Here is a 55524-nt window from a genome sequence, read left to right as displayed (position 1 = left end):
TGTTCGGCAGGCCTGCTCCGCCCAGTGCCGGGAGGCGGCGCCGCGGGGCTCCATGACCCAGGGGAGCGCCGCAGTGTCCTCGAGCGAGCGGATGGAGGGGCCGCCGTCGGACGCCGGCGGAACGGCGAGCCGGATGGCGTCGGTGGTCAGTTTGACGCGGTCCAGCTCCGGATACCTTGGCGCGGCGTGGCCGGGGTACTGTTCGGCGATCACCAAGTCGAAGTCGCGCGCCCAGGTCTCGTGCAGGGCGGTTTCCGGCTCCCGCTGGGTCATTTCGATCCGCACCTCCGGGTACTCAGCCGTCATCCGCGTCAGGGTGCCCGGCATCAGGGCCAGCGCCGCGGACTGGAAGACGGCGATCCGCACAGTTCCGGTGACGGTGGTCAGCGAGGCCGCCAGGTCTGCCTCGGCCTGCTCCAGGGTTTCAAGCAACTGGGCCGTATGCGCCACCAGGACTTCCGCCTGCGGTGTCAGCTGGACCCGGCGTCCGGTTTTCCGGAGCAGTTCCACGCCCACTTCCTTTTCGAGCAGGGCCAGTTGCTGCGAGACCGACGACGGGCTGTACTGCAGCGCCTCCGCGACCTCGGCCAGGGTCCCCCGGATTTTCAGTTCGCGGAGCAGCCTGAGGCGGCGGACATCGAGCATGGCCATATTCCTTGACGGATCTAATGGATATTGGTTAGAAAGAATCACTTTATCTAACGCAATTACTGCTTGCATACTGGTGTCCTGAGTTACCCCCGTCACAGCCCTACCCGGGTGCAGCGATGGGGCCGCACCCCACGCAGGAGTAACTGATGAGTACCAAAGACATGGCCCAATCCATCATGCGGCGTAAGCCCCTTGACGACATTGAAGAAGAAAACAAGCACAGCGGGCTTTTCAAATCCCTTGGGCTCTGGCAGCTCACGGCCATCGGCGTCGGCGGCATCATCGGCGTCGGCATCTTTTCCCTTGCAGGGCTGGTGGCGGCAGGGAGCGGGGACAACCCGGGGGTGGGACCCGCGGTGCTGATTTCCTTCCTGATCGCCGGTCTTGCCTCCGCGGCCGCAGCCCTGTCCTATGCCGAGTTTGCCGGCATGATTCCCCGGGCCGGCTCGGCCTACACATACGGCTATGTGGCGCTTGGCGAAGTGATCGGCTGGTTCATCGGCTGGGACCTGCTGCTCGAGTACATCGCCATCGTGGCCGTGGTGGCCATTGGCATCTCCGGGTACCTGGAGGCGTTCCTTTCCGGCGTCGGCCTCCATCTGCCCGCATGGATGACGTCCACGCCGGATGAGGGCAAAGGCGGCCTCATCAACATTCCCGCCATCCTGGTCTGCCTTTTGGTGACGTGGATCCTGTCCCGCGGAACCAAGGCCTTCGGCCGGTTCGAACTGGTCGCCGTGGCCATCAAGGTCCTCCTGATTCTCTTTATCATCGGCCTGGGCGTCTTCTATATCGATACGAACAACTACAACCCGTTTATGCCCAGTGGCTTCGGGCCGGTGGTGGCAGGTTCGGCCACAGTGTTCTTTGCTGTTTTCGGGTACGACGCCATGAGCACCGCGGCCGAGGAAGCAACGGACGGCAAGAAGCACATGCCCAAGGCGATCGTGCTCTCGCTTATCGTCGCCATGCTGCTGTATGTGGCGGCTACCCTCGTCCTGACCGGGATGCAGAACTACAAGGACATCGACCCCAAGGCCGGCTTCGCCTCGGCCTTCAACTCGGTTGGCCTGCCGGTCATCGCAACCATCATTTCCGTGTTCGCCGTACTGTCCATCCTTACGGTGATGCTGACCTTCCTGCTGGGCGTTACCCGCGTCTGGTTCTCCATGAGCCGGGACGGACTCCTGCCGGGCTGGTTCGCCAAGACCGACCGCCACGGCACGCCCCAACGGGTTACCTGGATTGCCGGCGTCACGTCGGCGTTCCTGGCCGGCGTGTTCCCTATCAAGGAAGTGGCTGATCTGACAAATATCGGAATCCTGGCTGCGTTCGTTGTTGTTTGTTTGTCCGTCATCATCTTTCGCTACAAGAAGCCGGAAGCGCCGCGAACATTCAGGCTTCCGCTGATGCCGCTGGTGCCGGCCTTCGGGATCCTGGCTTCCGGGTTCCTGATGACCCAACTGCCGTGGCAAACCTGGGTGCGCTTTATTGTGTGGCTCATCATCGGCCTGGCCATCTACTTCGGATACGGCCGCAGGCACTCCCTGATGAACCCCAACAGCCCGCGCCACGCCGAGGCCGTGGAGATGCACCGCCCCCTGGCCTGACCCGCCCCACCCCCCGGTTGCTCTATCACTTTTGGTCCCTAAACCCCTGGTTTAGGGACCAAAAGTGATAGAGCAACGGGTGGCTAGTGGGCCCAGAAAGCGTTGGATTTTCTAACCTGTATTGCTTAGAAAAGGTCGCTTTCTCTTAAGTGACTCCAAGCTCATACTGATGGATAAGACCCCCTTCGCATCGATGAAAGAACGAGCAATCATGACCCACACTGCAACGGAAATCTCCGGCCGGGCTGACGTCCCTCAGGCCCGCGCCCTCGCCGCGGACACCATCGCGCTGGTCCGCCGTTGGCTCACCGAAGCGTCAAAGGTTCCTGTTGACGCTTCGGCCGAGCAGCTCGCTGGCGTGTTGAAGGACCCAAACGGCCTTGACTTCACGGTCGGCTTCGTCGACGGCGTGGTCCGCCCAGAGGACCTGCACGTCGCCGCCCGCAACCTCGCCGCCCTCGCCCCCAAGGTTCCGGCGTTCCTGCCCTGGTACATGCGCCGCGCGGTGCAGCTCGGCGGCACCATGGCCCCGGTCCTGCCCCAGGTTGTCATCCCGATCGCCCGCAAAGTCCTCCGCGAAATGGTGGGCCACCTGATCGTGGACGCCACCGATGCCAAGCTGGGCCCCGCCATCGCCAAGATCCGCAAGGACGGCATCAAGCTCAACGTGAACCTCCTCGGCGAGGCAGTCCTGGGCGAGCATGAGGCTTCCCGCCGTCTCGAGGGCACGCACACCCTGCTGGCCCGTCCGGACGTGGACTACGTCTCCATCAAGGTCTCCTCCACCGTGGCCCCGCACTCCGCCTGGGCCTTCGACGAGGCCGTGGAGCACGTCGTCGAAAAGCTCACGCCTCTCTTCACCCGTGCCGCATCCTTCGCCGGGTCCGGGGCCGGCAACAACACCGGCCAGAAGGCCAAGTTCATCAACCTGGACATGGAGGAATACAAGGACCTGGACATGACCATCGCGGTCTTCACCAGGATCCTGGACAAGCCCGAGTTTAAGAACCTCGAGGCCGGCATTGTGCTGCAGGCCTACCTCCCGGACGCCCTCGCCGCCATAATCCGGCTCCAGGACTGGGCCGCCGCGCGCCGTGCCAGCGGCGGTGCCGCCATCAAGGTCCGCGTGGTCAAGGGCGCCAACCTGCCCATGGAACAGGTGGAAGCATCCCTCCATGACTGGCCGCTCGCCACTTGGCACACCAAGCAGGACTCGGACACCAACTACAAGCGCGTCATCAACTACGCCCTGCACCCGGACCGGATCAAGAACGTCCGGATCGGGGTGGCCGGCCACAACCTCTTCGACATTGCTTTCGCCTGGCTGCTCGCCAAGCAGCGCGGCGTTCAGGCTGGCATTGAATTCGAGATGCTGCTGGGTATGGCGCAGGGCCAGGCCGAAGCCGTCAAGAAGGACGTCGGCTCCCTCCTGCTCTACACCCCCGTGGTGCACCCGGCCGAGTTCGACGTAGCCATCGCCTACCTGATCCGCCGCCTCGAAGAGGGCGCCAGCCAGGACAACTTCATGTCAGCAGTCTTCGAGCTGAGCGACAACGAACAGTTGTTCGAACGCGAGAAACAGCGCTTCCTCGCCTCGCTGGACAAGCTCGACGACGAGGTCCCGCCGGCCAACCGGCAGCAGAACCGCAGCCTGCCGCCGCAGCCCCTGCCGCACGATTCGTTCGACAACACCCCGGACACGGACCCGTCCCTGCCCGCCAACCGCGACTGGGGCCTCGCCATCCTGGACCGCGTCCCTTCCTCCACTCTGGGGAACGCCTCGGTCGAAGCCGCCACCATCAACGACGAGGCAACCCTCAACACCGTGATTGCGACCGCTGTTGAGAAGGGCAAGGCCTGGGGCGCCCTGTCCGCTGACGAGCGCGCCGAAATCCTGCACCGCGCCGGCGACGTCCTCGAGGCCCGCCGCGCCGACCTGCTCGAAGTCATGGCCAGCGAAACCGGCAAGACCATCGACCAAGGCGACCCCGAGGTCAGCGAAGCCATCGACTTCGCCCACTTCTACGCCGAGTCGGCGCGCAAGCTGGAAAAGGTCGACGGCGCCACGTTCGTCCCAGCGAAACTCACCGTGGTGACCCCGCCATGGAACTTCCCGGTGGCCATCCCGGCAGGGTCCACCCTTGCGGCACTCGCCGCGGGCTCCGCCGTCGTGATCAAACCCGCGAAACAGGCCCGCCGCAGCGGCGCCGTGATGATCGAGGCGCTCTGGGAAGCAGGCGTCCCGAAGGACGTGCTGACCATGGTGCAGCTGGGTGAGCGTGAGCTCGGCCAGCAGCTGATCTCCCACCCCGCGGTGGGCCGCGTGATCCTCACCGGCGGCTACGAGACCGCGGAACTGTTCCGTTCCTTCCGTAAGGACCTGCCGCTTTTGGCGGAGACCAGCGGCAAGAACGCCATCATCGTCACCCCCAGCGCTGACCTCGATCTCGCCGCCAAGGACGTCGCCTACTCCGCGTTCGGCCACGCCGGCCAGAAGTGCTCCGCCGCCTCACTGGTGATCCTGGTGGGCTCGGTTGCCACGTCCAAGAGGTTCCACAACCAGCTGATCGACGCCGTCACCTCCCTCAAGGTGGGCTACCCGCAGGACCCCACCAGCCAGATGGGTCCGATCATCGAGCCCGCCAACGGCAAACTCCTCAACGCCCTCACCACCCTCGGCGAAGGCGAGACCTGGGCTGTGGAGCCGAAGCAGCTGGACGAGACGGGCCGGCTCTGGAGCCCCGGCGTGCGCCACGGCGTCCGCCGCGGATCCTACTTCCACCTCACCGAGTTCTTCGGACCGGTCCTCGGCGTCATGACAGCCGAGACCCTCGAGGAGGCTATCGCCATCCAGAACCAGATCGAGTACGGCCTCACGGCAGGCCTGCACTCCCTGAACCCGGACGAGCTCGGAATCTGGCTGGACTCCATCCAGGCCGGAAACCTCTACGTCAACCGCGGCATCACCGGCGCCATCGTGCAGCGCCAGCCGTTCGGCGGCTGGAAGAAGTCCGCCGTCGGCGCAGGCACCAAAGCCGGCGGACCGAACTACCTGGCGGGCCTCGGCGACTGGACCAGCCACGCCAGCACAGCGAGTGCCGCCACCACGAACGACGGCGTCCGCCGGATCGCCGCCGCGTCCGCTAGCGCCCTGCAGCCGGGTGAACTCGGGTCGCTGCAGCGATCCCTCGCGTCCGACGCCCAGGCCTGGGCCGACGAGTTCGGCACGGCCAAGGACGTGTCCGGCCTGAGCGCGGAGCGCAACATCTTCCGCTACCGCCCGCTGCCGGTCACCGTCCGCCTTTCCGAAGGCGCCCCGCTGGCGCACCTGGTGCGGACTGTCGCCGCCGGTGTCCAGGCGGGGTCGGCACTGACGGTATCCACCGCCGTCGAACTTCCCGCCCAGCTGCGTGCAGTCCTCACCGGACTGGATGTTTCAGTCACGGTGGAGTCCGACGCCGGCTGGCTGGCTTCGGCGGCCCGCCTCGCCAAGGCGGGCAAGCTGTCCGGTGTGCGGATCCGCCTGATCGGCGGCGACGCCACCGCACTCGCCGAAGCCATCGACGGGCGCCCGGACGTGGCGGTCTACCCGCACCCGGTGACCGAGGCCGGCAGGGTGGAGTTGCTGCCGTTCCTGCACGAACAGGCCATCAGCATCACCGCCCACCGGTTCGGCACCCCGAACCACCTGTCGGATGCCCTGATCTAGGCGGTTCCAGGGCGCCGAGCGCAGGCGACGAAAAATGAAAGTCCCGACGGCCACCAAGCGCGGCCGTCGGGACTTTCTGTTTGTTATGAGGGGCCGCGCCCGAGGCGCCGGCCGGAGACCATTAAGAGTTAACCCAGATACCAGCCTGGGGGAGTCCACGACGCGGGAACGCTGTGGGCGGAGAAATCTTCGCAACGGGTGCAGGTGTAGGCGACTTCGCCCAGGGTCCTGACCGCCCCGTCACGCCGGTAAACCGGAGGGACATATGACTCAAGGTAGATAAATTCGTCCGTGCCGCACTTATCGCACGTGGGCTTGCCTACGTACTCGGTGACATGGGTGATGCCGGAGCTGTGGCTGACATGATGCGTGGCCAGCGGGCGTACGGTGTTATGTCGGGACGCAAATGCTGTATGTAAATGGGTGTTCTCGGCTGTCGTCATTGGCTGCCTTCCCGAGTACGGCCGCCCCATGGGCCGCGGGGCGCACTCGTAGTGTTGAACCGGCCACTGCTTGACCCCATGGAAAAACCAGCATAGAGGAGGCCGGGTTTTTTCTCAATGGTTTTTATGAAATATGGGTGTGGTCAGGCGGACTTCTTGAGCGTCCGGCCTACAATGGCCTGCGTCAGGGCATCGATCACTTCAGCGTTGGCCAGCGGATTGCGGATCAGGGTGAAATCGACGTCGCCCACCGGTGGTAAATCGAAGGTGCGGGTGATGATCTTCAGGTCTTCGGGGACCAGAGACGTCGGCATCACGGCGACACCGATGCCGGCCCGGAGCGCCGCCAGGACCCCGCTGATCTGCCGGGTGGTGCACGTGATTCGCCAGGTCCGCCCATGGGCTTCGAGCGCGTCGATGGCCAGCTTCCGGCTGAGGCTGGGGGAGGGATAGGCGATGAGCGGCACAGGGTCCGCAGGTTTGAGGGACGTCTGCTCCAGCCCCACCCAGGAGAACGTATCGTGCTGGACCACGGTTCCATCCTTAGCGCCGGCCACCCATTTCACAAACACCAGGTCCAGTTGACCGGCGTTGAGTTTTTTGTACAACTGGTCGCTCTGGCCAACGGTGAGCTCAAGGTTGATCTGGGGGTAGACCTGCCGGAATTCACGCAGGATCCGGGGGAGCCCGGTGATGGCCAGGTCATCGGCCGTGCCGAAGCGAAGCCGGCCGCGCATGGCGGAGCCGGAGAAGTAGCGGGCGGCGGCATCGTGGGCCGACAGGATGTTGCGTGCGAACCCGGCCATGGCGTCGCCGTTGTCCGTCAGCCGGACGTCGCGGGTGTCGCGGCTGATGAGGACGCGTTTGGCGGCGGTCTCCAGCTTGCGGACGTGCTGGCTGACTGTTGGCTGTGCCAGGCCCAGCCTTTCGGCGGCCTTGGTGAAGCTCAGCGTTTCTGCCACGGCAAGGAAAGAGCGAAGCTGCGCGGGCTCAAACACGTCGGACTCCTTTGGCGCTGGGACCGTTGGCCCGGGGCTCCATTGCGTTTCGTGATGGTAGTTATAGACACGATACGTCTACATAATCGATTGCAACCAGCCTAGCGTGGGAGCATCCCAACCCGCCCGCTTCCCTGAGGACATACTCGTGGCTCCCCCACCGCCAACATCGGCAACCGTCAGCCAGCCCGTCATCGATTCAGCGTCCGCCGCGGACTCCGCCGCAGCTTCCCCGGCCGCCGCCCAAACCCAGCCCATCGGCGTCGTCAGTGAACACCTGCCGTGGCGCCACACCTTCATCTCCCTGAAAGTCCCGAACTTCCGCATCTTCGCGATCGGGCACTTTGTGGCTGTTGTGGCCCTCTGGATGCAACGGATCGCGCAGGACTGGCTGGTGCTGGAACTCTCCGGCTCCGTCACCGCCGTGGGCATCACCGTGGCGCTGCAGTTCATGCCGTCCCTCCTGCTGGGACCGTGGGGCGGCATGGTGGCGGACCGCTTCGCCAAGCGAAAGATCCTGATGCTGTGCCAGAGCATGGCGGCCATCCTCGCCGCAACCCTGGCCGTGCTTTCCCTGACCGGCGCCATCGAGGTATGGCATGTCTACGGCATCGCCTTCGTGCTGGGGCTGGTCACGGTGCTGGACCAGCCCGCGCGCCAGGTCTTCGTCAATGAGCTGGTTGGCCCCAAGTACCTTCGCAATGCGATCAGCGTCAACTCCACCACGTTCCAGCTGGGCGGGCTGATCGGCCCGGCGCTCGCCGGCCTGCTGCTCACTGCCGTCGGTGCCGGCTGGGCATTTGCCGCCAATGCCGTGGCGTGCTGCTCCACGGTGACCATGCTGCTGCTCCTGCGGAAGGACCAGCTGTTTGTCAGCGCGCCGGCCCCGAAGAAGAAGGGCATGCTGCGGGAGGGGCTGCGGTATGCGCTCAGCAAGCCCACCATTTACTGGCCGTGGCTGATGGCCGGGTTCGTCGCCGTGTTCGCCATGAGCCTGCCTGTCCTGCTCGCCGCCTTCGCGGACCACGTGTTCGACGTCGGTGCCGGCGGCTATGGCCTGCTCAACGCGCTGGTGGCCCTCGGCGCGCTCGCCGGCGCCGTCGCCTCAACCCGGCGCCGGCAGCTGCGGCTCCGGTCCGTGGTGTTCTGCGCGGGAATGTACGGCCTGATGCTCTGCCTCGCGGCGTTGGCGCCGTCCATGCTCTGGTTCGGTGTGGTGATGGTCCTGTCCGGATTCTGGTGCCTGATGTTCCTGACCGGCTCGAACCAGCTGGTCCAGATCAGTTCGAACATGGCTATCCGCGGACGCGTCATGAGTTTATACATCATGGTGCTGATCGGCGGCCAGGCCATCGGCGGCCCGATGCTCGGGTGGATTGCCGAGCACGTTGACCCGCACATCGCCTTGCTGGTGTCCGGCGGGGTGCCGGCGCTCGCCGCGGTGACAGTCGGCGTCGTCCTGGCCCGCAAAGCTGCCTTGGGGCTCCGCGTGGACCTCAGGGACCGCCGCCACCCGGTGCGGATTGTCAGCCGGGTGGCTGCGGGCTAGGCCCGCGGGCAGGGGCCGGCGGGCAGGAACAGGGCTCTACACCGGCAGGTGCGGGTACTCTGCCTGGCGCTGCTGGAACTCAAGTACGTCCTTGTTGAGGATCACGCCCGCGCGGATTTCGGTGGCCCGCGAAATAGTCTCGTTCGCGTCCCAGGCCTCGGGGCCGCCGATGACTGTTTCCAGGAATGGCAGCAGCGCCTGGCTGATCTCCCAGCTGGCGGAGTTCCAGAGGTACGACGGGCTGTGGTCCACCGCGTAATAGTTGATGTGGTCCCCGATGGTGAACATCGGTTCGGTGAAGGTGGTGGAACGCGCCCAGCTGAAGCCCATGCCCTCGTCGCACGAAACGTCGACAATCAGGCTGCCTGGATTGAACGCTGCCAGGTCCTCGGTCCGCAGGTAGGTCAGCGGATTGTTCGGGTCCTGCAGCGTGCAGTTGACCACGATGTCGCTTTCGGCCAGGAACGGTGCCAGCGGAACCCGGCCACGCTCGGTGATGACCTGGCTGAGGTAGGGGGCTTCGGCGTCGTGATCAAACTGCACGATGTTAACCGAGTGGATCGGCGCGCCCACGGCGGCGACACCGCGGTTGGTCAGCACCTGGACGTCGTGGATGCCGTGCGCGTTCAGGGCCGTCACGGCGCCGCGGGCGGTCGCACCGAAGCCGATCACGACGGCGCTCAGCCGGCGGCCGTAGTCGCCCGTCGAGCCGGTCAGAGAGAGGGCGTGCAGCACCGAACAGTACCCGGCCAGTTCGTTGTTTTTGTGGAATACGTGCAGGCCGAAGCCGCCGTCGCTCGCCCAGTGGTTCATGGCCTCAAAAGCGATGAGCGTGAGCTTTTTGTCGATGGCCAGCTGGGTGATCGCGCGGTCCTGCACGCAGTGCGGCCATCCCCAAAGGACCTGGCCGTCCCGCAGTTCGGCCAGGTCTTCCGGCTGGGGTTTGGGCAGGAGCACGACGTCGGCCTCCGCCAGCAGCGCTTCCCGCGTGACAATGCTTCCCACGAGGGTGGAGAGATGCTTGTCCGAGACGCCGAAGCGCTTGCCGTAGCCCTCCTCCAGGAGGATGTGCCGGCGCAGCTCAGGGGCGATGCGTTCGAAATGCAGGGGATGAATGGGGAGGCGGCGCTCGTCCGGTTTCCGCGTTGAGGCCATCACTCCCAGGGTCAGCTTGTCAGCCATGATCACTCCTGTAGCGGAACCGAAGAGGTTCCTGGCTTCCGACGATACAGGGCGGCACCTAACGGGCGTTTGGGTCGCCAGGCGCGGCGGTGATTGTTCCCGCAGCTTCCCGGTGTGAAAATGACGCTCTGGGCACTGCGCCGGGCAGGCCCTGCGGAACTTACGGGAATAGCAGCATGGGATCCATCATGATTGAAAGTACCGTCCTCATCCCTTGCGCGCGTGCAGAGGTTTACGCGTTCTGCGTGGACGGGGAGGCCCGCGCCGCGGTGCCCGGCCAGGATGGCGTGACGGTGCACTTCCGGGACCAGGTGCTGGACCGTTCCTGGACCGAAGCACATGAGACCCGCACTGAAACCATCACCTGCAGTTGCGTCGTCTATCCGGTGGCAGACAGCACCCGGCTGACCGTGACCGCGCAGTATGCTCCGAAGGGACTCGGCCGGATGTTTTCCGCAGCCAAGGAGGGCGTTTACCGGAAGCAGGAGGCGGTGCGGCTGGCGGCGCTGAAGAAAGCCGTGGAGCGTGGTGTGAGGAAGGCCAAGAGTGCCCCGTAACGGGCGGGTTGTTCGCAGTGGAGCGGCTGACGGGAATCGGACCCGCGTATCAAGCTTGGGAAGCTAGCGCTCTACCATTGAGCTACAGCCGCGTGGCCCCAGGTGCGCGGGGCAGAACTTAGCTTAGCGCAGATGCGTCCGTGCGCCGGCAACGGCGACCACCGTGCGGTCCGTGTCGGGCTTAAATCCTGCCGTGCGGCGTCATCCCGTAACTCTTCAATAACGTCCCCGCCTGTGGCTAGGTGCGGGACAAAAGCACTGGCTACTGTGAACCCGTTAGCTGCAGTGTCATGGGGGTGGGGCGGGCTATCACCGCTGGACAGCCGCTAACCGAAGGATTCTCCCCATGGCATTTGCAGAACACGAGGTACTCATCCCGCGTGACGCCATGGATGTTTACACCTTCCTCATCGACGGACTGAACCTGCCGCAATGGCGCACGGGCATCCGCAGCATCAGCCTGGCTTCCGGCGCCGCCCGGACCAAGGGTGCGGTGTACCGGCAGACGGTGCTGGGCCGCTCCGGCTGGCCGGTTCCAGCCGACTTCCGGATCACCGAAGCCCGGCCCGGGGCCGAAGTCCAGTACCAGGTCATTGCCGGCCAGACCCGTCCGTCCGGCGGGTACTACCTCAGTACCGAACCGGCCGGAACCCGTGTCCGGTTCGCCCTCGAATACCAGCCCAAGGGGCTCCTGGGACTGATGAACACCGGTATCCAGAGGGCCATGAAGGCTGAAGTGACCCAGCTGGAGCGCCTCAAGGACGTGCTGGCGGTCCCCTCGGCCGCGTAGGAACGCCGGCACAGGCGTACCGGCTGGTGCCCCGTCTACTGGGCCAGCCGCTGGCCTGCCCAGCTGCCGGTGATGTTCGACGGCGATGCGAGGGTTCCGCCGGTCAGGTCCCAGTACTGCACCACGTCGTTGGCCCTGCGCAGTGCCACCCCGGTCGAGTTTAGGCCCGTGACGTCGCGCAGCGGCCGGATGCCCGTTACGTCCGTCCAGCCGGTGGCCACAGTGGCCCGGGCTTCGGCGCGCGGCGCCGGAGAGCCGTTTCCGCGGTAGAGCTGCACGGTGCCGTCGGACTTTCGAGCCAGGAGGTCCTGGAAGCCGTCGGCGTCATAGTCCACCATGCTCAGGCGGGTGGCAGAAACTCCGCCGGCCATCAGGGTGCGCGAGGACATGTCTGCCAGGCCCGCGTTCGGGTAGAGCCACAGGTTGCCCGAGGAATCCAGGGCCACGATTTGCGGGAACCGGTTGTTGGCGCACCAGCCGCCTACGGCCAGCGTCATGCCGGCCCAGCCGGACTGGCCGAGAGTGACCGCAGCGCCGAAACCGCCACCCGCGAATCCTGGATGAAGCGTCAGCCGGCCGTCGTTCCACTGGGCGAGGATGTCATAGGTGCCGTTACGGTCCCAGTCGGTGACGAATACTTCTTTGACGTTGCTGAAGAAGGAGTTGATGACCTTGGCCGGTCCGTAGGTCCTGTTCCCCGTGGAGGGACGGTTGATGAGCTCGCCGCCGGCATTCACGGAGACGAGGTCGGCGGCGCTGGTAATGGCCGCACCGCTCAGGTCAAGGGTGGGCGGCATGTGCTTGACGGAGGAATCGCACACGGTGGGCGTAGGTGGCGGGAAAGCTGAACCGCCGGTGGAGCTGCCGCCGGGAGAATTGACGGTGCCGGCCGGAAGGGTGGCGTATCCGAAGAAGTTCACCACCCCCCAGATCTTGTATGTGCTGTTCGTGTAGGAGATTCCGGCGCCCATGACGTTGAAGCGCGGGTCGAGCAGCATGGCATTGTGGCCGGGAGAGCCCTTCCACCATTCCACCAACTGTGCGGCGTCGCGGTCCGTCCGGATGGCGATGACTTCACCGGCGCTGCCCGGGCTCATGGCACGCGGATCGAGCCAGAAGTTGGCCCGGTGCTCGATCACTTCGCGGGAGGCTATATTGTCCGACCAGTCCTGGGACATGCCGGCCACCGTGGGGTTGTACTTGACCGGGGTCAGGCCTTTGGACACGCGGTACTCGTTGATTTTGGTGAAAACAATCAGGATGGCAGCCGCATTGTTGTCCGGGACCAGCGCCTCGGTGGCAAGAGTCGCGGGGGCGAGGGATTCCGTTGCGAAGGTCTGCGGGGCAGGAACCGTGGACTTGTTCTGCGCCAGTTCCTCCTCCGGAGCCCACAGGGGCGGCACGGAGGGAACCTCAGATGCGGGGGCTGCGGTCGCCGGGGCTCCGGCCGTGGTGGCAGCCGCTGCAGCCCCGGTGGCCGGTACTGGTTCCGCTGCCGCGGGCACCGGGTTCTGTGCGCCCGCGGGCGACTCCGTTGTGATCGCGGGATCCACGGCGGGGGCGAGGAGCGGCCCGCTGCCGGTATCCGCACCGGGTGCGCCGCCGGCGTCGTCCGCCGTGCCCGCGGGACCCAAGGCGACCGCGCGTGGTCCGAAGGCACCAACCGCTTCGGCCGACGGCTGGCGGGCGGGCGGGACGGAATGCAGGCCGGCGGCGGGAGAGACCAGGGCAACGGCACACAACATAGCCACAACGGCAGGCGCCGCAAAGTTTTTCAAACCAACCCCAGATCAGTTCAGTTCAGTTGTACCAGCCGGGAGACCTCCGGTGGCTGACATCCTGAGGCAACATTAGCCCCACTAGGCGACAGCAACAACGAAAAATGTGCGCTGTGGACAACGCATAGTAATTTGGGAGGCGTGCTGATCTCTGACCGCGACATTCGCGCTGAACTGGACTCCCAACGGATCGTCCTCGAACCCTACGATCCCGCAATGGTCCAGCCATCCTCGGTGGACGTGCGGATCGACCGGTTCTTCCGTCTTTTCGACAACCACAAGTACGCCCATATCGACCCCGCGGAGGAGCAACCCGAGCTGACCCGCCTGGTCGAGGTGGACCGCGGCGAGCCCTTCATCCTGCACCCCGGCGAGTTCGTGCTTGGCTCCACCTACGAGACCGTCACGCTGCCGGACGACATCGCAGCCCGACTGGAAGGCAAGTCCTCCCTCGGCCGGCTGGGCCTGCTGACGCACTCAACGGCCGGGTTCATCGATCCGGGATTCTCCGGGCACGTCACGCTGGAGCTGTCCAACATGGCCACCCTTCCCATCAAGCTCTGGCCCGGAATGAAGATCGGCCAGCTGTGCTTCTTCCGGCTGTCCTCGGCCGCCGAACACCCCTACGGCTCTGGCGAGTACGGCAACCGCTACCAGGGCCAGCGCGGGCCGACCGCCAGCCGCAGCCACCTGAACTTCCACCGCACCGAGATTTAGGCAGGTTTTCTGCCGAAAGGCGACGTCTCGGCGTTAAGGGCCCGTCTTAGCGGCGAGAGTTCGCCGCTCGATCGCGAAGCGGCGTGCAGAACGACCTGATAGTCCACTTGGCTGCGGCCGGTGGTGGCACGCGGCCGGCGCGCAAGGGGGTGGCCGGTCACCGTCTGTCCCTGCGTCCGTGGGATGTGGCAATGCTCGACGGCGTTCGGGTCATCTCGCCTGCCCGCACATGGCTGGACTTGGCCTCGGTCCTTGGCCTGGAAGACCTGTTGGCGGCAGGGGACTACTTCATCTGCAGCCAGACCAGGAGCTTCGGGCCCAGACGGGAAGCGTTCTGTTCGCTTGATGACCTCCAGGAGCAGGTGCAGTCCACTCCGGGCGTCCGGGGTAGCCGCAAAGCCAGGCAGGCGCTGGAGCTTTGCCGGGTTGGTGCTGACTCAGCGCCGGAGAGCCGGCTGCGGTTGGAGGCCCGCCAACGCGAATCGGACATCCGCCGGGACGAATCCATTGCCGCCGTTGGCTGGCAGTCCGTGACCGTGACCGCCGGCCACGTGCGGACCTGGGGATTCGACGGGTGTGCGCACCGGGTGCTGGATGCCGTGGTCCGGGCTGGCTGGCGGATCGAGCGGGGAGATCTCGGCGCTAAGCGTCGGTCATAGCGCCGGGACGTCGCCTCTCGATGGCCTCCTCGGCGGCAGCCAACCTAGGTGCGGGCAGGCTCCTGGGCCCGCGGGCGGAGTGCCTTAACCGCGGGCTCAACATAACGGGCGGCCAGTGGTCCGATGATGGCCATCAGCAGGACGTAGGCCGTGGCAAGTGCTGCAAGGTCGCGTGGGACTACACCGGAGGCCACGGCGAGCCCGGCGATGACGATGGAGAACTCGCCGCGGGCTATCAGGGCAGCCCCTGCCCGGAAACGGCCGGGCCGGCCGACGCCTGCGCGCTTGGCCGCCCAGATCCCCGTGAGCATCTTGGTGGCCGCGGTGACTGCAGCCAGGGCCAGCGCCCAGCCGAGGACCGGGGGGATGGACGAAGGATCCGTGTTGAGCCCGAACGCCACAAAGAAAATGGCGGCAAACAGGTCGCGCAGGGGCTCGAGGATCCGGGTGGCGCTGTGGGCCGTCGCACCGGAGATAGCGATGCCGAGCATAAACGCGCCCACCGCCGCGGAGACCTGCATCGCCGAAGCCACTCCTGCAACCAGCAGGGCGGCACCGAGCAGGTTGAGCAGGAAGACCTCGGAGTTTTCGCTGTGCACCGCCTTGGACACGTGGTGGCCGTGCCGCAGCGCCACCATCAGAACAAGGGTGACGACGGCCAGGGAAATGCCCACGGTGGTCAGCCCGCCCAGGAAGCTCACGCCGGCGAGGGTGGCTGTGAGGATGGGAAGGTAGATGGCCATGGCCAGGTCCTCGAACACCAGGATGGAAAGCACCACGGGCGTTTCGCGGTTGCCGAGCCGGCCGAGGTCGGTGATCACTTTCGCGGCGATACCTGACGAGGATATATACGTGACGCCGCCCATCACCATGGCGCCGACCGGACCCCAGCCGAGCAGGAATGCAATCCCGGCGCCCGGCAGGAAGTTCAGTACCAGGTCAAGAACACCGGCCTGCCATGACCTCCGCAGACCGGTGAAAAGCTCGGCAGCCGTATATTCCAATCCGAGCATAAGCAGCAGCAGGATCACACCGATTTCGCCGGACAAATGTGCGAATTCGTGCATACCATCAAGCTTGACCACCCCGCCCGCGCCGAAGGCGAGTCCGCCCACGAGGTAGAGGGGGATGGGTGACATTCCGATCCGTCCGGCCAGCCTGGCCAGCAGGCCAAGGCAGAACACAACGGCCCCCAGTTCAATGAGGGTCAGGGCCAGCGGGTCCATGGCGGTCAGCCGTTGCGGAGGATATCGGCCGCCGAGTCGAGGCCTTCTTGGGTTCCAACTGCCACCAGCAAATCACCGGAATGAAGTACGACGTCGGGTCCCGGGGAAGGGAGCACCTCGCCTTCACGCATGATCGCCACAATCGAGACGCCGCAGCGGGTGCGGATGCACGCTTTGCCCATGGGCTGGTTCTGGAACGGGGAATCAGGGGCGATGGAGAACTGCCGGGTCACAATCCCGGGCACGTCCCGGTGTTCCTCGGCCAGCTTCATGGCCAGGTGCTGGCCGCCGAGGAGGTTGCCCAGGGTGGCTGCCTCATCCCCGGTCAGGGGAATGGAGGCCTGGCAGGTGTCGGGATCGTCCCAGGTGGAAACGATGAGTTCCGTCTGGCCTTCCCGCAGCTCCACGACGCCAATGCGACGCCCGGAAGCCGTCATGAAATCCTTCCGCCGGCCCAGGCCGGGGAGGTCCGTTTCGTCCACGTTCATACTTCCAGCCTAGCCTCCGCAGGCCGTTTTCGGGTGTCAGGGCGCCGCTGAAGACAGCAGGTCAACACACCGGCGCGATGCTGCGGCCAGTGGTCACGCTATGAGGCGGGGACCAGGGCTATTGATGCCTTGCCCGGCGGCTTCACCGGAAGCAGGACCAGCAGGCCGGCGAGCAGTACCACCATGATGCCCAGGATTCCCCAACGCTGGGCCTCGCCCGGCGCCACCAGAGGAGTGGCCAGGGTGATGCACAGGGTGAACAGTGCGGGGGCCAGGAAGCTGACGGCGCGGCCGGTGGTTGCGTAGAGGCCGAACAGTTCGCCGGTCTCGCCGCCGGGTGCAAGCCGCGCCAGGTACGCCCTGGAGGATGACTGTGCCGGGCCCACGAACAGGCAGAGGAACAGCCCAAAAACCCAGAACGTTGTGGTGCCGGCCCATGCGGTACCGAAGAACACGTAGCTGCCGTTGCCCAGGACCAGGATCATGGTGCCGGCGATCAGCAGGCCCACGAGGGAGCCCATGATCACGGCCTTCGGCCCCACCCGGTCATCCAGGAAGCCGCCGATGACGGCACCCACGGCCGCCACGACGTTGCCGAAGATGGCGAAGAAGATGACCTGGGACAGCTCGAAACCGAAGGTGCCGGCCGCAATGATCCCGCCAAAGGTGAAGACTGCCGCGAGCCCGTCGCGGAAGACCGCGCTGGCGAGGAGGAAGTAGATCGTGTGGGGGCTCGTGGCGTAGATCGCCTTGATCCGGCGGAGCAGCAGGCCGTAGGAGGCGAAGAAGCCCAGCTGTTTTGCCCGCGCCGGCCGCGGCAGCTCCGGGACGGTGAACAGGACCGGGAGGGCGAAGATGAAGAACCACAGAGCTGAGAACACGGCCACGAGCCGGATATTGAGGCTGCCTTCCGTGGAGGCGCCAAACCATTCGAAGCTCGGCTGCACAAAGAGTTGCAGCACTACCAGCAGGGCCACGATGCCGCCGAGGTAGCCCATTCCCCAGCCGAACCCGCTGACCTTGCCGATGTTTGTCGGGGTGGATACCTGGGTGAGCATGGCGTTGTAGTTGACGCCGGCAAATTCAAAGAACACATTCCCCAGCGCAATCAGGGAGACGCCCAGCAGCAAAAACTCCGGCCGGGGGAAAACAAAGAAACACAGCCCCGTGAGGATGGCGACGGCGGCCGTGTTGACTCCCAGCCACAGCTTGCGCCGGCCTCCGTTGTCCGAGCGTTGCCCCGTCACCGGAGCGAGCAGGGCGATGGCGAGGCCTGCGATGGCCAGCGCACCGCCAAGGATGGCTGAGGCCTGGTCCTTGTCCCCGAAGGCGTTGGAGGTGAGATAGACGGTGAAGACGAACGTAGTCATCACCGCGTTGAACGCCGCAGAGCCCCAGTCCCAGGCGGCCCAGGCGAGCACGTGGCCCTTGCGGGTGGTCCGGGTTCCGGACGCGAGTTCCGATGGCGGTTGGGTGGCCTCAGCAGCGCTGGCGGTGTTCATAGGCTGAATCGTATCCGCCCGTGGCGAACAGGGCGGGCATAATACGCCTGACACCCGGCAAAATCGAGCGCTCGTGGGCCTTTGCGGGAAAAGTGGCTGGAACGGCTTGATAAACTGTCGCCACCGAACCTAACGATTGACCGCCTGCCCTAACTTTTTGTAAAACGAATCCCTGACGTTGCGGAGATACCAGTGATCACAGTCCTTGCCGTGCAGTTTACGGTGGCTGCTGTGGCGCCTCTCCTGTTCAGGATGTGGGGCCGTAACGCCTTCTATGCCCTGGCGGCCGTACCCGCTGCGTCCTTTATCTGGCTGCTTTTCCAGCACGGCGCCGTGTATTCGGGCGCCGGGGCGGTCACGGAGGTCATCCCCTGGATCCCCGGGTTGAAACTGGAATTCGCCTTTCGGCTGGATCCGCTGGCTTGGGTGATGTCCCTGTTGGTCCTGGGCGTGGGCGCCTTGGTGCTGGTCTACTGTGCCCGGTACTTCAGCAGGAAAGACCAGGACCTCGGCGGCTTCGGAGCCCAGCTGCTCGCCTTCGCCGGTGCCATGTTCGGCCTGGTGGTGGCGGACGATCTTCTCCTGCTGTTCGTCTTCTGGGAACTCACCACCATCCTGTCCTACCTGCTGATCGGCTTCGCCCGCACCAGGCTGGCCGCCCGGCGCTCCGCCCTGCAGGCCTTGATGGTCACCACGGCCGGCGGCCTGGCCATGCTGGTGGGCCTGATCATGCTCGGCTACAGCGCCGGAACGTACCGGATCTCGGCGATCCTGGAGCAGGCTCCCACGCTGGTAACTGGACCGGCCAGCGGAATCGTCGCCGCCGCCGTCGTACTGATCCTCGTGGGCGCCATCAGCAAATCCGCACTGGTTCCCTTCCACTTCTGGCTGCCGGGAGCCATGGCAGCCCCCACCCCCGTCAGCGCCTACCTGCACGCCGCGGCGATGGTCAAGGCCGGCATCTACCTCGTAGCCAGGCTCGCGCCCGGATTTTCCGAGACCGCATACTGGCAGTCCATTGTGCTGGGGTTGGGCCTGGCCACCATGCTGGTGGGCGGCTACCGGGCACTCCGCCAGACGGACATCAAGCTCATTCTCGCGTATGGCACCGTCAGCCAGCTGGGCTTCCTCACCATGGTGGTGGGACTCGGGACGTCGGACGCGGCGCTCGCAGGCCTCGCGATGCTTTTGGCGCATGGCCTCTTCAAGGCCACCCTGTTCCTGGTGGTGGGCATCATCGACCACCAGTCCGGAACCCGTGATGTCCGCCAGCTCTCCGGCGTCTTCCGCTCGTCCCGCGCGCTCGGCATCGTTGCCGGCATCGGCGCCGCGTCGATGGCCGGCGTTCCGCTGCTGGCAGGTTTTGTGGCGAAGGAATCGGTACTGGAAGCCTTCGTCCATCACGCTTCCACGGGGGAGCCCTGGAGCATGGTGGTGCTCGTGGGCATCGTTCTGGGCTCGGTCCTCACGTTCGCCTACAGCGCCCGTTTTATGTGGGGGGCGTTTGCCGTCAAGCCCGGCGTTGAACCCACACCGTTCAAGGCCGTCAGGCCCTCTTTCCTGGCGGCTCCGGCCCTCCTCAGCCTCCTCACCATCGTCTACGGCCTGTGGCCCGCCCCGGTGGACGCATGGGTCCAGCCTTATGCGGCTCTCTTTGCCGCCACCGCGGCCGACGCCGGCACACCGGCCGGGCAGGCAGGCCACCTTGCGCTGTGGCACGGCCTCACCCCGGCCCTCGGGCTGACTGCGCTCACGTTCGCGCTGGGCCTGGCCATGCACTTCGGCCGAACTTTGGTGGCCCGGGCACAGTCCCGGGTGCCGGGCTGGATCGACGGCGACCGCTTCTACCAGCTCAGCATCGGTGCGCTGGATGACACGGCGGTGTGGATCACGGGCCGCACGCAGCGTGGTTCGCTGTACTTCTACCTCTCCGTGATCCTTTCCATGGCGTTCGCGCTGCCGCTGACTGCCATGCTCCTGGCAGGGAAGCCCCTCCCGACGGACCTGTACTTTATCGACCCCTTCTCACCGCTTCAGCCGGTGGTGGGTGCGGCGATCGTGATCGGGGCGCTGGCGGCGGTCAAGGCCAACAGGCGGTTCCTTGCCGTGCTGATGGTGTCTGTGACCGGATATGGGATTGCCCTGATGTTCGCGCTCCAGGGCGCGCCGGACCTGGCCCTGACGCAGATGCTGGTGGAAACCATCATCCTGGTGGCCTTCGTCCTGGCCATGCGCAGCCTCCCGGCCGAGCTCCGCGACCGGACCGGCGGCAGGTACCGCGTGGTCCGCGTGATTATCGGGGCAGCCTTCGGCGTCACCATGGTCTTTGCCGCCATATACGCCATGGGCTCCCGGGTGGCCGTACCGGTCTCACTGGAATTCCCCCGGCTTGCCTACGAGGGCGGCGGCGGACTGAACATCGTCAACGTGACCCTCGTGGACATCAGGGCGTGGGATACCTTCGGGGAAATTTCTGTCCTCGCCCTCGCCGCAACCGGCGTCGCCAGCCTGATCTTCGTCCGTGGACGCGGCGACCGGCTCAGGGTTTCGTCCACCATTGCCGAGGGCAGCGTTGGACGGCAGTCCGCAGCGGATCCCGGTTCGCGCGAAGCCGCGTCGCTGGCCATCAGCCGGAAGTTTGCCGCCTCGGCACGGGACGCCTGGATCGTGGCAGGACGGACCCTGGCCCCCGAACGGCGTTCCATCATCTTTGAGGTGGTCACGCGGCTGATCTTCCACTCCCTGATCATCTTCTCCCTGTATCTCCTCCTCGCCGGGCACAATCTGCCGGGCGGTGGTTTCGCCGGCGGCCTGACGGCCGGGCTTGCCCTGGCCATCCGCTACCTGGCCGGCGGCCGTTTCGAACTGCGGGAGGCCACCCCAGTGGGCGCCGGTACCCTGCTCGGGATCGGGCTCGCGACGGCGGCCGCCTCCGGTGTGGTGCCGCTCCTGCTGGGCGGGCAAGTGTTCCAGTCCGCCATTATTGAACTGTGGCTGCCGGTGTTCGGCGACATCAAGTTCGTCACGTCCACTATCTTCGATATAGGCGTGTACATCGTGGTGGTGGGCCTCGTCCTGGACGTGCTGCGCAGCCTGGGTTCCGAGATCGACGAACATTTTGACGAGCACGAGGCCGAGCCGGCGCCGGACTCCCTTGTTGAGGACGTGATGGCCGGAGCCGTTTCCGCCGGGGGGCACGAGCCCGCGGGCCTGTCCACCGAACCTACCGTGAAGGGCCAAGGATGAGCGTCAACCTGACCCTGCTGATCGTGATGGGTGCGCTGTACGCGTGCGGCATCTACCTGATCCTCGAACGCAGCCTCACCCGGGTGCTGCTGGGGCTGATGCTCCTGACCAACGCCACCAACCTGCTGATCCTGACCACGGGCGGCTATGCCGGCCTGGCGCCGTTCTTCAACAAGGACACCGGCGCGGACGCGTACGCCGACCCCCTCCCGCAGGCCCTCATCCTCACCTCGATCGTGATCTCGTTCGCCGTCACCGCGTTTATGCTCGGCATCATCTACCGCACCTGGGTCCTTGCCCGCCAGGATGAGATCCAGGACGACATCGAGGACCTCCGCGTCGCCGAAACACCCCGGTTTGACGCTGAGGACGACGCCCCGATCCCGGCCGAGACGTCCGAGTTTCCCCTGACCATGCTCGGCAGCGACGGCAGCGGTATTTCTGATCATGCAGATCATCCAGAGTCCGGGGAGCACATCACGGCCGGCGCCAGGACGATTCCCGCCGTGGACGCCGCCGCCGAAGAGCAACCCGGCTCGCGGAACGTCAACCCTGGCCCGAAGGAGGTGTGAAGTGAACATCGCAAGCTTTGCCCCGCTCGCCGTCCTCTTGCCCATCTTTGGCGCCGCACTGGCCTTCCTGCTGTTCCGGCACGCCCGGGCGCAGCGCGCCGTGAGCATCGCGGTACTGTCCCTGACCCTTCTGCTGGAGTGCTTGCTGCTCGCCTCAGTGTGGGAGGGCGGGACAGCCGCAGTGAACATCGGCGGCTGGCTGCCGCCCTGGGGCATCACGATGGTGGTGGACCAGTTCTCCTCCCTCATGCTGGTGGTGTCCTCCGCCGTTAGCCTCGCCGTGCTGATCTACGCCACCGGGCAGGGCATGGCCGACGGCGACCAGGACGCCCCGGTGTCGATTTTCCACCCCACGTTCCTGATCCTCGTGGCCGGTGTGTCCAACGCGTTCCTGTCGGGCGATCTCTTCAACCTCTACGTCGGCTTTGAAATCCTCCTCACCGCAAGCTACGTCCTGATGACCCTGGGCGGTACGGGGCCCCGCATCCGCGCGGGCGTCACCTATGTGGTGGTCTCCGTGGTGTCCTCCGTGCTGTTCCTGATCTCCATCGCGATGGTCTACGGTGCAACCGGAACTGTGAACATGGCGGACCTTGCCATCAAGCTCGCGGACCTGGACGAGGGAACAAAGACGCTCCTGCATGTGATGCTCCTGGTGGCTTTCGGCATCAAGGCGGCCGTGTTCCCGCTGTCGTTCTGGCTGCCTGACTCCTACCCCACCGCGCCCGCCCCGGTCACAGCCGTCTTCGCCGGCCTGCTCACCAAAGTGGGCGTCTACGCCATGGTCCGCACCGAGACCCTGCTGTTCCCCGGCGACAGCCTGAACACTCCGTTGATGGTGGTGGCGCTACTGACCATGGTGGTCGGAATCCTCGGCGCCCTGGCCCAGAGCGACATCAAGCGACTGCTGTCCTTCACGCTGGTGAGCCACATCGGCTACATGGTGTTCGGCCTGGCAATGTCCTCCGTGGCCGGGCTGGCAGCTGCCGTGTTCTACGTGGCACACCACATCATCGTCCAGACCAGCCTCTTCCTGGTCACGGGCCTGATCGAACGCCGTGGCGGCAGTTCCTCAGTGGACCGGCTGGCGGGCCTGGCCAAACTTTCGCCCCTCCTGGCGCTCCTGTTTTTTGTACCCGCGATGAACCTGGCCGGAATCCCGCCGTTCTCCGGGTTCCTGGGCAAGGTGGGCCTGATCCAGGCCGGAATCGAGCTGGGCACACCGCTCGCCTATGCCCTGGTGATCGGGGGCGTGGTCACCAGCCTGTTGACACTCCTGGCCGTGGCGAGGGTGTGGAACCGTGCGTTCTGGCGCAAGCCTTCAGACGCTGAGCATCCCGACCCCGTCCTGCTGGCGGTGCCGGAGGAGGCGGGCACCGGTCGCCGGGCCGGCCGCGACAGCGTGACCCTGCTGCCCCGGACGATGGTGGGTTCAACCCTTGGCCTGGTGGTGCTGGGGGTGTCCCTCACCGTCTTCGCCGGCCCGCTGTTCAAGGTCTCGGACCAGGCGGCCCAGGAGATGCTGGACAGGTCCTCCTACATTCAGGCCGTGCTCGGTGAGGACACCGTAGTTCCACCCATGGCGCTGAAAGCGGGTGGGGGCGAATGAGCCGCCGACGGATTTCCCTGCGCCAGGAGGTTCCCCTGCTGGTGTGGCTGGTGATTGTCTGGGGTGCGCTCTGGCAGGACTTCAGCCCCGGCAACCTGCTTTTCGGCGCCCTGCTGGCCGTGCTGGTGGCCCGGATGTTTTACCTGCCGCCGGTGGAACTCAGCGGCCGGTTCAACATCCTCCACGCGGTGCCTTTCGCCTTGCGGTTCCTGGGCCGGGTGGCGGCAGCGAGCATCGAAGTCATGTACTTGGCGGCCGTCCGCGGACCGAAAGTGATCAACGCAGTGGTCGCTGTCCCGCTGCGGAGCCACCAGGACCTTATTGTCACCGCCGTCGGCCACGTGATCTCGCTGATTCCGGGTTCGCTGGTGGTGGAAGTGGACCGTTCAACGTCCACCCTGTACCTCCACGCGCTCAATATCAGCAGCGTCGAAGACGTGGAGAGCCTGCGCAGGGAAGTCCGCTCCATCGAAGCCGGCTTGATCCGCATCATGGGCAGCAGGGAAGAACTCGAAGCAGTGCGGCAGGAGAACCCGGCATGATGCAGACCGTCCTGGCTGTCACGGCAGTCATCCTTTCGCTGGCCGCGGCCGGTGCCATTATCCGGATTGCCCGGGGCCCCTCGCTGCTGGACCGGGTGCTGGCCTCCGACGTCCTGCTGGCCATCCTCGGCGCGGCACTGTGCATCGACATGGCCGTGAACCGGCACTTGAACAACCTGATGCTGCTCGTGGCACTGTCGGTAGTCGGCTTCATCGGCTCCGTGACCGTGGCGCGCTTCGTGGCCGACCGGCGGGAGCAGACCCATGAGTCCTGAGGCGAGCCTGGTGGATAACGTGATTGATATCGTGACGGCGGTGTTCCTGGTGGTGGGCGCCCTCATGTCCCTGGCAGCCGCCGTCGGCCTGCTCCGCTTCCCTGACCTGCTGAGCCGGATGCACGCCGCCACCAAGCCGCAGGTGCTGGGCCTGTTCCTGCTCCTGGCAGCCATCGGCCTGCAGATGCGGACGTGGTGGGTGTGGCCGGTGCTGCTGGTCGCTTGGATTTTCCAGTTGCTGACTGTACCGGTGTCCGCCCACATGGTGGGCCGCTCCGGCTACCGCACCAAGCACATGCACCGCGAGCTGCTCAGCTCCGATGATCTGGAGGCCGTGGTCCAGAAGGCGGCCAAATCCGCCCGTGATGAGGCGTCCGACGGCTGAGGGTTTTCGTACGGATAACGCTGCTCGGAGACTATTCAGCGGGCAGCATCTGGACGAAAACTCGCTAGACGACGTCCTGGGTCTTGGCGAAACGGGTGATGGCCCGCTGCGTGCCGCGGTTGGCGAGCACCTGGATGACGGTGCTGACCGAGGCTGAGATCAGCGCGAAGGTCAGCGCCGAGCGAAGGCTCGTGGCGGTGTCTTCGTCCTTGCCTGTGGGTGCCTTGCGGCCGGTGGACTTTTCCCACACGGCGTTGACCACCTTGGTGCCGACAAACCCGGCGCCGATGCTGATTCCTGTGCCGAGCAGCTTGATGAGCAGGTTCATTGGTTGAACTCCTTGTGGGCGGGTCGGGGACTGCCTTTAGCCTAACGCGATCAGGCCGCCAGCCGGCACAAGGCCGGCACCTAGGCCGGCACCTAGGCCGGGCGCATGGACGCCAGGATCTCCCGGAGTGCCTCGACGACGAGGTCGTGGTCCTGCTGTTGGGGCAGACCCGAGACAGTCACAGTGGCCACGGCGCCCACTCCGGTGACGTAAACCGGGAAGCACCCGCCGTGCGCGGCGTAGACGGACTCGTCATACCAGCCCTGGTCCTCGATCCGGCCGCCCCGCAGCCGTGCGCGCAGGCCCACCAACAGCGAAGGGATCTCGTACCGTGCGGCCGTCCGCTGCTTGGCCCGGACCCAGTGCTCGTTGTTGGGTGTGGCCCCGTCCAGGGCAACGTGGAACAGGACCTGGTCGCCCTTGGTGATATCGATGGCGATGGGCAGCTTCCGGGTCTTGCCGAGCTCCACCAGCAGCAGCCCGAGGTTGAGGGAATCGTCCTTCGTGAACCGTGGGAACTGCAGCTCACTGACCTCCGCGTCGATCCTGGCAATCAGGGCCTCGAGCGCGCCCTCAGGCTGGCTCCCGCTGGAATCGGGATCGAACGCGGTCACATGGGGGGAATTGGCAGTCATGCCCACAACTTACCGCGCGTGCGGTGTAAACTGGGTGACGCCCATCAGGGCAGATTTATTTACGACAGGGGAGCGCCGCCGTCGGGCACTGCAGCAATGCAGCCGGGGGATGGGCGCTGAGAGTGCGGACAGCCGCAGACCCTCGAACCTGATCCGGTTAGTACCGGCGCAAGGGAGTCGAGCTTCTCAGAGTGTCCGGATCCGGGCGGCGCAGGCCGAGCCGAAACCGCGAACACCCTCCCCTCCTGTACCTCAGGAGGTTGACATGACAACAGTAGGCATCAAAAAGGCCAGCTATACCTGGCGCGTTGTGGACATCGTGGTGGCGGCTCTGATCGCCATCGCCGGCGGTGTTATCTTCTGGGCCTGGGACCAGGGTGCGGCGCTGGTCTCCGCACCGATGAACGCCACCTACCCGCCCCTGACCGGCCTGATCGCCGGCGGCTGGATGATTCCGGCCGTGCTGGGCATGCTCATCATCCGCAAACCGGGCGCCGCGCTGTTCTGCGAAGCCGTTGCCGCCACCGGTGAGCTCATGATGGGTTCGCAGTACGGCACCACCGTGCTGATCTCCGGCATCCTGCAGGGCCTCGGCGCGGAACTGGTGTTCGCCGCCTTCGCCTACAAGAAGTTCAATCTCCCGACCGCACTGCTGGCCGGTGCGGGGGCAGGGCTCTTCTGCGGCCTGAACGACTCCTTCCTCCCGTGGGGCTGGAACATCGCCTACGAGGCCGGCGATAAAGCCGCCTACATTCTGTTCTGCGCCGTCTCAGGTGCCGTGATCGCGGGCGCCGTCTCCTGGGTTGCCACCCGCGGCCTGGCGAAGACGGGTGTACTGAGCGCTTTCGCGTCCCGGAAGGCCTTCTCGGAGCCCGTCTTCAACTGATGGCCGCTTCCGACGCTGGCGCCTCCGCTGTGCGCCCCGCCGCGGTGTCCGCCCGTGGCTGGGGCTGGCGGCACGCCGGCCGCGCCGTTCCCGCCGTCCACGGGCTCGACCTGGACATCGCGCCCGGTGAGCGGGTGCTGCTGCTGGGCCCCTCGGGTGCCGGCAAATCAACGCTGCTGCACGCGCTCGCCGGTGTGCTGGGAGACGAAGGGGACGACGCCGACGAGACGGGTTCGCTGCTGATCGACGGCGTTGCGCCGCGTGGCCAGCGCGGCCGCGCGGGACTCATGCAGCAGGATCCTGAAACACAGGTGGTCCTCTCCCGGCTGGGCGACGACGTCGCTTTTGGTGCCGAGAACCTGGCAGTGCCGCGGGACGAGATCTGGCGGCGGGTGGAGGAAGCGCTCGACGACGTCGGGCTGCGGGGTGCCGTCCGCCCTGACAATGCGCCCGGGGTGCCGGGTGCGGGTGGGCCGGGTGCCGGGGGATCAGGTGCCCGGGGGCTCCCGCTGGACCACCCGACGTCGGCCCTGTCCGGCGGTCAAAAGCAGCGGCTGGCGCTGGCCGGCATCCTCGCGATGCGGCCCGGGCTGATCCTGCTGGACGAACCGACCGCAAACCTCGATCCCGCCGGCGTCCTGGAAGTCCGGGACGCCGTGGGCCGTTCCCTTGACAAGACCGGCGCCACCCTGGTGGTGGTGGAACACCGCGTGTCCGTCTGGAAAGACCTGGTGGACCGGATCGTGGTGCTGCAGCCTGGTTCGGCTACCGGGACCGGTAGCGTTTCAGGCGTCGGGGGTAGCACCTCCGGGGTGCTCCTGGACGGGCCGCCGGACCAGGTGCTCGCCGAGGCTCGCAGCATCCTGATCCGCGCCGGCGTGTGGGTGCCGGGCTACGTTCCCGCGACCCGGCCCCGCGCCGGCAGTTCCTCGGGCAGTTCCGGTGGTGCCGGTCAGCTGCTGCTGGCTGCCGAGCAGGTTGCCGTATCCCGTGAGCGGCCACGCCGCCGCGGGTTCCGCACCATCCCGCCGGTGCCCGTGCAAACGGGCATCACGGCCCAGGTCCGCGCCGGCCAGGCACTGACCGTCACCGGCCCCAATGGCGCCGGCAAATCGACGTTGGCGCTGACGCTCGCCGGACTCCTGGCTCCGGTGGCAGGGAAGGTGTCGGCCGCCGTCGAGCTTTCCCAGGGTGCCGGGATAGATCCGTTCCGTTGGAAGGCCAAACAGCTGATTTCGCGGATCGGCACGGTGTTCCAGGAGCCCGAGCACCAGTTCGTCACGGGCCGGGTGCTGGACGAGCTGATGTTTGGGCCACGCCATCTGGGGCATGGGGAGGAACGTGTGGAGGAGCTGCTGGAGCGGCTGCGCCTCACGCATCTGGTGGACGCGAATCCTTACACCCTGTCCGGCGGCGAAAAGCGGCGGCTGTCGGTGGCCACTGTCCTCGCGGCCCACCCGCGCGTCCTGGTGCTCGACGAACCCACGTTCGGCCAGGACGCCAACACGTGGGCCGAGCTCGCGTCGTTCCTCTCCGAACTGCTCGACGCCGGAACGTCCGTGGTCTCGGTGACCCACGACGAAGAGTTCACCGCCGTCCTGGGCGGCACCGAACTGCGACTGGGCCCGGCCTCGCGTGGCGGTGCCCGCCAGGAGGCTGATGCCGCATGAGGGATGCCCTGACGCTCAGCGGAAACCACGCCTTGCTGACGCGCGCCAACCCGTTGGCCAAATTCGGCGCCGTCTTCCTTATCACGCTGGTACTGGCGCTCTCCATCGACTGGGTTTCCGCCTCGGTGGCGCTCGCCGCCGAACTGGCACTCTTCCCGCTGGCCGGACTATCGCTGCGCCTGCTCTGGCAACGCGGCTGGCCCCTCATCATCGCGGCAGCGGTGGGTGGCTGGAGTACGGCGATTGTCGCTGCGGACAGCGGTACTGTACTGCTCGACGTCGGGATCTGGTCCATCAGCGAAGGTTCCCTTCGGCTGGGGCTCGGGTTCATGCTGCGCGGACTCGCGATAGCCCTGCCGGCCATCCTGCTGATGACCTGCACGGACCCGACCGACCTCGCGGACGCGTTGGCGCAGAAAGCCCGCCTTCCGCACCGGTTCGTGCTCGGCACGCTGGCCGCGATGCGGCTGGTGGGACTCCTGGCCGAGGAATGGCAGACCATCGGCATGGCCCGGCGTGCCCGGGGCGTGGGATCACACGGCAGCCCGCTGCAGCGGCTGCGGGCCACGCTCGGGCAGGGTTTTGGGCTGCTGGTTCAGGCGATCCGGCGCGCCTCCCGCCTGGCTGTGACCATGGAAGCCAGGGGTTTCGGCACCGGTCAGCGCACCTGGGCACGGGAGTCCACCTACTCGCAGCTGGACGTCTGGGTGGTGCTGGGCGGCGTACTGATCGCTGCGGCTGCAGTGGTTGCCGCAGCGGGGATGGGGACTTGGAACTTTGTTTGGCGGTAGTTGGCGGGGCGAAGGGGTAGGTGGACCTTGAGTTCCGACTCGCGAATATCGCATGAATCGGGTATGAATCTGCCCACGTTGTGTGTCTCGGCATAAAATGGCTCCTTCATAGCTCATCTGTGATATTTTCTTCCCATGACTCAGGAAACTGCCGAGCACATTGCCGCTACGCTCAAGGACGCCCGGATAGACAAGGGCTGGACCCAGGGCCAGTTAGCCGAGGCGCTGGGGACCAGCCAAAGTGCCATCGCCCGGATGGAGCAGGGCAAGCAGAACCTCAGCCTCAAGATGATCCAGCGGCTCGAAACGATTCTCGAGCGAAGCATCGTCAAGGTGGGCAAACCGCAGATGACCCACCTGCGGATCGAAGGCGGCCGGACCCTGTCCGGGTCGGTGGATGTCAACAGCAGCAAGAACGCCGGCGTTGCCCTGCTCTGCGCCAGCCTGATCAACCGCGGCACCACCGTGCTGCGCAGGCTCGCCCGGATCGAAGAGGTCAACCGGATCGTGGAGGTGCTGACCAGCATCGGCATGGAATGCACCTGGCTTAACGACACGGACCTCCAGCTGCGCCGGCCCGAAGTCCTGGACCTGGCGGCCATGGACGTGGACGCTGCGCGCCGCACCCGCAGCGTCATCATGCTCCTGGGCCCGCTGCTCGACGAGAGCTCGGAGTATCGCCTCCCCTATGCAGGCGGCTGCGACCTGGGCACGCGCACCGTGGAACCCCACATGCAGGCGCTGCGCCAGTTCGGGTTGTCCGTGGAAGCGAGGGCCGGCTTCTACGCAGTCCAGGCTCCGCAGCCGGACACCCGGAACCGGTCGTTCGTGCTGTCTGAGCGCGGGGATACCGTGACCGAAAACGCGATCATGGCTGCGGCGCACCGCAGGGGAACCACAGTCATCCGCAATGCGAGCCCCAACTACATGGTCCAGGACCTGTGCTTCTACCTGCAGATGCTTGGCGTGCAGATCGACGGCGTGGGCACCACCACCCTGAAGATCACTGGGCAACCCCGTGTGAACGTCGATATTGAATACTTTCCGTCCGAGGATCCGATTGAAGCGATGAGCCTCATCACCGCCGGCATCGTCACCAACTCGGAGGTGACAATCCGGCGTGTACCCATCGAGTTCATGGAGATCGAGCTGGCCACGCTGGAGCAGATGGGCCAGCAGCTGGAGATCTCAGGGGAGTACACGGCGCGCAACGGACGGACCCGGCTCGTGGATGTGACCACCAAGCCGTCCGAGCTGCGCGCACCGGAGGACAAGATCCACCCCATGCCGTTCCCGGGGCTGAACATCGACAACCTGCCGTTCTTCGCCGTCATCGCGGCCAACGCGCACGGCCAGACCATGATCCACGACTGGGTCTACGAGAACCGGGCCATCTACCTTACGGAACTCAACCGGCTCGGCGCCCAAGTGCAGCTGCTGGACCCGCACCGGATCTACGTCAACGGCCCCACCAAGTGGCGCGCCGCCGAGGTGGGCTGCCCGCCGGCTCTCCGCCCGGCCGCCTGCCTGCTGCTAGCCATGCTCGCGGCACGGGGAGTCTCCGAGCTGCGTAACATTTACGTGATCGAGCGCGGTTACGAGGACCTCGCCGAGCGGCTCAACACCATTGGCGCCAAGGTGGAGTACTTCCAGGACTGACGCCGGGGGGTTTTTGCCAAGCCCGGCCGGTTCTGCACCATCATTCGGCCTTATCGTGGTTCGGACGGCGCCGTTCCGGGTCCGCGGGTCAGGCCCGGGCCGGATGATTGAGCAGAATCCGTCACCCTCTCGGCCGGCCACGTTTCAGGACCGCGTGGATCTCCTTCAAGACCATGTCCGGGCCGTTCCAGATCTGTTCCGGGGCGTAGCTAAGGACCGCGTAAGCCTGCGTCTGTGCGATGTTGGACCGGCTCATGTCCTTCCGCCAGGCGGCGCGCGAGCTGTGGAACTGGAAGCCGTTGACTTCCACAATGAGCCAGCCGTCGATCAGGAAGTCCACGCGTCCGACGCCGGCAATCTGCACTTGCCTGTCGAACCGGAGCCCCGCTGACTCGAACAGCAGCCGGGCACTGATCTCCGGGACGGACTCGGACAAGCCGTCCGCCTTAGCCAGCCTCCTACGCGCTGGGCCGTAGTACTTCGCTGTGAGCTCTGCTTCCAGGACTGCCCGGGGTAGGCCATGCTGCGTCATCGCCGACTGCGCCATGGCTATGGCGTCCACTTCGGCCAGGCACGTTAGGCCGTGAATGACGGTGTCCTCAAGACTTGCGATGGGTAGCCGTTGGTCCCCTGTGAACCGGAGGCGACCGTGTTTTGGGGCATGCCTGCCGCGGCGGTGTTTGCTGGCCAGATGGAGCCGGCCGGGCATGTCCTTGAGCCACAGTCCATAGTGGGACGCGCCGGAGGCACAGGTTACGAGCGAATCGCTGACTATCGCCCGCAGGAACCCGGGGTCTGCATCAGGCAATGCCCAGACGCCCTTCCTGGGCTGGCTGGCTCCGGCTGTTGCCAAGTTCCGCACCGCACGGTCCGAGTAGCCTTCCCGCCGCAGGGTGCCAACCCGCGCCACGCCGCCGAGGGATGTCAAGAACTCCAGGGGATCCATAGACCGAGTTAGCCACGGTTTTGGCTTGGTGCGGACGGGCGAATGGCTGTATGTGGACACCCCGGGCTGTGGGGGAACGGTGCCCCGACGGGTTCTGCACCATCATTCCGCTGGCTCGGAGTGCCGGCGGCGCCGTTCCGGGCCATCCCGCTCTGTCCGAGGGAATGATGGCGCAGAATCCGGCAGGTCAGAATCTGCCTCCGGACCGGGCTGCCGCGAGCCCGGCCGGGTGACGCACAATATAACCATGCGAACTTTCGGCGTCGAGGAAGAGCTCCTGATCGTTGATCCGGACTCGGGGCAGCCGCTTGCGCTGGCGGACGCCCTGCTTTCGGGGCACCGGCTGGCGGCCGACGACGCCCCGCCAGACCCGTATGCGGGGAGGGCCCGGGACGAAACCGAGTACGACGACGAAATGGGCTTGAGTGCCGAGCTGAAGCTTGAACAGATCGAGACGCAGACGCGTCCGTGCCTTGAGTATTCGGAGCTGCTCCCGCAGATTCGGGCCGGCCGCCTGCTCGCGGACCAGGCGGCACGCAAATTCGGCGCGAGGGTGGCTGCACTGGCCACTTCTCCGTTCGGGTTGGCGAGCCACACCACCCCGGACCCGCGTTATGCCCGGATGCTGGAGCGTTTTGGCCTGACCGCCCAGGAACAGCTGACGTGCGGCTTCCACGTCCATACGTCCATCGAGTCCGAGGACGAGGGCGTGGCCGTGCTGGACAGGATCAGGGACAAGCTGGCCGTCCTCACCGCCCTGAGTGCCAACTCCCCGTTCTGGATGGGGATGCACACTGGGTTCGCAAGTTACCGCACCCAGGCCTGGAACCGCTGGCCAACATCGGGCCCGTCCGCCATCTTCGGCACGTATTCCCAGTACCGGCGGGTGGTGACGCGCCTGCTGGACAGCGGGGTGATGCTGGACGAAGGCATGATCTACTTCGACGCCCGCCTTTCCCGGAACCACCCCACCGTTGAGGTCCGGGTGGCCGACGTCTGCCTCCGGGCTGAGGACGCCGCCCTGATCGCAGTGCTGGTGCGGGCCCTGGTGGAGACGGCCAGCCGGGAATGGCGGGAGGGGGTTGAACCCGCTCCGGTGCCCACCGTGCTGCTCCGGATGGCGGCTTGGCAGGCGAGCAGCAGTGGCCTGGGCGGTGAACTGCTGGACTTCGGCACCTTCAGGCCTGCCCCGGCAGTCGACGTCGTCCGTTCCCTCGTGGATTACTTGGCGCCCGTGCTTGCGGAACAGGGTGAACTGGCACTGGCCAGGCAAGGCGTGGAGGACATTATTTCCCGTGGCACCGGCTCCGCCGAGCAGCGACGCGTCCGGGACGCGGCGACTCAAACAGCGCCCGACGACGGCGGGCTGGGTGCCGTTGTTGCCCACGCAGTGGGCGTCACGATGCGCGGTACGTCCGGGCAGCCACAGGTTGATGAAGCGCCCGATTTGCTGCGGGTGCGCCAGGTCTGACCTCACCGGTGATTCCGGCGCTGCCCGACGGGCACCTCCGGCCAACAGCCCGCAAGTCCGGCAGGCCCCGTGCCCTCAGCCGCCCAGGGCCAGCCGTATCCCCAACGTCAGCATCACGGCTGCGACGAGGCCGTCGAGAAGGCGCCAGGAGGAGGGCCGCGCAAAGAAGGGGCGAAGGACTCGGGCCCCGAATCCCAGCGCACTGAACCACACCACGCTGGCCGCGATTGCACCGGCACCGAACCACCACCGCAAGTCGTGCGTTTGCTGGTTAGCCACGGACCCCAGCAGCAGGACGGTGTCCAGGTAGACGTGCGGGTTGAGCCAGGTCAGTGCGAGCACCGTGGACAGTGCGGCGCCGAGGCCGACGGCGGGCTGCCGGCCGGACGCGGTCAGTGCCCCGGGACGCAAAGCGCGGCGTGCCGCCATGACGCCGTACGCCACCAGGAACGCCGCGCCGGCAAACCGGACCACGGCCACAATCACCGGGTTCGCCTGCAGCAGGGCCCCCACCCCGGCAATGCCGGCGGCGATGAGGATCGCATCCGAGACGCTGCAGACGAGCACGACGGCGGCCACGTGCTCACCCCGGATGCCTTGCCGCAGGACAAAGGCGTTCTGGCTGCCGATGGCCACGATGAGCGCGAGTCCGGTGCCGAAGCCCAATGCTGCGGGGCCCAGCAATCCTGTGAAGTCCATATGTTTCAACGTACGGCCCCGCCTACAATTACTCCAGCTAAACATTCTTACTTATCTTAAGGAAAGCTAATGAAGGCATTCCAGCTGGAGCAGCTCCGAACCTTCGCCACAGTGGTGGAAGAGGGCACCCTGGAAGCGGCCGCCCGCAGCCTGTACGTCACGCCGTCGGCCATTTCGCAGCGGGTAAAGGCGATGGAGGATGCGGCCGGTCAGATCCTGTTGCAGCGCACCAGCCCGGTCCGGCCGACCACCGCCGGCGAGGCAGTCCTGCGGTTCGCCCTGCAGGTCAGGCAGCTGGAGTGGGACGCGCGCCAGGAGCTGGGCGGTGGCCATAGCGCACCGAGCGCACCCATCCCGCTGGTGGTGAACGCCGACTCACTCTCCACCTGGTTCCTGCCGGCGCTGGCAGGCCTGCCGGCGGACCTCGGCGCCTGTTTTGAACTGCGGCGGGAGGATGAGCAGCATTCCACCCGGCAGTTGCGCACCGGCGCTGTGATGGCTGCCGTGACAGCCACGCCGGAGCCGGTTCCGGGCTGCAGTGTGGAGCCGCTGGGTTCACTGCGGTACCGGGCGGTGGCCAGCCCGGGTTATGTGCGGCACTGGTGGCCGGACGGCCCGGAACTGCTGGCGGGCAGCCAGTCACCGGTGGTGGACTTCGACCGCAAGGACGATTTGCAGGCAGGATTCTTCCGCACGCTGACGGGCACAGAGCTGGCGGCACCACGGCACTATGTGCCGTCGTCGGCCGAATTTGCACAGGCCATCCGGCTGGGACTGGGCTGGGGGCTCCTGCCTGAGCAGCAGTGCCTGGCCGACCTCAGAAGCGGGGACCTCGTGGAACTGGCACCAGGAAACCCGGTTGATGTGTCCCTGTACTGGCAGCGCTGGAAGATCGAATCCCCGGCGCTCAACCAGCTGACCGCGGCGGTGCGGCAGGCGGCGGCCAGCCAGCTCCGCCCCGCCGTCAGACCTGCTTCAGTGCCTGTTCGAGGTCGCCGATGAGGTCGTCCACGTCTTCGAGCCCAACAGACAGGCGCACCACGCCGTCGCTGAGCCCGATCGCCGCGCGTCCTTCCGGCCCCATGGCCCGATGGGTGGTGGTGGCCGGATGGGTGATGAGGGACTTCGCATCGCCCAGGTTGTTGGAGATGTCGATGATCCGCAGCGCATCCAGGAGCGCAAAGGCGGCCTCCTTGGCGGAGCGGCCGCCGCTCGCTGCAAGTTCCAGCGTGAGGACCGTGCCGCCGGCCTTCATCTGCTTGGCGGCGAGTTCGTACTGCGGATGTGACGGAAGCAGCGGGTACTTGACCCAGCTGACGGCCGGTTGCTGCTCGAGCCATTCAGCGAGCCGCAGCGCCGATGCGGACGAGTGGTTCACGCGCAGGGCCATGGTCTCGAGGCCCTTCGTGAGGACCCAGGCGTTGAAGGAGGACAGCGCCGGTCCGGTGTGGCGCATGAGCTGCTTGACCGGGCCGTCGATGAATTCCTTGGTGCCCAGGATGGCTCCGCCCATCACCCTGCCCTGGCCGTCGATGTGCTTGGTGCCCGAGTACACAATCACGTCCGCGCCGAACTGCCCGCAGCGCTGCAGCAGGGGAGTGGCAAAAACATTGTCCACGACCACCGTGGCGCCCGCTGAGTGCGCCAGTTCGCTGACCGCGGCGATGTCCACAATTTCCTGCATCGGGTTGGACGGCGATTCGAAAAACACGGCGGTGGTGGGCTCTGACAGGGCTCCGCGCCACTGGTCCAGGTCCGGGCCGTCCACAAATACCGTCTCTACGCCCCAGCGGGGAAGGATTTCGTTCAGGATCACAAAGCAGGAGCCGAACAGTGAACGTGCGGCAACCACCCGGTCACCGGCACCCAGCAGGGCACCCACGGCGGTGAAAACCGCTGACATGCCCGACGCCGTCGCGAAGCACGCCTCGGTGCCTTCGAGCAGTCGAAGGCGTTCCTGGAAGGTGGCCACCGTCGGGTTGCCGTAGCGGGAGTAAACAAACCGTACGTCCTCGCCGGTGAATGCGCGCTCCGCGGCGGCAGCCGACTCGTAGACGAAGCCCGAGTTCAGGAAGATGGGCTCCGTGGTTTCCTGGAACTGCGTGCGGTCGAGGCCGCCGCGGACGGCCTGGGTGTCGGGGCTCCAGCCGGCAGCTTCTTCGTTGAATGTCACTTATTTGCTTCCAAGGTTGGTGGGCAGGCCGCGGTTCTTCCAACCGTTGACCGTCCGCTCGCCGTACCGGTCCGGCTCCCCTTCGAAGCCTTCCAGGACGTTGTAGGAAGTAAAGCCGGCCTGGGTCGCTGCAGTGGCGGCGGCGATGGAGCGCTGGCCTGAGCGGCAGATGAAAACCAGTTCGGTGTCGCTGTCCTCCGGGGCCTGCACTGTGAGGTGGGTGATGAAATCCGGGTTCGGAATGCCGCCCGGGAACGTCCAGGGAATGAACAGGGGATCGTTGTCCGTAGCCTTAGTGTCCGGGATGCCGATGTGCGCCCATTCGCCTTCGGTGCGGACATCCACCAGGATGGCGCCCTGCTCCAGCTTGGTCCAGGCTTCCTGCGGCGTGAGGTCTCCGGCGTAGCTCATGCGTGGCCCTCGCCGTCGAACTCGAGGTCGCCCGTGGATTCGAGATCTTCCACGGCGGTGGCGACGGCGGCATCCGCGCTGGCGATGGCCGCCGGCAGGATGAGCGCCTGGGCAACGATCACGGCGGTGCCGTTGAACGTGGCGGCCGGGCTGCCGTGCAGGACATAGCCCTCGGCCAGTGCGGCGGAAATCCGCTCACAGAAAGTGCGGTCGTCCGGCCCGGTGATAAGCCGGTACGCCAGTTTTTCTTCAGGGACAGGTGCGTCAGACACGACGGATCTCCTTCTTTCACGCTTGCAGCTCGAATGGGTCGATATGCCGAGTATTCACCTGAGGCACCCCGCCGCGATAGGAGGGTTGCCGACCGGCCAGTCAGGGCTTGGCGCCGGTTCTCATTACTCCCCAAAAACGTAACACCCGCCCCGCCCCGCCGCACGGCCGCCGTCGTCATGTTCCGTAACCAACCCGTGCTTCCGCGGGCAGCAACCGGACAGGACAATCGGACCATGGTGGTAGACCGGGGGACGCGGCTGACCGGGACGTGGCGGCGCCTCGTCACCGTGGTGCTGTGTGCTGCGTTCATGATGGTGGCCCTCACGAGTTGCCGGAACCTCGCCGCACCGCCGCCGTGCATGCCGCCCGCGTTCACGGTGACGCCGTCGGAAGCAAAACCCGGCGCCGAAGTCACTGTCAGCGCCTCCGACACCGTCTGCACTGCCCGCTACGGTCAGAATGCGCAGGTATATGTGGAACTGCTGGATGCGTACGGCACCTCCGTGCTGGAAGAACTTGCCCCCATGAACGACGACGGCGGTTTCACTTTGGTGTTCACCGTCCCGGCGGGCATGTCCCCGGGGAAAGCCGCCGTCACCGCGTACCCGTACAACGTGGACTGGTGCGATGACACCGGAGTCAACAACCGGGCGGATGCGGGACCGCGGACCCTGACGCAGGTTTCCTGCGCCCAGCGCCTGGTGCCGCTGGTGATCCTGGCCGGCTGACCCGGACGGCCGCGCAGGTGGGTGGCCGGGATGGGGCTGCCAGGACCGATAGAGTTTTCGCGGGGGCACGGCCGCCATCACTGAGAAGCCGTCCTGGGGGAGGGTCCACACCAGCATGCCAGTAGCCACCGGAGTACGTCGCGTCCTGCCAGGGGTCAGAGGCGGGCTCCTCAGCCCGCTTCCGGCAGCCCTCCTTGCGGCCCTGCTTCTCCTGTTTGCGGTCCTGCCTGCGGGTGCCGGCCATGCGGCCGAGCCTGAGCCCCAGCAGGGCAAGCCCCTGCTGGGGGCGGTCCTGGAGTGGGACGAGGACTCGGCCCAGGGTTTTGCCGAACGGCTCGGGGCTGCACCGGCGCTGTTGGGCCACGAAATCTCGCTGCCCGTCCGGCCCGGTGAGGAACGGGACATCCGCGAGTACCTGGGCCAGGCCGCCGGCCAAGGTTCCCACACCATGCTCACCGTGCGGCCCACCGTGGCACTGGACCAGGTGGACTCGGCGGCGGCCAAAGCCTTCGCGGCCAAGGTGGGGGAACTGGCTGCTTCCTTCAAAGGCACCATCCTGATCCGCTTCGCCCCGGACATGAACTCCAGCTGGGTGGACTGGGGACAGCAGCCGGACGCCTACAAGGCAGCGTTCCGGAACGTTGCCGCAGAGTTTAAAACCACGGACGACGCCGGCACCGTGATGGTGTGGCAGCCCTACCTTGGGCGGGACTACCCGTTCGGGCGGCAGCGGAACTCTCCGGCCGCAGGGACGGCGGGCTTCGCACTGCTGGACACCAACGGCGATGGGCGCTGGGACAGGTCAGATGCCGCCTACGCGCCGTACTATCCAGGCGATGATGTTGTGGAATGGGTGGGGCTGACGGCCTATCACGACGACACCGGCGGCAACTCCGCCGTCAATACCGTCCCGGCTGATGGCGAGTTGCCCGCGATGCTGACCCAGTCAGGCAACGAGGATTTCTACGCCGCCTACGCCGCCGGGCGAAACAAACCGATGCTCCTCCAGACGGCCGCTTACTACAGCACCGCCGCGGGGGGCGCCGCGGAAACTGAGATCAAGTCGCCCTGGTGGGACCAAACCCTGGCCGCCGCCACGTCCGCGGAGTTCTCGCGGATCGCCGCCGTCGTCTGGGACGAACGGACCAGCACCCGGGATACCGGGGTCGTCAGCATTGACTGGCGGCTGACCGGCAATGACACCATTGCCCGGGCTGCCGGTAAGAGACTGGCTGAAGCCGGCCTCACCACCGGGCCGGTGACGGCCGTCAGCGGGGGCCAGCAGGCCACGCACGCCAACTCCCTGTCCGGGGCGGCGGCCTGGAGCGTAGCCGCGGCCATGATCATTCTGCTGGTTGCACTGTGGCAACTGCCGCGGCGCGTCGGGGCGGTGGCCGGCTGGGGCTATGGCCTGCCTTCCAAACGGGATTCCCGCGTGGACCTCCTGCGCGGGCTGGCCATTGTTTTTGTGGTGGTCAACCACCTGGGCATGTCATCGCTGTTTCAGCTGCTTACCCAGGAAGCCGTGGGGTTCGTATCCGGCGCGGAACTGTTCGTGCTGTTTTCCGGACTGGTGGTGGGAATGGTCTACGGCCCCAGGGTCAAGGACGATTTCGGCAAGGTGGTGGATCTGACGTCCCGCAGGGCGGGCAAGCTGTACGGGACAGCCCTGGCCGTCCTGGTGGGAGTCTTCCTGCTCTCGCTGCTGCCGTTCTTCCAGACCGATGCGCTGACCACATACGTGGACCAGGGTACCGGGGGTGCCGGGCATAACGCCGTCGGCCGTACCTACGACCTGTACGCCGGGATGGAAACCCTCCTGCAGTTCCCGGTCCCCGCCCAGGTCCTGCCCGCCATCATCCTCCTGCAGTTCGGGCCCTGGCAGTTCAACGTGATGGGCCTCTACGTGGTGCTGCTGCTCGCCAGCCCGCTGATCCTCGCGGCGCTTAACCGTGGCAAGGCGCTGTGGGTGCTGGCCGCGACGCTGGGTCTCTACGCGGTGGGCGCGGCCACCCGGTTCAGGCTGCTGCCGTCCCAGTTCGAGGACTCCTTCCCGCTGCTGGTGTGGCAGGTGCTCTTTGTCCTCGGCCTGGTGGCAGGCTTCCACCGGCACCGGATCCTTGCCTGGCTGTCGGCGCATCACTGGGTGGTGGCCGCATGCACGGTGCTGACGGCCGTTTTTGCGTTACTGTCCTGGTGCAACCCCTATCTGGCCAACGGGTACGACGTTCGCCTGGCCGTCATCCCGGACGCGGCCTACCGGGTCATGTACGACACCTTTTTTGCCCGCACCTACCTGGATCCCGGGCGCCTGCTCAACGTCCTGGTCCTGGTGGTGGCCGCCTACGCGTTCCTGACCGCCTACTGGAAGCCGGTGGAACGCGCCGTGGGTTGGTTCCTGATCCCGCTGGGGCAGGCCACGCTGTACGTCTTCATCCTGCACGTGGTGCTCATCGCCGTGATCGCCAACATCCCGGTCCTGCGGCAGGGAGACATCATGATCAACACTGCCGCCTACGCGGCGGTTCTGGGCCTGTTGTGGCTGATGGTGAAAAAGCGGGTCCTGTTCGGGATCATCCCCACCTGACCTTACCTGACCTGACCTGACGTGACCTGACCTGACCTGACCTGACCTGACGTGACCTGACCTGACCCGATCCGCTCACGGGTCCGCGTCAGGCCTTGAGGATCAGGGCCTCGCCCTGGCCGCCGCCGCCGCACAGCGCCACCACGCCGGTGCCCCCGCCACGGCGTTTTAGCGCCAGCGCCTGGTGCAGCACCAGGCGCGCCCCGGAGGCGCCCACCGGATGCCCCAAGGCGATGGCGCCGCCGTCGGCGTTGATCTCTGCGGCGTCGATTTCCAGGTCCTTGGCGGACTGCAGCACCACCGAGGCGAAGGCTTCGTTGACCTCGATGAGGTCCAGCTCCCCCACGGTCAGCCCCTCCAGTTTCAGGGCACGCTCAATGGCGCGTGACGGCTGGGAGTGCAGGGAACCGTCAGGTCCGGCGGTCTGGCCGTGGCTGCCGATCTCCGCGATCCAACTGAGTCCGGCCGCCTCCGCGGCGGCCTTGCTGGCCACCACCAGGGCGGCCGCGCCATCGGAGAGCGGCGAGGAGGACCCCGCGGTGATGGTGGCTGAGTCCGCCGTGGAGAAGGCGGGCTTCAGCGCGGCAAGGGCCTCCGGCGTCGTACCTGCCCGGATCCCCTCGTCAGCATCAATCACGACGGCGGGGCCACGGCGTTGCGGCACCTCCACCGGAGCGATCTCTTCTGCCAGGATGCCGGCCGCCCGGGCGGCTTCCGCCCGCTGGTGGGAGCGGGCGGCGACAGCGTCCTGGTCCTGCCGGCTGATGCCCAGGCGTGCGTTCCCGGCGTCAGTGGCGGAACCCATCAGCTCACCGGAGCGTGGATCCTGCAGGCCGTCGAAATTCAACGAATCCAGCAGCGCCGCGTCGCCGATTGCAACGCCGGCGCGGAGCCTGGGCAGCAGGTGCGGGGCGTTCGTCATCGATTCCTGGCCCGCGGCCACGATGAAGTCGGCCTCACCGGCGCGGATCATCCGGGCGGCGTCGATCACGGCGGTCAGTCCGGACAGGCACAGTTTGTTGATGGTCACGGTGGGCACGTCCCAGCCGATTCCGGCAGCGAGGCTGGCCTGCCGCGCGGGTCCCTGGCCGGCGCCGGCCTGGATGACCTGGCCCACGATCACGGCCTGGATCTGTTCCGGGGCCACTCCGGTCCGGGCCAGGGCGTTGCGGATGGCGTGGGCGCCGAGTTCGCTGGAGGACAGGCCGGAAAGGCCGCCGCGGAACCTGCCGAACGGCGTGCGTGCACCGCCCAGGATGACGGGGATGCGGGCATCATTGCTCATAGTTTGGGCCTCATGGCTGGTCGAAGTCGATCCGCCGGACGCGGCAATTCGGAGTAAGCGGTAATTCGACGGACTCGGTTATTCGAAGGACGCGCGGCGGCGGTCAGTGGGCCTGGTGTTCCAAACGTCCGGTTTGTTGACCCGGAACCGGCGCCCGGTGAGCGCCCGTGGGGTCAACCGGATGTAGTAGTCCTTCGGTCCGGGCTGCCAGGGCTCCAGTTGAAGGGCGTCCACGGCGTCCTTTTCAGCCTGGTCTTCGATCAACTCCGTGTCTCCGCGCGCCACCACGCTCCAGGCTTCCTCGGTGCCGGGATCGTACCCATCGATTTCAAGCGCCGCGGGCCGTTCCGATTCCGCGCCCCACAGCTTAGTGCCGCCGGCGGTGCGGAAGACGATGCTCCTGCGCTGCAGGATGTAGTTGACCGGGAAGATTTCCGGATGGCCGTCCACAACAAGGGCCAGACGCCCCACGATGTCGGCGGCGAGCATTTCCCAGCATTCGTCAAAGGTCAGTTTGATGATCGGATCCGTGTGCGAGTTCATGGACCAAACCTTACGGATGATCCTGCCGTTTCAACAGGTCTTGGACGAGGGCATCGAGGATCGGCAGCTGGCCCTTGACGAGCTTGGTGCGCGCATCGGCCTCGGTGACCCACCGGGCATCGTCGATTTCAGGGAAGTCCTGGATGGTCCCGGAACCCTTGGGCCATTCCAGGGGAAACGTGTTGCTGACAATTTGCCCCGGCTGGAAGTCAGCGGAGGCGGTGAACACGCTGATGCGCTTCCCGGACGGCTGGCGGAATTCGCCGAGCAGGACGTAATCAGCAGCAGGCGGCGGGGTGCCGATCTCCTCGGTGAACTCGCGCCGCGCGGCCGCCAGGGGGTCCTCGTCAGCCTGGTACTCGCCCTTGGGAAGCGACCAGGAGTGGGACTTTTTGCCGGCCCAGAACGGCCCGCCCATGTGCCCAATCCAGAGTTCCAGCCCTCCTGCCACGCCGTGCCGGTAGAGCAGGATGCCCGCGCTGCGCACCGTCACGTGGCCTACTGGATTCCTGCGTACAGTGCGTTGAGTTCGGTGGTCAGTTGCTTCTGCAGGGCCGGCGTGCCGATTTCCTTGCCGTCGATGTGGTTCACTGGCGCCAGCAGCCGGATGCTGGAAATCAGCCACACGGCGTCAGCGTCCAGGAGGTCCTGCGGCTCCAACGGACCGTATCCCAGTTCCCAACCGGCCGCTTTCGCGGCGCTGAAAAGCGCATTCTGGGACGTTCCGGGAAGGATTCCGGTATCCAACTGGGGCGTGATGAGCCGGCGGACGGTGCGAATGCCGCCGGCGCCGTCGTCGGATGTTTCCACGTGTGCCAGCAGGACTGTGGACGTGGGGCCCTCCAGGACCCGCCCGTCGGCGGAAAGGAAAATGACGTCGTCGGCGCCCTGTTTGTGCGCGTGCCGCAGGGCAGCCATGTTCACCGCGTAGGACAGCGTCTTGGCACCAAGCAGCAGCCAGGGCGCGCGGTCTGCAACGTCGCTGTCGTAGCCTCGGTCCAGGAGGATGACGTCGATGCCGGCCTCGCGCTGGCGGCGGCCGAGCGCACCCACGGGGGACACCTGTACCCAGCACGTGGGAGAGTCCGCGCCTTCCGGCCCGCGGGTGGCCACCAGTTTCACCACCAGCTCATCCTCGGCTGCGGCAGGTGCCGGGTGCTGGGAGCGGTGTTCGGCTACGCCGGTGGCGATGGCCGCACGCCATTGCTCCTGCGCCGGAATGACCAGGTCGAGGGTTTCGGCCGACCCGCCCAGCCGGTCCAGGTGGGCCTGCAGCTTCCGGACGTTCCCGCCGACGGCGAGCATGGATTCGAACACCCCGTCTCCGCGTGTGGCACCCTGGTCCGTAGCCATCAGCTGGGGCTGTGAGGCGTCGGCCAGGCGGCCCTCCGGGTAGGCGGGGTCAAGGAAAACGAGCACCACGGGCGCAGGAGAGGTCATGGCTCCAGCTTAGTCGGGCCTGGCGCGGCTAAGCTTTGGTCATTGCCCGGCCGGAATCCGTCCGCCGGTGCGCACACCCCGGGGGTATTTCCAGTGTTGTGGCCGATTTCGCTTGCCGGTACCGCGCCGACGTGGCTTGTTGTGCTGTTGAGCATTGCCGATCTGGTGATCAGGGTCCTGGCCGTGGGCATTATTCCCGGCAACAGGCGCCCCACCACTGCCATGGCCTGGTTGTTGGGGATCTTCTTCATCCCGTTCCTCGGCCTGGCTCTCTTCCTGCTTTTCGGGAACTTCAGGCTCTCCAGCCGGCGCCGGAAGCAGCAGGAGATCGTCAACACCAGGGTGCGGTCCGGCATCTCGGCGCTGGCCGACGTCGAAAGCGACTATCCGGGCCCGGACTGGGTCAAGTCCGCCGGGGAATTGAACCGTCGGCTGGGGTCCCTGCCGATGGTGGACGGCAACTCAGTGGACCTCATCCCCGGCTATCCGGACTCTATCCTGGCCATGACCGAGGCGGTACGCGGGGCGAAGAGATTCGTCAACGCCGAGTTCTACATCATGAGCACGGACCATGTCACCGACGACCTGCTGACGGCGATGGAAGAGGCAGCGGAGCGCGGCGTGGAAGTACGCGTCCTGTTCGACCACATCGGTACGCTCAGGGTCAAGGGGTACAAAAACCTCCTCAACCGCCTCAAAGCCGGCAAAATTCAGTGGCGTCGCATGCTGCCGCTGCTGCCTACCCAGGGCCAGTGGCGCCGTCCGGACCTCAGAAACCACCGCAAGATCATGGTGGTGGACGGTGAAATCGCCTTCACCGGTTCGCAGAACCTGATTGAGCCTTCCTACAACAACCCGAAGCACCGCAAAGCGGGCCGCGAATGGGTGGAACTCATGGCACGCCTGCGCGGGCCGATCGTCACCACACTGAACGTGGTTTTTGCCACCGACTGGCTCAGCGAGACCGACGAAAATCTCGAACACCAGCTGCAGCTCCCGGCCAACCCGGAACCGGGCAACGTCACTGCCCAGGTAGTGCCCAGCGGACCCGGGTTCATCACCGAAAACAACCTGCGCCTCTTCACCACCCTGATCTACTCGGCCCAGCATCGAATTTCCATTTGCAGCCCGTACTTCGTCCCCGACGACTCGCTGCTCTACGCCATCACCACCGCGGCCCAGCGGGGCGTCGATGTGGAGCTGTTCGTTTCGGAAAAGGGCGATCAGTTCCTGGTCCACCATGCCCAGCGCTCCTACTATGAGGCGCTGCTGGAGGCCGGAGTCAGGATCTACCTCTACAAGGCACCCTTCGTGCTTCACGCCAAGCACTTCACCATCGACGACGAAGTGGCAGTCCTCGGGTCCAGCAACATGGACATGCGGTCCTTCTCGTTGAACATGGAAGTCTCGGTGATGCTGCTCGGCGCGGGCATCGTGGAGAGCATGCGCGCGGTGGAAAACACGTACCGGGACATTTCGAGCGAGCTCAAGCTCGAGGACTGGCTCCAGCGTCCACTCGCTGCCCGCTATATCGATAACGTGGCGCGGCTGACGGCCACCGTCCAGTAGTTCCGGGAGCCGGCCGGCCTACCCGCCAGGGAACTCCGCGCCGAGAGCGGAAAGTACGCCGTGCGCTTTCACCCGGATCTCGTCGTACTCTTCGTCCGGCACCGAGTCGGCAGTGATGGCACCGCCGATGCCGAGGGTCAGTTCCGCCGTCGCTGCTTCGTCGCTGCCGTCCCCGGCCGTACCAGTTCCAGAGTCTGTCACCAGGGTGCGGATTGCCACGGCCAGGTCCGTTGCACCGTTCAGCGAAAAGTAGCCGATCGCGCCCGAATACAGGCCGCGCGGGCCGTCCTCCAGCTTGTCCAGGATGGCCATGGTGCTAATTTTCGGGGCGCCGGTCATGGAGCCGGCCGGGAAACAGGCAGCCACCGCCTCAGCCCGCGATGAACCCGGCACCAACTGGCCGTCGATGGTGCTCACCATCTGGTGCACCGTGGCGTAGCTTTCAATCTCGCACAGCCGGCTGACCGTCACGGATCCGGGCTCTGCGAAATGGCTGAGGTCGTTCCGCAGCAGGTCCACGATCATGATGTTCTCAGCACGGTCCTTGAGCGACGCCGCCAGCTCGTCGCGCAGTTCCCGGTCCTGCTCCGGATCGGCACCCCGGCGGCGGGTGCCCTTGATGGGTTCGGCGCGCATGCCGCCGTCGGAGGTAATGCGCAGGAAGCGTTCCGGCGAGGTGCTTGCCACGGTCAGTCCGCCAAACCGCAGGTAGCTGGCGAACGGTGCCGGGTTCCTCCGCCGCAGGGCCAAGTAGGTGGGCCAGGGGGCCGCCGCGGTGGCCGGCAGCCGGGCCGTGAGCGTGGTGGTGAGGCAGACCTCGTACGAGTTCCCCTCATGGATTTCGTGCTGGGCGGCCGCGATTTTCTGCTTGTAGGACATCTCGGTGTCGCGGCTGCTGAACGCCGGACTGCCGGGAAGTACGACGCCGTTGCTGCCGCCGGCTGGGGTGGCTGGGGCCTGGGTAGCTGCAGCAGCGGTTGCGGTGACAGTGGTTTCGCTGACGGCGGTGCGGGCGGTGTCCAGCCAGCTGTCTGCGTCAGGTGCCTCCAACGCCAGGAGCCAGACCGTTCCCTCGGCATGGTCCACCACGACGGCCCGGCCCGCGAAAATCAGCGCCGCATCGGGGGTTGGCGACGTGAGGTCCGAGCCGCCGGTTTCGCGCTTGAGCTCATAGCCGAGGCAGCCCAGCCAGCCGAGGGTGAAGTCGCCGGGATAGTCGTCGGGGGTGCGGACGGCCCGGCGTCCCCAGACGGTGTCCAGCCAGCGGAAGAACGGGCCAGGTACGCGTACTGTTGCCGACCCGGCAGTGACCACACTTTCGCCGGAGCGGTGCGTGACGGACTGGCCATAGGTTCCGGCGTCGTCCGCGAGGATGCTGAAGCGGTTGCGTGCGGTGGCGGGTGACTGCTGCGGTGCGGGACCCGCCGCCGGTACCGCAGTCGCGTTGGAGGAGTCCAGCCAGGCGGCGTGCGCGGAGTTGCCATACAGGGACGCGAAGAGGGCTGCTGTGTCCGGCCGGCCGGCCAGGCGCTCCGCCCGCAGCTTGAGGCCGCGGCGGCCGGCACGTTCCGGAACCATTACCGGTCCAAGCGCAGGGAGGTAGGAGAGGGCTTGCAGGACGTCCGATGGGGCCGACCCGTCTGCATGGTTGAGCACGCGTATGTCGGCGTGCCCGGGGACGTCGTCCTTGGCGAGCCATTCATTTTCCTGCGCCGCCCACTGTTCCCAGAACGGCTCATAGGTGCCGCCGTCACGTTCAAGCGCCCGCTCCCGGCGGACATTGTCCGGTGAATCCGCCCACAGGACCGCGCTCAGCAGCGGCCTGGCTTCGGCGGCGGCGGCGCCCACTCCCTCGATGATCACGATCTCCGCGGGGAGGGTGACGCGGGTGTCGCCGTCGTAGTGGTTTACCCAGTCCCAGCTGGTCCAGGTGGCCGGTTCGCCGCCGCTCAGCGGTGTCAGGACGGTGGAAACGTAGCGTTCGATCCCCGCCGCGAGGCCGTTCCAGCCCGGGTAAATGTCCTCGAGATGGAACAAGGAAACTTTGTGGTGGTTCCGCAGCCGTGCAGCCAGTTCGATGGCCAGAGTGGTCTTGCCTGCGCCGGACCGCCCGTCAATGGCGATGATCACAGGTGCGGGGGTCATGAAATAGAGCGTACCTGCTGCTGCCTCAGCCGCTGCTGCGGGGTTCCCCGGCGGAGCGCGGCGCGGACGTTCCCGGCTCGTCGGAAGTCATGGAACTTTACAAATTTGTGAAATTCGGCGTATAGCCAGACAAGTCTGTTGGGTGTGGCCTGTCCTAGTGGATCACTGCAAGTAAGACCCCAACTGCGACAAAAAGGACCCCAAAAATCCGGCTCAGGATCTTTTGCCCGTGGGCGTTGTGGGTGAAGCGCTGGAAGGACTTGGCGGCCAACGCGAAGAAGAACCACATGACCAGGATGTCTATCGTCACTACCGTGGCCGTGAGCACGGTGTATTGCGGCACGAGGGGTTGTTCGGGGCGGATGAACTGCGGCATGAAGGCGAGGAAGAAGACGATCGCCTTGGGGTTGAGCAGGTTGACCCACAGCCCGCGCCGGAACATGGACCAGACTGGCTCGTTTCGGAGCGCGGCCGCCTGTTCCTGATCCAGGTCCGGTTTGCTCAGGAACTGGCGGATACCCAGGTATACGAGGTAGGCGGCGCCGGCGTAGCGGATCACGTTGAAGGCCACCGGTGAGCTGGCCACCAGGACGCCGACGCCAAGCGCCACGATGATCACGTGGATCACCAAGGCTGCCTGCTGGCCAAGGATCCCCCAGATGGAGCGGCGGAACCCCGATGTCAGGGAGTTGCTCATCGTGTTGATGGCACCTGCTCCCGGAGTGAAGCTGATCAGGAGGCCGGCGCCCGCAAGCGCGAGCCAAAGGGAGAATTGCACCAGTCAAGTTTAGTGGGAGTTCACCATAGTGTTGCCACGGGCCCAAAGGCCCGGAGATCCTCATCGTCAGTCACCAGCGTCAACCCCTCGACCATGGCCTGGGCCGCGAGGATCCGGTCGAAGGGGTCCTTGTGCGCCCAGTCCAGTTGACCGGCTGCCAGTGCATGCGGGGCCGAGACGGGGAGCTCAGATGCGTAAAGGTGGGCCACCTGCCGGGCGAAGCTGGTCACGATCGCAGCGCCGGAAGGCAGCTTGCCCTGGCGGTGTTTGTACGACAGCTCATAGGCTGTGACGGGGGAGACATAAACCTGGTTTTCCAGTTTGGAGATGGCGCTCCTAGCTTTGCTGGAGAGGCGTTTCGGTTCTGAAATCGACCACAGGAAAACGTGGGTGTCCAGCAGCAACTGCGTCATTCAACAGCACCCATTTCCTCATCCGTCCACGGTTCGTAGAACGAGTTGGGGACATGGAGCGGGCCCAGGAATCCAAGTTCGCGTTTATGCGGGCGCTCGATCTTCACGAGCCGGGCAACGGGCCGTCCGGCCTTGGCGATGACCACATCCTCGCCTCGCTCAACAAGGTTCAGCAGTTCGGAAAGCCGTGTTTTTGCCTCTTGGACGTTGTATTGTCCCATGTTGACCAAGTCTAGTTGGTCAACCTCGGCTGTGTAAGGCTCAGCCCAGTATTCGTGCTCCCCGCAGTAGCTCATGGCTCGACGATATGACCCGGGTCTTGCAGAATGAAGCCCCGGCCTCAGCAATGTGGAAAACCAGGCTGTATGTGGCTTCAGGCCCTCGCAATGACCTCGCCGTTCGGGATCAGGAACCAGCCGTCGTCTGTGGACCCCCAGCGGTGCCAGCCCGCGGAGATACGCGCCAGATCCGCGGCGTTGGCGAAGCCGTACTCCAGGGCTTGGTCGGCGAACGCAGAATGCAGCACCCGCTCGCCCCACACCCGCGCCTGCCACCTCCGCTGCTGGCCGGTGGCGTACAGCCAGTTGCTGCTGGTGGGTGCGACGTCGGTGAAGCCTGCGGACTGGGCCCAGGAGACCAAGCGGCGGCCGGCGTCGGGCTCGGCGCCGTTGCGGCGGGCGATCTGCTGGTAGAGGTCCATCCACTCGTCAAGTTCCGGCAGGGACGGGTACCAGCTCATGCCGTGGAAGTCTGCGTCCCTTACGGCCACGATCCCGCCGGGCTTCGCCACGCGGCGCATCTCCCGGAGTGCCTCCACCGGATCGGTCAGGTGCTGCAGCACCTGGTGGGCGTGGACGACGTCGAACGTCTCGTCCTCGAAGTCGAGGTCGTAGATGTTGCCGGCCACGAACTCCGCGTTGGTTACGCCGCGCTCAGCGGCGAGCGCCGCGGCCTGGGCGATGATGTCCGGCGACCGGTCCAGGCCGGTAACTTTCCCTGGTGACACCAGTGCGGCGAAATCGCAGGTGATGCTCCCGGGCCCGCAGCCGACGTCGAGCACTGATGTCCCCGGGGTGAGATGGGGGATGACAAACGCCGCGGAATTTTCCGCGGTCCTCGAAGCGTGGGCGCGGACCACCGACTCATGGTGGCCGTGCGTGTACACATCGTCGTCTCCAGGCTGCTGCGCACTCATAACCAAACGCTACCGCCGCGATAGCGCGAATGGGAGGAGCCGCCGTCGTGCGTTCCACCCAACTGGATAGCAGTACATGTCGTTTTGACCGCCCAAAACGACACCTACTGCTACTTACTTGGGGGTGCCCCCGGTGGCCGAAGTGCCAGGGGAGGCCGGGCCGCCGTCGGACGACTCCTGGCGGGCGGCGACGGTTGCCTCCACCATGGCGGTCATAAACCGGGTGACGAGATCCAGTTCCTCGGGGGAGAAAGACGCCATGGCCGCACCCATATGGCGGGACAATGGCATGAACATGGCGCCGCCGTCCTGGAAGGCCTTGGGCGTCATGCGGAGCTGGACCTGCCGGCGGTCAGACGCATGCCGTTCGCGGACCACGTGGCCGGAGTTGTCCAGCCGGTCGATGAGGGCAGTGGTGGCCGGGGAACTGAGGTGCAGTTCCTTCCGGAGGACGCCGGGCGTGACGACGAGGCCCTTCGCGGTGTGGCGCATGATGACCGCGAGCGCATTCAGGTCGGTGCGGTGCATGTCATTTTGCGCCCCGGCGGAGTCCACGTACCGGTTGGCTTCAAGCGTGAAGTCCTGCAGCAGGCGGATCAGGGACTGGGGGGCGGAGTCAGGCGGGCGCTGGAACGGTTCCCCTGTCATCTTTTCCCTCCTCTGCCCGCGGCTGCGGTGTTGATGCTGCCCGGTGTTTATCCGGCACAGTGTTGATTTTGCTGTGTGGATCCCGGGCGCCGGTCTCTGTGGCGCCTTGACGGATATTACTGCAGGCACGCCGTCCGCGGGCCTTCCATCATAAGTTGCATGACAGCCGCTTATGTCTATCATGGAGATACTCTATGATGGAATCAATTGTACCCCTCCATTCCCCAGCCCTGAAGGAATCATGAAAACCAGTCCCCAACACAGCGCGCGGGTTCCGTTCTGGCTGCGCTGGCTCATTCCAGTGCTCCTGGTGCTTACCTGGCTGGCCGTTGCAGGCGTCGGCGGCCCCACCTTCGGGCGCCTCAGCGAGGTTTCCTCGAACGACCAGGCCTCCTTCCTTCCCGCAAGCGCCGAAGCCACGGCCGCGCAGGACTGGCAGGCGAAATTCCGGGATTCCAACGAAGTGCCCGCCGTCATCCTGATCGAAAACGGCTCCCCGTTCACCCCGGCACAGCTGGGTAAGGCAGCAGGCCTGAAAACCGACCTTGAAGCGCTCAAGCTCGGCAGCGCTGTGATCGGCCCTATCCCGTCCGAGGACGGCAAGGCCGTCCAGTTCATCGCCCCCATCGCTTCATCCGGTGAGCTGAAGGAAGCCGTTAAGGAGCTGCGGACCACTGTTGCTGAGGCGGCTCCCCAGGGAATGCAGACGTTCGTCACGGGACCTGCCGGCCTGGCGGCCGACCTCACCAGCGCGTTCGCCGGGATTGATGGCATCCTGCTGCTGGTGGCGCTGGGGGCCGTCTTTGTGATCCTCCTGATCGTTTACCGCTCCCTGCTCCTGCCCATCGCGGTGCTGCTCACATCGGTTTTCGCACTGTGCGCCGCCATCCTGCTCGTGTTCGGAATGGCCAAGCTCGGCTGGATCCAGTTGAACGGCCAAAGCCAGGGCATCCTGTCCATCCTGGTGATCGGTGCGGCCACGGACTACGCGCTGCTGTACGTGGCCCGGTTCCGCGAAGCCCTTACCCACACCCGCAACCGGACCGCCGCCGTGCTGGCAGCCTGGAAAACTTCGGTGGAGCCGATCGTTGCCTCTGGCGCCACCGTCATCATCGCCCTGCTCTGCCTGCTCTTTTCCGACCTGAACTCCAACAAGGGCCTGGGCCCGGTGGCGGCTGCAGGCATCCTCTGCTCGCTGTTCGCTGCGCTGACCCTGCTGCCAGCCCTGATGGCACTCCTGGGCCGCGCTGCCTTCTGGCCGTTCCGCCCCAAGCTGGTCCCGGAGGATCAGCGGGAACCGGAGCTTGTCACAGGGCTCGAAGGGCAGAAGGGCATCTGGCGTGCCACGGGTTCGCTGGTATCCCGCCGTCCGCGCACCGTGTGGATCGCTTCGGTCCTCCTGCTGCTGGTGGCATCGACAGGCATCCTGCAGCTGAAGGCCAACGGTGTGCCGCAGACGGACGTCATCCTCACAGCGTCCAACGCCGTTGACGGCCAGGACGCGCTGGCGCGCCATTTCGACGCCGGCAGCGGCAGCCCCGCCGTCGTGGTTGCAGATCAAGGTAAGGCTGATCAGGTACTCGCGAAGGTCAAAGCGGCCGACGGCGTGGGGGACGCCTACCTTCTGGCTGCGGGAAGTGTCCCGATCACCGGAGCCCCCGGGGCTCCCAGCGTGCCGGACGTCCACGACGGGAAGGTACTGATCAACGCCACGCTCAACTACGCCGCGGATTCCATTGAAGCGGAGGACGTGGTCAAGGCGCTGCGGGAGAACGTGAAGGCGGTGGACGCCGGTGCCCTGGTGGGTGGCGTGACCGCCACGGCCCTGGATACCAACACCACGGCGCAGCGCGACCTGGTGATCATTATCCCGGTGGTGCTGGTGGTCATCCTTTTTATCCTGATGCTCCTGCTCCGCTCCGTGGTGGCGCCGGTCCTGCTGGTGCTCTCCGTGGTGTTGTCCTACGGCGCCGCCATGGGCGTCTCGGCTCTGGTGTTCAACAACCTGCTGGGCTTCCCCGGTGCGGACGCCACGGTGCCGTTGTTCGGGTTCGTCTTCCTGGTGGCACTCGGCGTGGACTACAACATCTTCCTGATGAGCCGGGTGCGCGAGGAGTCGTTGAAGCACGGGACCAGGCCGGGCATCCTGCGCGGGCTGGGTGTGACCGGTGGCGTGATCACCTCCGCCGGCGTGGTGCTGGCTGCCACCTTTGCGGCCCTGAGCATCATCCCCATCATGTTCCTGGTCCAGCTGGCGTTCATTGTGGCCTTCGGGGTGCTGCTGGATACCGTGCTGGTGCGCTCGCTGCTGGTCCCGGCCCTGACGTACGACATCGGCCCGCGCATCTGGTGGCCGAGCAAGCTGGGGCGGCCGGAGCTCGACGCGGCGGTTCAGCGGGACCCCGGCACCCGCGATCCGGAACTGGAGGCGGAGGGCGCGGGCCGCCGGTAGCGGGGTGCGGGCCTCAGCCCTGCGTCCGCCACCAGGCCACCGTGGCCGCGGCTGCCTCTTCGAGGGGCGTTGGTTCCAGGCCCAGGGCGGCCTGGCTCGCCGCGGAGTCCATCACAAACGGCCTGTTGAACTGATACAGCATTTCGGCAACCTCGCGCAGATCGGGTGAGAAGACGCCCATGGCCCGGAGCGCCCAACCGGGTAGGGCGCCAATTTTCGGCGCAGCCACCCCGCCGGCTTCGGTAAACGCCGTGGCCAGCTGACGCTGCGTTACCGCCGGACCGGTGGGTGCATGCCAGACCTTGTTCCACAGCGAGGGCGTCTGTACGGACCGGATCATTGCCGCCGCGAAGTCCGGGACGTAGGTAAACGAGTGCGGCTGGTCCGCGCTGCCCACGACCCAGAGTTTCTTTCCGGCCAGGACGGGTGCAAGCATGCGCTCGCCGCCGTGGGAGTTCCGGACGCGCGGGCCGAAGAAGTCGCCGGCCACCACGCTGACGGTGTCGGTGGGCGAAGCATCGCGGGCCCGCAGCAGTTCGGTGCGGACCCCGCGCTTGCCGCCCTGAGCGGTTCGCGGACCTGCCTCGGTCATCGGGCGCTCCGGCTGGCTGTAGGAGTACAGGCTTTCTGGGAAGGCGACGACGGCGCCCGCCTCACCTGCCGCTGCCAGCACCGTCTGCTCAGCCCGGGGAAGCTCCGCCCGCCACGCCTCCGCCGTATAAGAGGACCCGTGGATGCAATGGAATACGGCGGCGGCGCCCGCGAATGCCGCACGCACCTGGGCGGCGTCCTGGACGTCGGCGGTCAGCCGTTCCACCAGCGGATGCACCGGGCCTGAGCCCGAACGCGTCAGGACTTTGACGTGCTTGCCCTGCCCGGCCAGCTGTTCCGCAACCGCCCAGCCAACGGGGCCTGCTCCGGTGACAACGTGTAGATCGTTCATAATTTCCCCTTCAGGGCTGGTATTCCCGAGTGCTCACGGTTAGTGGAGAGCACTGCTCTCACCCAAGCGTGCATCCACTTCCGGCGAGAAGTCAAGAGCGGTGCTCTCAATTGTTGACACTGCTCTGCTTTGTGCGAAGCTGGACCCATGAGCGACGCTGCCGCACACGCGGAAACCACCCTCCGGACGCCCAGGGAGCGCGCCCGCGCCCAGACGATTGCGGACATTGTCCGGCTTGGCCGGGACCACTTGGCAACTCACGGTGCGGCGGCATTGTCACTCCGCGCCGTGGCGAGGGATCTTGGGGTTGTTTCGTCTGCCGTCTACCGATATGTGGCCAGCCGCGATGAGCTTCTGACGCTCCTGCTGGTGGACGCCTACAGCGAGCTCGGCGACGCGGTGGATGCGGCCGTGGGCGCGAGGCCCGAGGGTGACTTCGCGGGCCGGTTTACCGCCTTGGGGCTCGCTGTCCGGGAGTGGGCGCTGCGTGAGCCGGCGCGCTACGGGCTCCTGTTCGGCAGCCCGGTGCCCGGCTATCAGGCGCCCGCCGGCCAGACCACAACCCCCGGCACCAGGGTGATTTACCGTTTGGTGGGGATCCTCGACGCGGCCTTCCGCGCAGGCGAGTTGAAGGCATCGCCCGCAGGCGCCGCCGTCGTACCTCCCGCCCTGGCTGCCGATTTCGAAGCGATCCGTGCAGAGCTGGGGATCGTGGTACCTGACGGCCTGATAGCAAGCGGTGTGCTGGCGTGGACGTCGCTGTTTGGCGCGGTGAGCTTCGAGGTCTTCGGCCAGTACGGGCCTGACGCGTTCAGCGCCCGCGACGAACTCTTTGAGCACCATCTGGCGGTCCTCGCGCGCGTGGCGGGCCTTCGGGAGGGTTGATTGCAGACCCCTGTTTCGCCCCGCCTTGTCTGAGTAGACTCCAACTGCGCCCAGGTGGACGCCGAACCTCAAAGGAGAGATTAGCCATGACTGAGAACATCGCGCGTGACGACGAGCCCCGCAAGGCCAGCAGCGCGCCTGGACTGGAGGGTGAGGGCGGCCAGTACGTGGAAGGCGATTACGGTGATGCCGGCGTGGTGGGCGGCGTTGAGGAGCAGCGCGAGGAGGGCGACTATCCGGAGGGCAACTATGGCGATGCCGGCACCGTGGGAACCGCCCGGGGCGTGGAAACGGCCCGCGAGGTTGAGGAGGACGAGGACAGGAACTCCTAGGGTCCCGGCCCGGATTCCTGCGCCCAAGGCGGCCCGTTCACGCACAGCGAACGGACTGCCCGCGCGTGGGCTGCCCTCCCTGCGGGCCCGCAAATACGGGGGAGTTGTCGAATCGTGCTGCACAAAGAATCCAAAGTTGAGCGTACTGCGCTCAACTTTGGATTGACATCTCTTCTGCCCTGAGTAAAGTTGAGTGCAGAACGCTCAATGAGGGGCGCCAGCAAGTTTCCAAGGAAAGAAGGAAGCAACACATGTCACGTGCAGTAGGTATCGACCTCGGAACCACCAACTCCGTCGTCTCCGTTCTCGAAGGTGGCGAGCCCACCGTTATTGCCAACGCCGAGGGTGGCCGCACCACGCCGTCCGTGGTTGCGTTCTCCAAGACCGGCGAAGTCCTGGTGGGTGAGATCGCCAAGCGCCAGGCAGTCAACAACATTGACCGCACCATCGCCTCCGTCAAGCGCCACATGGGCACCGACTGGTCCGTTGGCATCGATGACAAGAAGTACACCGCGCAGGAAATCTCCGCCCGCGTGCTGATGAAGCTGAAGAACGACGCCGAGTCCTACCTCGGTGAAAAGGTCACCGATGCTGTGATCACCGTTCCGGCTTACTTCAACGACGCCGAGCGCCAGGCCACCAAGGAAGCCGGCGAAATCGCGGGCCTCAACGTCCTGCGCATTGTCAACGAGCCCACCGCGGCAGCACTGGCCTACGGCCTGGACAAGGGCAAGGAAGACGAACTCATCCTGGTCTTCGACCTCGGCGGCGGCACGTTCGACGTCTCCCTCCTCGAAGTTGGCAAGGATGAAGACAACTTCTCCACCATCCAGGTCCGCTCCACCGCCGGTGACAACCGCCTCGGCGGCGACGACTGGGACCAGCGCGTTGTGGACTACCTGCTGAACCAGCTCAAGGTCAAGGGCATCGACCTGTCCAAGGACAAGATCGCCCTGCAGCGCCTCCGCGAAGCCTCCGAGCAGGCCAAGAAGGAACTCTCCTCCTCCACCAGCACCAACGTTTCGCTCCAGTACCTCTCCGTCACCCCCGACGGCCCGGTCCACCTGGACGAACAGCTGACCCGCGCCAAGTTCCAGGACCTCACCAAGGACCTGCTCGAGCGCACCAAGAAGCCGTTCCACGACGTCATC

52 protein-coding genes, 1 tRNA gene and 2 riboswitches (1 of these 55 only partly in view) are annotated in these 55524 nt (G+C 66.1%); of the genes, 26 read left to right on the top strand and 27 right to left on the bottom strand.

All coding sequences use genetic code 11. From position 1 onward, the window contains the following. Positions 1–645, bottom strand: the 5' portion of a protein-coding gene (locus tag AC1DIM_RS13560) for a LysR substrate-binding domain-containing protein (RefSeq protein ID WP_477711019.1). The gene continues 270 nt to the left of window position 1, outside the view; 645 of the gene's 915 nt are visible here — the first part of the coding sequence; the start codon lies at positions 643–645; its stop codon lies beyond the left edge, outside the window. A gap of 152 nt (positions 646–797) precedes the next feature. On the opposite strand from AC1DIM_RS13560, the gene AC1DIM_RS13555 reads away from it, so the two are divergent. Continuing rightward, on the top strand, positions 798–2261 hold the full coding sequence (locus tag AC1DIM_RS13555) for an amino acid permease (protein ID WP_477711018.1): 1464 nt from the start codon (positions 798–800) through the stop codon (positions 2259–2261). 211 nt (positions 2262–2472) lie between these two features. Further along, entirely contained in the window at positions 2473–5970 is a 3498-nt protein-coding gene (locus AC1DIM_RS13550) for a bifunctional proline dehydrogenase/L-glutamate gamma-semialdehyde dehydrogenase (protein ID WP_477711017.1), read from the top strand. Between the two features lie 128 nt (positions 5971–6098). Here AC1DIM_RS13550 and AC1DIM_RS13545 read toward each other — a convergent pair whose 3' ends face one another. Further along, positions 6099–6413, bottom strand: coding sequence for a hypothetical protein (locus AC1DIM_RS13545; RefSeq protein ID WP_477711016.1), 315 nt, complete (start codon positions 6411–6413; stop codon positions 6099–6101). 143 nt (positions 6414–6556) lie between these two features. Further along, entirely contained in the window at positions 6557–7411 is an 855-nt protein-coding gene (locus AC1DIM_RS13540) for a LysR substrate-binding domain-containing protein (protein WP_477711015.1), read from the bottom strand. Between the two features lie 148 nt (positions 7412–7559). Between AC1DIM_RS13540 and AC1DIM_RS13535 the strand changes: the two genes are divergently transcribed. Beyond that, a complete protein-coding gene (locus tag AC1DIM_RS13535) occupies positions 7560–8960 on the top strand; it encodes an MFS transporter (RefSeq protein WP_477711014.1) in 1401 nt (466 codons plus the stop codon). A 36-nt stretch (positions 8961–8996) separates the two neighbouring features. On the opposite strand, the gene AC1DIM_RS13530 is transcribed toward AC1DIM_RS13535, so the two are convergent. Next, positions 8997–10142 (bottom strand): N(5)-(carboxyethyl)ornithine synthase, encoded by a 1146-nt coding sequence (locus tag AC1DIM_RS13530; protein WP_477711013.1) that lies wholly within the window; start codon positions 10140–10142, stop codon positions 8997–8999. Positions 10143–10330: 188 nt separating this feature from the next. Between AC1DIM_RS13530 and AC1DIM_RS13525 the strand changes: the two genes are divergently transcribed. Beyond that, positions 10331–10699 carry an SRPBCC family protein gene (locus AC1DIM_RS13525; RefSeq protein WP_477711012.1) on the top strand — a complete coding sequence of 123 codons (369 nt, stop codon included), beginning with the start codon at positions 10331–10333 and terminating at the stop codon, positions 10697–10699. 18 nt (positions 10700–10717) lie between these two features. Here the strand turns inward: AC1DIM_RS13525 and AC1DIM_RS13520 are convergent. Then, positions 10718–10791 (bottom strand) — tRNA-Gly (locus AC1DIM_RS13520). A gap of 254 nt (positions 10792–11045) precedes the next feature. Here AC1DIM_RS13520 and AC1DIM_RS13515 point away from each other — a divergent pair. Next, complete coding sequence (locus AC1DIM_RS13515) at positions 11046–11489, top strand: SRPBCC family protein (RefSeq protein WP_477711011.1); 444 nt, start codon at positions 11046–11048, stop codon at positions 11487–11489. 35 nt (positions 11490–11524) lie between these two features. On the opposite strand, the gene AC1DIM_RS13510 is transcribed toward AC1DIM_RS13515, so the two are convergent. Then, positions 11525–13234: a CAP domain-containing protein gene (locus AC1DIM_RS13510; protein WP_477711010.1), complete on the bottom strand. Its 1710-nt coding sequence runs from the start codon at positions 13232–13234 to the stop codon at positions 11525–11527. A 174-nt stretch (positions 13235–13408) separates the two neighbouring features. On the opposite strand from AC1DIM_RS13510, the gene dcd reads away from it, so the two are divergent. Further along, the gene (gene dcd, locus AC1DIM_RS13505; RefSeq protein ID WP_477711009.1) at positions 13409–13984 is read left to right on the top strand and encodes a dCTP deaminase; all 576 of its coding nucleotides are present in this window, start codon (positions 13409–13411) and stop codon (positions 13982–13984) included. 83 nt (positions 13985–14067) lie between these two features. Then, positions 14068–14643: a hypothetical protein gene (locus tag AC1DIM_RS13500; protein WP_477711008.1), complete on the top strand. Its 576-nt coding sequence runs from the start codon at positions 14068–14070 to the stop codon at positions 14641–14643. Positions 14644–14687: 44 nt separating this feature from the next. Here the strand turns inward: AC1DIM_RS13500 and AC1DIM_RS13495 are convergent, their stop codons facing one another. From AC1DIM_RS13495 to AC1DIM_RS13485, 3 genes are all read right to left on the bottom strand, one after another. Continuing rightward, entirely contained in the window at positions 14688–15869 is a 1182-nt protein-coding gene (locus AC1DIM_RS13495; RefSeq protein WP_477711007.1) for a cation:proton antiporter, read from the bottom strand. Positions 15870–15874: 5 nt separating this feature from the next. Beyond that, positions 15875–16357 carry a cation:proton antiporter regulatory subunit gene (locus AC1DIM_RS13490; RefSeq protein ID WP_275215155.1) on the bottom strand — a complete coding sequence of 161 codons (483 nt, stop codon included), beginning with the start codon at positions 16355–16357 and terminating at the stop codon, positions 15875–15877. A 98-nt stretch (positions 16358–16455) separates the two neighbouring features. Continuing rightward, positions 16456–17859, bottom strand: coding sequence for an MFS transporter (locus AC1DIM_RS13485; protein WP_477711006.1), 1404 nt, complete (start codon positions 17857–17859; stop codon positions 16456–16458). Positions 17860–18051: 192 nt separating this feature from the next. Here AC1DIM_RS13485 and AC1DIM_RS13480 point away from each other — a divergent pair, with 192 nt between their 5' ends. The 6 genes from AC1DIM_RS13480 to mnhG are packed head-to-tail and all read left to right on the top strand — an operon-like array spanning position 18052 to position 24488. Then, complete coding sequence (locus tag AC1DIM_RS13480) at positions 18052–21105, top strand: Na+/H+ antiporter subunit A (protein ID WP_477711005.1); 3054 nt, start codon at positions 18052–18054, stop codon at positions 21103–21105. Continuing rightward, the gene (locus tag AC1DIM_RS13475) at positions 21102–21677 is read left to right on the top strand and encodes a Na(+)/H(+) antiporter subunit C (protein ID WP_477711004.1); all 576 of its coding nucleotides are present in this window, start codon (positions 21102–21104) and stop codon (positions 21675–21677) included. Before AC1DIM_RS13480 ends, AC1DIM_RS13475 begins: the two co-directional genes overlap by 4 nt. A gap of 1 nt (position 21678) precedes the next feature. Beyond that, positions 21679–23286, top strand: coding sequence for a Na+/H+ antiporter subunit D (locus AC1DIM_RS13470; protein WP_477711003.1), 1608 nt, complete (start codon positions 21679–21681; stop codon positions 23284–23286). Beyond that, the gene (locus AC1DIM_RS13465) at positions 23283–23828 is read left to right on the top strand and encodes a Na+/H+ antiporter subunit E (RefSeq protein ID WP_477711002.1); all 546 of its coding nucleotides are present in this window, start codon (positions 23283–23285) and stop codon (positions 23826–23828) included. Before AC1DIM_RS13470 ends, AC1DIM_RS13465 begins: the two co-directional genes overlap by 4 nt. After that, a complete protein-coding gene (locus AC1DIM_RS13460) occupies positions 23825–24103 on the top strand; it encodes an MrpF/PhaF family protein (RefSeq protein WP_477711001.1) in 279 nt (92 codons plus the stop codon). The genes AC1DIM_RS13465 and AC1DIM_RS13460 overlap by 4 nt, the downstream gene beginning before the upstream one ends. Then, entirely contained in the window at positions 24093–24488 is a 396-nt protein-coding gene (gene mnhG, locus AC1DIM_RS13455) for a monovalent cation/H(+) antiporter subunit G (protein ID WP_477711000.1), read from the top strand. Before AC1DIM_RS13460 ends, mnhG begins: the two co-directional genes overlap by 11 nt. A gap of 64 nt (positions 24489–24552) precedes the next feature. Here the strand turns inward: mnhG and AC1DIM_RS13450 are convergent, their stop codons facing one another. Together AC1DIM_RS13450 and AC1DIM_RS13445 are read right to left on the bottom strand one after the other, a co-directional pair. After that, entirely contained in the window at positions 24553–24816 is a 264-nt protein-coding gene (locus tag AC1DIM_RS13450; protein WP_477710999.1) for a DUF4235 domain-containing protein, read from the bottom strand. Between the two features lie 92 nt (positions 24817–24908). Continuing rightward, the gene (locus AC1DIM_RS13445; RefSeq protein WP_477710998.1) at positions 24909–25451 is read right to left on the bottom strand and encodes a heme-degrading domain-containing protein; all 543 of its coding nucleotides are present in this window, start codon (positions 25449–25451) and stop codon (positions 24909–24911) included. A 56-nt stretch (positions 25452–25507) separates the two neighbouring features. Further along, positions 25508–25644, top strand: a riboswitch (TPP riboswitch). A 72-nt stretch (positions 25645–25716) separates the two neighbouring features. On the opposite strand from AC1DIM_RS13445, the gene AC1DIM_RS13440 reads away from it, so the two are divergent. The 4 genes from AC1DIM_RS13440 to AC1DIM_RS13425 all read left to right on the top strand — a co-directional run bounded on the left by AC1DIM_RS13440 (position 25717) and on the right by AC1DIM_RS13425 (position 30457). Continuing rightward, positions 25717–26337, top strand: a complete 621-nt coding sequence (locus AC1DIM_RS13440) for an ECF transporter S component (protein WP_477710997.1) — start codon at positions 25717–25719, stop codon at positions 26335–26337. After that, the gene (locus AC1DIM_RS13435) at positions 26337–28007 is read left to right on the top strand and encodes an ABC transporter ATP-binding protein (RefSeq protein WP_477710996.1); all 1671 of its coding nucleotides are present in this window, start codon (positions 26337–26339) and stop codon (positions 28005–28007) included. The genes AC1DIM_RS13440 and AC1DIM_RS13435 overlap by 1 nt, the downstream gene beginning before the upstream one ends. Next, positions 28004–28798, top strand: coding sequence for an energy-coupling factor transporter transmembrane component T family protein (locus AC1DIM_RS13430; RefSeq protein WP_477710995.1), 795 nt, complete (start codon positions 28004–28006; stop codon positions 28796–28798). Before AC1DIM_RS13435 ends, AC1DIM_RS13430 begins: the two co-directional genes overlap by 4 nt. 135 nt (positions 28799–28933) lie before the next feature. Further along, complete coding sequence (locus tag AC1DIM_RS13425) at positions 28934–30457, top strand: UDP-N-acetylglucosamine 1-carboxyvinyltransferase (protein WP_477710994.1); 1524 nt, start codon at positions 28934–28936, stop codon at positions 30455–30457. 121 nt (positions 30458–30578) lie between these two features. Here the strand turns inward: AC1DIM_RS13425 and AC1DIM_RS13420 are convergent, their stop codons facing one another. After that, positions 30579–31403, bottom strand: a complete 825-nt coding sequence (locus AC1DIM_RS13420) for an endonuclease domain-containing protein (protein ID WP_477710993.1) — start codon at positions 31401–31403, stop codon at positions 30579–30581. Between the two features lie 247 nt (positions 31404–31650). Here AC1DIM_RS13420 and AC1DIM_RS13415 point away from each other — a divergent pair, with 247 nt between their 5' ends. Next, positions 31651–32874, top strand: coding sequence for a glutamate--cysteine ligase 2 (locus AC1DIM_RS13415; RefSeq protein WP_477710992.1), 1224 nt, complete (start codon positions 31651–31653; stop codon positions 32872–32874). Positions 32875–32949: 75 nt separating this feature from the next. Here the strand turns inward: AC1DIM_RS13415 and AC1DIM_RS13410 are convergent, their stop codons facing one another. After that, the gene (locus tag AC1DIM_RS13410; RefSeq protein WP_477710991.1) at positions 32950–33573 is read right to left on the bottom strand and encodes a LysE/ArgO family amino acid transporter; all 624 of its coding nucleotides are present in this window, start codon (positions 33571–33573) and stop codon (positions 32950–32952) included. A 69-nt stretch (positions 33574–33642) separates the two neighbouring features. On the opposite strand from AC1DIM_RS13410, the gene AC1DIM_RS13405 reads away from it, so the two are divergent. Continuing rightward, a complete protein-coding gene (locus AC1DIM_RS13405) occupies positions 33643–34575 on the top strand; it encodes a LysR family transcriptional regulator ArgP (protein WP_477710990.1) in 933 nt (310 codons plus the stop codon). Here the strand turns inward: AC1DIM_RS13405 and AC1DIM_RS13400 are convergent. Genes AC1DIM_RS13400 through AC1DIM_RS13390 form a run of 3 tightly spaced genes read right to left on the bottom strand, consistent with a single transcriptional unit; the run spans position 34538 to position 36429 of the window. Beyond that, positions 34538–35746, bottom strand: a complete 1209-nt coding sequence (locus AC1DIM_RS13400; RefSeq protein ID WP_477710989.1) for an O-succinylhomoserine sulfhydrylase — start codon at positions 35744–35746, stop codon at positions 34538–34540. The two genes, AC1DIM_RS13405 and AC1DIM_RS13400, sit on opposite strands and share 38 nt — an antisense overlap. After that, entirely contained in the window at positions 35747–36157 is a 411-nt protein-coding gene (locus AC1DIM_RS13395; RefSeq protein ID WP_477710988.1) for a rhodanese-like domain-containing protein, read from the bottom strand. Beyond that, positions 36154–36429: a DUF1737 domain-containing protein gene (locus AC1DIM_RS13390; RefSeq protein WP_477710987.1), complete on the bottom strand. Its 276-nt coding sequence runs from the start codon at positions 36427–36429 to the stop codon at positions 36154–36156. Before AC1DIM_RS13390 ends, AC1DIM_RS13395 begins: the two co-directional genes overlap by 4 nt. Positions 36430–36442: 13 nt before the next feature. Further along, a riboswitch (SAM riboswitch) is annotated at positions 36443–36557 on the bottom strand. Positions 36558–36663: 106 nt separating this feature from the next. On the opposite strand from AC1DIM_RS13390, the gene AC1DIM_RS13385 reads away from it, so the two are divergent. Next, on the top strand, positions 36664–37158 hold the full coding sequence (locus AC1DIM_RS13385) for a hypothetical protein (protein ID WP_477710986.1): 495 nt from the start codon (positions 36664–36666) through the stop codon (positions 37156–37158). A 115-nt stretch (positions 37159–37273) separates the two neighbouring features. Beyond that, on the top strand, positions 37274–39745 hold the full coding sequence (opgC, locus tag AC1DIM_RS13380; RefSeq protein WP_477710985.1) for an OpgC domain-containing protein: 2472 nt from the start codon (positions 37274–37276) through the stop codon (positions 39743–39745). Positions 39746–39833: 88 nt separating this feature from the next. Here the strand turns inward: opgC and AC1DIM_RS13375 are convergent, their stop codons facing one another. The 4 genes from AC1DIM_RS13375 to AC1DIM_RS13360 all read right to left on the bottom strand — a co-directional run bounded on the left by AC1DIM_RS13375 (position 39834) and on the right by AC1DIM_RS13360 (position 43013). Beyond that, complete coding sequence (locus AC1DIM_RS13375) at positions 39834–41030, bottom strand: acetyl-CoA C-acyltransferase (protein WP_477710984.1); 1197 nt, start codon at positions 41028–41030, stop codon at positions 39834–39836. A 78-nt stretch (positions 41031–41108) separates the two neighbouring features. Beyond that, complete coding sequence (locus AC1DIM_RS13370; protein WP_477710983.1) at positions 41109–41573, bottom strand: pyridoxamine 5'-phosphate oxidase family protein; 465 nt, start codon at positions 41571–41573, stop codon at positions 41109–41111. Positions 41574–41583: 10 nt separating this feature from the next. Continuing rightward, a complete protein-coding gene (locus AC1DIM_RS13365; RefSeq protein WP_477710982.1) occupies positions 41584–42066 on the bottom strand; it encodes an NUDIX hydrolase in 483 nt (160 codons plus the stop codon). Between the two features lie 5 nt (positions 42067–42071). Continuing rightward, complete coding sequence (locus AC1DIM_RS13360; RefSeq protein ID WP_477710981.1) at positions 42072–43013, bottom strand: aminodeoxychorismate lyase; 942 nt, start codon at positions 43011–43013, stop codon at positions 42072–42074. Positions 43014–43106: 93 nt separating this feature from the next. Between AC1DIM_RS13360 and cls the strand changes: the two genes are divergently transcribed. Next, on the top strand, positions 43107–44582 hold the full coding sequence (cls, locus tag AC1DIM_RS13355) for a cardiolipin synthase (RefSeq protein ID WP_477710980.1): 1476 nt from the start codon (positions 43107–43109) through the stop codon (positions 44580–44582). An 18-nt stretch (positions 44583–44600) separates the two neighbouring features. Here the strand turns inward: cls and AC1DIM_RS13350 are convergent, their stop codons facing one another. From AC1DIM_RS13350 to AC1DIM_RS13325, 6 genes are all read right to left on the bottom strand, one after another. After that, entirely contained in the window at positions 44601–46727 is a 2127-nt protein-coding gene (locus tag AC1DIM_RS13350; protein WP_477710979.1) for a chorismate-binding protein, read from the bottom strand. Between the two features lie 154 nt (positions 46728–46881). Then, positions 46882–47505, bottom strand: a complete 624-nt coding sequence (locus AC1DIM_RS13345) for a LysE family transporter (protein ID WP_477710978.1) — start codon at positions 47503–47505, stop codon at positions 46882–46884. Positions 47506–47525: 20 nt separating this feature from the next. Further along, positions 47526–47918: a type II toxin-antitoxin system VapC family toxin gene (locus tag AC1DIM_RS13340; RefSeq protein ID WP_477710977.1), complete on the bottom strand. Its 393-nt coding sequence runs from the start codon at positions 47916–47918 to the stop codon at positions 47526–47528. Then, positions 47915–48214 (bottom strand): type II toxin-antitoxin system Phd/YefM family antitoxin, encoded by a 300-nt coding sequence (locus tag AC1DIM_RS13335; protein ID WP_477710976.1) that lies wholly within the window; start codon positions 48212–48214, stop codon positions 47915–47917. Before AC1DIM_RS13335 ends, AC1DIM_RS13340 begins: the two co-directional genes overlap by 4 nt. Before the next feature lie 77 nt (positions 48215–48291). Then, positions 48292–49113, bottom strand: a complete 822-nt coding sequence (locus tag AC1DIM_RS13330) for a methyltransferase domain-containing protein (protein ID WP_477710975.1) — start codon at positions 49111–49113, stop codon at positions 48292–48294. Positions 49114–49227: 114 nt separating this feature from the next. Then, positions 49228–49761 (bottom strand): MarR family winged helix-turn-helix transcriptional regulator, encoded by a 534-nt coding sequence (locus AC1DIM_RS13325; protein WP_477710974.1) that lies wholly within the window; start codon positions 49759–49761, stop codon positions 49228–49230. 241 nt (positions 49762–50002) lie between these two features. On the opposite strand from AC1DIM_RS13325, the gene AC1DIM_RS13320 reads away from it, so the two are divergent. Beyond that, complete coding sequence (locus AC1DIM_RS13320) at positions 50003–52213, top strand: MMPL family transporter (RefSeq protein WP_477710973.1); 2211 nt, start codon at positions 50003–50005, stop codon at positions 52211–52213. Positions 52214–52226: 13 nt separating this feature from the next. Here AC1DIM_RS13320 and AC1DIM_RS13315 read toward each other — a convergent pair whose 3' ends face one another. After that, on the bottom strand, positions 52227–53156 hold the full coding sequence (locus tag AC1DIM_RS13315) for an NAD-dependent epimerase/dehydratase family protein (protein WP_477710972.1): 930 nt from the start codon (positions 53154–53156) through the stop codon (positions 52227–52229). A 147-nt stretch (positions 53157–53303) separates the two neighbouring features. On the opposite strand from AC1DIM_RS13315, the gene AC1DIM_RS13310 reads away from it, so the two are divergent. From AC1DIM_RS13310 to AC1DIM_RS13300, 3 genes are all read left to right on the top strand, one after another. Further along, positions 53304–54041 (top strand): TetR/AcrR family transcriptional regulator, encoded by a 738-nt coding sequence (locus AC1DIM_RS13310; RefSeq protein ID WP_477710971.1) that lies wholly within the window; start codon positions 53304–53306, stop codon positions 54039–54041. A gap of 86 nt (positions 54042–54127) precedes the next feature. After that, a complete protein-coding gene (locus AC1DIM_RS13305) occupies positions 54128–54373 on the top strand; it encodes a hypothetical protein (protein WP_477710970.1) in 246 nt (81 codons plus the stop codon). Positions 54374–54624: 251 nt separating this feature from the next. Further along, a partial coding sequence (locus AC1DIM_RS13300) for an Hsp70 family protein (RefSeq protein WP_477710969.1) occupies positions 54625–55524 on the top strand: 900 nt, incomplete at its 3' end.

The sequence above is a fragment of the Pseudarthrobacter sp. 01T43 genome (assembly GCF_056398665.1).
Note: the sequence above shows the minus strand (reverse complement) of the source record. Positions and strands in the feature narration are given on the sequence as shown.

Excerpts from the sequence above, each read along its gene's own strand:
- AC1DIM_RS13555 (WP_477711018.1), top strand. The coding sequence starts at position 798 with ATGAGTACCAAAGACATGGCCCAATCCATCATGCGGCGTAAGCCCCTT.
- AC1DIM_RS13550 (WP_477711017.1), top strand. The coding sequence starts at position 2,473 with ATGACCCACACTGCAACGGAAATCTCCGGCCGGGCTGACGTCCCTCAG.
- AC1DIM_RS13545 (WP_477711016.1), bottom strand. The coding sequence starts at position 6,413 with ATGACGACAGCCGAGAACACCCATTTACATACAGCATTTGCGTCCCGA.
- AC1DIM_RS13530 (WP_477711013.1), bottom strand. The coding sequence starts at position 10,142 with ATGGCTGACAAGCTGACCCTGGGAGTGATGGCCTCAACGCGGAAACCG.
- AC1DIM_RS13525 (WP_477711012.1), top strand. The coding sequence starts at position 10,331 with ATGATTGAAAGTACCGTCCTCATCCCTTGCGCGCGTGCAGAGGTTTAC.
- AC1DIM_RS13515 (WP_477711011.1), top strand. The coding sequence starts at position 11,046 with ATGGCATTTGCAGAACACGAGGTACTCATCCCGCGTGACGCCATGGAT.
- AC1DIM_RS13510 (WP_477711010.1), bottom strand. The coding sequence starts at position 13,234 with ATGTTGTGTGCCGTTGCCCTGGTCTCTCCCGCCGCCGGCCTGCATTCC.
- AC1DIM_RS13495 (WP_477711007.1), bottom strand. The coding sequence starts at position 15,869 with ATGGACCCGCTGGCCCTGACCCTCATTGAACTGGGGGCCGTTGTGTTC.
- AC1DIM_RS13490 (WP_275215155.1), bottom strand. The coding sequence starts at position 16,357 with ATGAACGTGGACGAAACGGACCTCCCCGGCCTGGGCCGGCGGAAGGAT.
- AC1DIM_RS13485 (WP_477711006.1), bottom strand. The coding sequence starts at position 17,859 with ATGAACACCGCCAGCGCTGCTGAGGCCACCCAACCGCCATCGGAACTC.
- AC1DIM_RS13475 (WP_477711004.1), top strand. The coding sequence starts at position 21,102 with ATGAGCGTCAACCTGACCCTGCTGATCGTGATGGGTGCGCTGTACGCG.
- AC1DIM_RS13465 (WP_477711002.1), top strand. The coding sequence starts at position 23,283 with ATGAGCCGCCGACGGATTTCCCTGCGCCAGGAGGTTCCCCTGCTGGTG.
- AC1DIM_RS13460 (WP_477711001.1), top strand. The coding sequence starts at position 23,825 with ATGATGCAGACCGTCCTGGCTGTCACGGCAGTCATCCTTTCGCTGGCC.
- mnhG (WP_477711000.1), top strand. The coding sequence starts at position 24,093 with ATGAGTCCTGAGGCGAGCCTGGTGGATAACGTGATTGATATCGTGACG.
- AC1DIM_RS13450 (WP_477710999.1), bottom strand. The coding sequence starts at position 24,816 with ATGAACCTGCTCATCAAGCTGCTCGGCACAGGAATCAGCATCGGCGCC.
- AC1DIM_RS13445 (WP_477710998.1), bottom strand. The coding sequence starts at position 25,451 with ATGACTGCCAATTCCCCCCATGTGACCGCGTTCGATCCCGATTCCAGC.
- AC1DIM_RS13440 (WP_477710997.1), top strand. The coding sequence starts at position 25,717 with ATGACAACAGTAGGCATCAAAAAGGCCAGCTATACCTGGCGCGTTGTG.
- AC1DIM_RS13435 (WP_477710996.1), top strand. The coding sequence starts at position 26,337 with ATGGCCGCTTCCGACGCTGGCGCCTCCGCTGTGCGCCCCGCCGCGGTG.
- AC1DIM_RS13430 (WP_477710995.1), top strand. The coding sequence starts at position 28,004 with ATGAGGGATGCCCTGACGCTCAGCGGAAACCACGCCTTGCTGACGCGC.
- AC1DIM_RS13425 (WP_477710994.1), top strand. The coding sequence starts at position 28,934 with ATGACTCAGGAAACTGCCGAGCACATTGCCGCTACGCTCAAGGACGCC.
- AC1DIM_RS13420 (WP_477710993.1), bottom strand. The coding sequence starts at position 31,403 with ATGGATCCCCTGGAGTTCTTGACATCCCTCGGCGGCGTGGCGCGGGTT.
- AC1DIM_RS13415 (WP_477710992.1), top strand. The coding sequence starts at position 31,651 with ATGCGAACTTTCGGCGTCGAGGAAGAGCTCCTGATCGTTGATCCGGAC.
- AC1DIM_RS13410 (WP_477710991.1), bottom strand. The coding sequence starts at position 33,573 with ATGGACTTCACAGGATTGCTGGGCCCCGCAGCATTGGGCTTCGGCACC.
- AC1DIM_RS13405 (WP_477710990.1), top strand. The coding sequence starts at position 33,643 with ATGAAGGCATTCCAGCTGGAGCAGCTCCGAACCTTCGCCACAGTGGTG.
- AC1DIM_RS13395 (WP_477710988.1), bottom strand. The coding sequence starts at position 36,157 with ATGAGCTACGCCGGAGACCTCACGCCGCAGGAAGCCTGGACCAAGCTG.
- AC1DIM_RS13385 (WP_477710986.1), top strand. The coding sequence starts at position 36,664 with ATGGTGGTAGACCGGGGGACGCGGCTGACCGGGACGTGGCGGCGCCTC.
- opgC (WP_477710985.1), top strand. The coding sequence starts at position 37,274 with ATGCCAGTAGCCACCGGAGTACGTCGCGTCCTGCCAGGGGTCAGAGGC.
- AC1DIM_RS13375 (WP_477710984.1), bottom strand. The coding sequence starts at position 41,030 with ATGAGCAATGATGCCCGCATCCCCGTCATCCTGGGCGGTGCACGCACG.
- AC1DIM_RS13370 (WP_477710983.1), bottom strand. The coding sequence starts at position 41,573 with ATGAACTCGCACACGGATCCGATCATCAAACTGACCTTTGACGAATGC.
- AC1DIM_RS13360 (WP_477710981.1), bottom strand. The coding sequence starts at position 43,013 with ATGACCTCTCCTGCGCCCGTGGTGCTCGTTTTCCTTGACCCCGCCTAC.
- AC1DIM_RS13350 (WP_477710979.1), bottom strand. The coding sequence starts at position 46,727 with ATGACCCCCGCACCTGTGATCATCGCCATTGACGGGCGGTCCGGCGCA.
- AC1DIM_RS13340 (WP_477710977.1), bottom strand. The coding sequence starts at position 47,918 with ATGACGCAGTTGCTGCTGGACACCCACGTTTTCCTGTGGTCGATTTCA.
- AC1DIM_RS13335 (WP_477710976.1), bottom strand. The coding sequence starts at position 48,214 with ATGAGCTACTGCGGGGAGCACGAATACTGGGCTGAGCCTTACACAGCC.
- AC1DIM_RS13330 (WP_477710975.1), bottom strand. The coding sequence starts at position 49,113 with ATGAGTGCGCAGCAGCCTGGAGACGACGATGTGTACACGCACGGCCAC.
- AC1DIM_RS13325 (WP_477710974.1), bottom strand. The coding sequence starts at position 49,761 with ATGACAGGGGAACCGTTCCAGCGCCCGCCTGACTCCGCCCCCCAGTCC.
- AC1DIM_RS13320 (WP_477710973.1), top strand. The coding sequence starts at position 50,003 with ATGAAAACCAGTCCCCAACACAGCGCGCGGGTTCCGTTCTGGCTGCGC.
- AC1DIM_RS13315 (WP_477710972.1), bottom strand. The coding sequence starts at position 53,156 with ATGAACGATCTACACGTTGTCACCGGAGCAGGCCCCGTTGGCTGGGCG.
- AC1DIM_RS13310 (WP_477710971.1), top strand. The coding sequence starts at position 53,304 with ATGAGCGACGCTGCCGCACACGCGGAAACCACCCTCCGGACGCCCAGG.
- AC1DIM_RS13305 (WP_477710970.1), top strand. The coding sequence starts at position 54,128 with ATGACTGAGAACATCGCGCGTGACGACGAGCCCCGCAAGGCCAGCAGC.